General features: G+C 68.0%; 56 protein-coding genes (3 of these 56 running past the window's edge). 34 read left to right on the top strand and 22 right to left on the bottom strand.

Going from position 1 to position 55954, the window contains the following annotated elements; translation table 11 throughout:
* Nucleotides 1-11, top strand: partial view of a DJ-1/PfpI family protein gene (locus AC1DSC_RS01065; protein WP_062362696.1) — the end only. It extends 622 nt beyond the left edge of the window; the window shows 11 of its 633 coding nt (coding positions 623-633); the start codon falls outside the window, past its left edge; its stop codon occupies nucleotides 9-11.
* Nucleotides 1-970 carry the 3' portion of a GlxA family transcriptional regulator gene (locus AC1DSC_RS01060; RefSeq protein ID WP_062362699.1) on the top strand. 32 nt of this gene lie to the left of the window's left edge, so the window shows 970 of its 1002 coding nt (coding positions 33-1002); the start codon falls outside the window, past its left edge; the stop codon is at nucleotides 968-970. The genes AC1DSC_RS01065 and AC1DSC_RS01060 overlap by 43 nt, the downstream gene beginning before the upstream one ends.
* A 26-nt stretch (nucleotides 971-996) precedes the next feature.
* Here the strand turns inward: AC1DSC_RS01060 and AC1DSC_RS01055 are convergent, their stop codons facing one another.
* From AC1DSC_RS01055 to murJ, 6 genes are all read right to left on the bottom strand, one after another.
* On the bottom strand, nucleotides 997-2310 hold the full coding sequence (locus AC1DSC_RS01055; RefSeq protein ID WP_062362702.1) for an RNA polymerase sigma factor: 1314 nt from the start codon (nucleotides 2308-2310) through the stop codon (nucleotides 997-999).
* Nucleotides 2311-2313: 3 nt separating this feature from the next.
* Complete coding sequence (locus AC1DSC_RS01050; protein ID WP_018903287.1) at nucleotides 2314-2733, bottom strand: YciI family protein; 420 nt, start codon at nucleotides 2731-2733, stop codon at nucleotides 2314-2316.
* Nucleotides 2734-2762: 29 nt separating this feature from the next.
* Nucleotides 2763-3191, bottom strand: coding sequence for a YciI family protein (locus AC1DSC_RS01045; protein ID WP_018903286.1), 429 nt, complete (start codon nucleotides 3189-3191; stop codon nucleotides 2763-2765).
* A 129-nt stretch (nucleotides 3192-3320) separates the two neighbouring features.
* Nucleotides 3321-3749, bottom strand: coding sequence for a bleomycin resistance protein (locus AC1DSC_RS01040; protein WP_018903285.1), 429 nt, complete (start codon nucleotides 3747-3749; stop codon nucleotides 3321-3323).
* Nucleotides 3749-4600: a SirB1 family protein gene (locus AC1DSC_RS01035; RefSeq protein WP_012746600.1), complete on the bottom strand. Its 852-nt coding sequence runs from the start codon at nucleotides 4598-4600 to the stop codon at nucleotides 3749-3751. The genes AC1DSC_RS01040 and AC1DSC_RS01035 overlap by 1 nt, the downstream gene beginning before the upstream one ends.
* Nucleotides 4601-4700: 100 nt before the next feature.
* Complete coding sequence (gene murJ, locus AC1DSC_RS01030) at nucleotides 4701-6254, bottom strand: murein biosynthesis integral membrane protein MurJ (protein WP_062362704.1); 1554 nt, start codon at nucleotides 6252-6254, stop codon at nucleotides 4701-4703.
* Nucleotides 6255-6359: 105 nt separating this feature from the next.
* Between murJ and rpsT the strand changes: the two genes are divergently transcribed.
* Nucleotides 6360-6674 carry a 30S ribosomal protein S20 gene (rpsT, locus tag AC1DSC_RS01025; RefSeq protein WP_007831346.1) on the top strand — a complete coding sequence of 105 codons (315 nt, stop codon included), beginning with the start codon at nucleotides 6360-6362 and terminating at the stop codon, nucleotides 6672-6674.
* 138 nt (nucleotides 6675-6812) lie between these two features.
* Here rpsT and AC1DSC_RS01020 read toward each other — a convergent pair whose 3' ends face one another.
* On the bottom strand, nucleotides 6813-7142 hold the full coding sequence (locus AC1DSC_RS01020) for a DUF3579 domain-containing protein (protein ID WP_018903283.1): 330 nt from the start codon (nucleotides 7140-7142) through the stop codon (nucleotides 6813-6815).
* A 160-nt stretch (nucleotides 7143-7302) separates the two neighbouring features.
* On the opposite strand from AC1DSC_RS01020, the gene AC1DSC_RS01015 reads away from it, so the two are divergent.
* From AC1DSC_RS01015 to AC1DSC_RS00985, 7 genes are all read left to right on the top strand, one after another.
* Nucleotides 7303-8511 (top strand): aspartate aminotransferase family protein, encoded by a 1209-nt coding sequence (locus AC1DSC_RS01015; protein ID WP_062362707.1) that lies wholly within the window; start codon nucleotides 7303-7305, stop codon nucleotides 8509-8511.
* Entirely contained in the window at nucleotides 8508-9443 is a 936-nt protein-coding gene (argF, locus tag AC1DSC_RS01010) for an ornithine carbamoyltransferase (RefSeq protein ID WP_012746596.1), read from the top strand. The genes AC1DSC_RS01015 and argF overlap by 4 nt, the downstream gene beginning before the upstream one ends.
* A gap of 24 nt (nucleotides 9444-9467) precedes the next feature.
* Nucleotides 9468-9776, top strand: coding sequence for a YkgJ family cysteine cluster protein (locus AC1DSC_RS01005; protein WP_018903281.1), 309 nt, complete (start codon nucleotides 9468-9470; stop codon nucleotides 9774-9776).
* 78 nt (nucleotides 9777-9854) lie between these two features.
* Nucleotides 9855-10508, top strand: a complete 654-nt coding sequence (kynB, locus tag AC1DSC_RS01000; RefSeq protein WP_062362710.1) for an arylformamidase — start codon at nucleotides 9855-9857, stop codon at nucleotides 10506-10508.
* A gap of 11 nt (nucleotides 10509-10519) precedes the next feature.
* Entirely contained in the window at nucleotides 10520-11806 is a 1287-nt protein-coding gene (kynU, locus tag AC1DSC_RS00995) for a kynureninase (protein WP_062362713.1), read from the top strand.
* Nucleotides 11803-12651 (top strand): tryptophan 2,3-dioxygenase, encoded by an 849-nt coding sequence (kynA, locus tag AC1DSC_RS00990; protein WP_062362718.1) that lies wholly within the window; start codon nucleotides 11803-11805, stop codon nucleotides 12649-12651. Before kynU ends, kynA begins: the two co-directional genes overlap by 4 nt.
* A 73-nt stretch (nucleotides 12652-12724) precedes the next feature.
* Nucleotides 12725-13975, top strand: a complete 1251-nt coding sequence (locus AC1DSC_RS00985; protein ID WP_062362720.1) for a carbohydrate kinase family protein — start codon at nucleotides 12725-12727, stop codon at nucleotides 13973-13975.
* A 21-nt stretch (nucleotides 13976-13996) separates the two neighbouring features.
* Here the strand turns inward: AC1DSC_RS00985 and AC1DSC_RS00980 are convergent, their stop codons facing one another.
* The 7 genes from AC1DSC_RS00980 to AC1DSC_RS00950 all read right to left on the bottom strand — a co-directional run bounded on the left by AC1DSC_RS00980 (nucleotide 13997) and on the right by AC1DSC_RS00950 (nucleotide 21766).
* Complete coding sequence (locus AC1DSC_RS00980) at nucleotides 13997-15181, bottom strand: FAD-dependent monooxygenase (RefSeq protein ID WP_062362723.1); 1185 nt, start codon at nucleotides 15179-15181, stop codon at nucleotides 13997-13999.
* Nucleotides 15182-15186: 5 nt separating this feature from the next.
* A complete protein-coding gene (locus tag AC1DSC_RS00975) occupies nucleotides 15187-15477 on the bottom strand; it encodes a DUF6587 family protein (protein WP_018903275.1) in 291 nt (96 codons plus the stop codon).
* Nucleotides 15478-15540: 63 nt separating this feature from the next.
* On the bottom strand, nucleotides 15541-17436 hold the full coding sequence (gene feoB, locus AC1DSC_RS00970; RefSeq protein WP_062362726.1) for a ferrous iron transporter B: 1896 nt from the start codon (nucleotides 17434-17436) through the stop codon (nucleotides 15541-15543).
* Nucleotides 17429-17737, bottom strand: a complete 309-nt coding sequence (locus AC1DSC_RS00965; RefSeq protein WP_026283843.1) for a FeoA family protein — start codon at nucleotides 17735-17737, stop codon at nucleotides 17429-17431. Before AC1DSC_RS00965 ends, feoB begins: the two co-directional genes overlap by 8 nt.
* 145 nt (nucleotides 17738-17882) lie before the next feature.
* The gene (locus AC1DSC_RS00960) at nucleotides 17883-18335 is read right to left on the bottom strand and encodes a metallophosphoesterase family protein (protein WP_062362729.1); all 453 of its coding nucleotides are present in this window, start codon (nucleotides 18333-18335) and stop codon (nucleotides 17883-17885) included.
* Nucleotides 18332-21199, bottom strand: a complete 2868-nt coding sequence (acnA, locus tag AC1DSC_RS00955; protein ID WP_062362732.1) for an aconitate hydratase — start codon at nucleotides 21197-21199, stop codon at nucleotides 18332-18334. Before acnA ends, AC1DSC_RS00960 begins: the two co-directional genes overlap by 4 nt.
* Nucleotides 21200-21352: 153 nt before the next feature.
* Complete coding sequence (locus AC1DSC_RS00950; RefSeq protein ID WP_018903270.1) at nucleotides 21353-21766, bottom strand: hypothetical protein; 414 nt, start codon at nucleotides 21764-21766, stop codon at nucleotides 21353-21355.
* 132 nt (nucleotides 21767-21898) lie between these two features.
* On the opposite strand from AC1DSC_RS00950, the gene AC1DSC_RS00945 reads away from it, so the two are divergent.
* On the top strand, nucleotides 21899-22744 hold the full coding sequence (locus AC1DSC_RS00945) for a helix-turn-helix domain-containing protein (protein ID WP_062362735.1): 846 nt from the start codon (nucleotides 21899-21901) through the stop codon (nucleotides 22742-22744).
* Here AC1DSC_RS00945 and AC1DSC_RS00940 read toward each other — a convergent pair.
* From AC1DSC_RS00940 to AC1DSC_RS00915, 6 genes are all read right to left on the bottom strand, one after another.
* Nucleotides 22650-24908 (bottom strand): acyl-CoA dehydrogenase, encoded by a 2259-nt coding sequence (locus AC1DSC_RS00940; RefSeq protein ID WP_062362738.1) that lies wholly within the window; start codon nucleotides 24906-24908, stop codon nucleotides 22650-22652. The genes AC1DSC_RS00945 and AC1DSC_RS00940 overlap by 95 nt on opposite strands.
* A 191-nt stretch (nucleotides 24909-25099) precedes the next feature.
* Nucleotides 25100-27688 (bottom strand): bifunctional aconitate hydratase 2/2-methylisocitrate dehydratase, encoded by a 2589-nt coding sequence (locus AC1DSC_RS00935; protein ID WP_062362741.1) that lies wholly within the window; start codon nucleotides 27686-27688, stop codon nucleotides 25100-25102.
* An 87-nt stretch (nucleotides 27689-27775) separates the two neighbouring features.
* Entirely contained in the window at nucleotides 27776-28327 is a 552-nt protein-coding gene (locus AC1DSC_RS00930; RefSeq protein WP_012746580.1) for a hypothetical protein, read from the bottom strand.
* A 33-nt stretch (nucleotides 28328-28360) separates the two neighbouring features.
* On the bottom strand, nucleotides 28361-29359 hold the full coding sequence (locus AC1DSC_RS00925) for an HpcH/HpaI aldolase/citrate lyase family protein (RefSeq protein ID WP_012746579.1): 999 nt from the start codon (nucleotides 29357-29359) through the stop codon (nucleotides 28361-28363).
* On the bottom strand, nucleotides 29356-30135 hold the full coding sequence (gene tam / locus AC1DSC_RS00920; protein WP_062362744.1) for a trans-aconitate 2-methyltransferase: 780 nt from the start codon (nucleotides 30133-30135) through the stop codon (nucleotides 29356-29358). The genes AC1DSC_RS00925 and tam overlap by 4 nt, the downstream gene beginning before the upstream one ends.
* A 15-nt stretch (nucleotides 30136-30150) precedes the next feature.
* A complete protein-coding gene (locus AC1DSC_RS00915; protein ID WP_012746577.1) occupies nucleotides 30151-31137 on the bottom strand; it encodes a malate dehydrogenase in 987 nt (328 codons plus the stop codon).
* A gap of 183 nt (nucleotides 31138-31320) precedes the next feature.
* Between AC1DSC_RS00915 and AC1DSC_RS00910 the strand changes: the two genes are divergently transcribed.
* The 19 genes from AC1DSC_RS00910 to accD all read left to right on the top strand — a co-directional run bounded on the left by AC1DSC_RS00910 (nucleotide 31321) and on the right by accD (nucleotide 50980).
* Entirely contained in the window at nucleotides 31321-32079 is a 759-nt protein-coding gene (locus AC1DSC_RS00910; RefSeq protein ID WP_080515726.1) for a GntR family transcriptional regulator, read from the top strand.
* Nucleotides 32080-32304: 225 nt separating this feature from the next.
* On the top strand, nucleotides 32305-32751 hold the full coding sequence (gene sdhC / locus AC1DSC_RS00905; RefSeq protein WP_062362747.1) for a succinate dehydrogenase, cytochrome b556 subunit: 447 nt from the start codon (nucleotides 32305-32307) through the stop codon (nucleotides 32749-32751).
* Nucleotides 32752-32764: 13 nt separating this feature from the next.
* Nucleotides 32765-33130, top strand: a complete 366-nt coding sequence (gene sdhD / locus AC1DSC_RS00900) for a succinate dehydrogenase, hydrophobic membrane anchor protein (protein ID WP_012746574.1) — start codon at nucleotides 32765-32767, stop codon at nucleotides 33128-33130.
* Nucleotides 33131-33137: 7 nt separating this feature from the next.
* Nucleotides 33138-34946, top strand: a complete 1809-nt coding sequence (sdhA, locus tag AC1DSC_RS00895; protein WP_018903263.1) for a succinate dehydrogenase flavoprotein subunit — start codon at nucleotides 33138-33140, stop codon at nucleotides 34944-34946.
* 27 nt (nucleotides 34947-34973) lie between these two features.
* Entirely contained in the window at nucleotides 34974-35675 is a 702-nt protein-coding gene (locus AC1DSC_RS00890) for a succinate dehydrogenase iron-sulfur subunit (RefSeq protein WP_012746572.1), read from the top strand.
* A gap of 19 nt (nucleotides 35676-35694) precedes the next feature.
* Complete coding sequence (locus AC1DSC_RS00885; RefSeq protein ID WP_012746571.1) at nucleotides 35695-36018, top strand: FAD assembly factor SdhE; 324 nt, start codon at nucleotides 35695-35697, stop codon at nucleotides 36016-36018.
* Between the two features lie 24 nt (nucleotides 36019-36042).
* Nucleotides 36043-37353, top strand: coding sequence for a citrate synthase (gene gltA / locus AC1DSC_RS00880; RefSeq protein WP_012746570.1), 1311 nt, complete (start codon nucleotides 36043-36045; stop codon nucleotides 37351-37353).
* 149 nt (nucleotides 37354-37502) lie between these two features.
* Nucleotides 37503-37643, top strand: a complete 141-nt coding sequence (locus AC1DSC_RS00875) for an entericidin A/B family lipoprotein (protein WP_012746569.1) — start codon at nucleotides 37503-37505, stop codon at nucleotides 37641-37643.
* A gap of 182 nt (nucleotides 37644-37825) precedes the next feature.
* A complete protein-coding gene (locus tag AC1DSC_RS00870; RefSeq protein ID WP_062362750.1) occupies nucleotides 37826-38773 on the top strand; it encodes a LysR family transcriptional regulator in 948 nt (315 codons plus the stop codon).
* 47 nt (nucleotides 38774-38820) lie between these two features.
* Complete coding sequence (gene leuC / locus AC1DSC_RS00865) at nucleotides 38821-40242, top strand: 3-isopropylmalate dehydratase large subunit (protein ID WP_062362753.1); 1422 nt, start codon at nucleotides 38821-38823, stop codon at nucleotides 40240-40242.
* Nucleotides 40243-40260: 18 nt separating this feature from the next.
* Nucleotides 40261-40911 (top strand): 3-isopropylmalate dehydratase small subunit, encoded by a 651-nt coding sequence (gene leuD, locus AC1DSC_RS00860; RefSeq protein ID WP_062362756.1) that lies wholly within the window; start codon nucleotides 40261-40263, stop codon nucleotides 40909-40911.
* Between the two features lie 41 nt (nucleotides 40912-40952).
* On the top strand, nucleotides 40953-42041 hold the full coding sequence (gene leuB, locus AC1DSC_RS00855) for a 3-isopropylmalate dehydrogenase (RefSeq protein WP_012746565.1): 1089 nt from the start codon (nucleotides 40953-40955) through the stop codon (nucleotides 42039-42041).
* A 91-nt stretch (nucleotides 42042-42132) separates the two neighbouring features.
* The gene (asd, locus tag AC1DSC_RS00850; RefSeq protein WP_012746564.1) at nucleotides 42133-43275 is read left to right on the top strand and encodes an aspartate-semialdehyde dehydrogenase; all 1143 of its coding nucleotides are present in this window, start codon (nucleotides 42133-42135) and stop codon (nucleotides 43273-43275) included.
* Nucleotides 43276-43499: 224 nt separating this feature from the next.
* On the top strand, nucleotides 43500-46250 hold the full coding sequence (locus tag AC1DSC_RS00845) for a FimV/HubP family polar landmark protein (protein WP_478131767.1): 2751 nt from the start codon (nucleotides 43500-43502) through the stop codon (nucleotides 46248-46250).
* Between the two features lie 33 nt (nucleotides 46251-46283).
* Nucleotides 46284-47096 (top strand): tRNA pseudouridine(38-40) synthase TruA, encoded by an 813-nt coding sequence (truA, locus tag AC1DSC_RS00840; RefSeq protein ID WP_436287361.1) that lies wholly within the window; start codon nucleotides 46284-46286, stop codon nucleotides 47094-47096.
* Entirely contained in the window at nucleotides 47093-47788 is a 696-nt protein-coding gene (locus AC1DSC_RS00835; protein WP_436287360.1) for a phosphoribosylanthranilate isomerase, read from the top strand. The genes truA and AC1DSC_RS00835 overlap by 4 nt, the downstream gene beginning before the upstream one ends.
* 49 nt (nucleotides 47789-47837) lie before the next feature.
* A complete protein-coding gene (trpB, locus tag AC1DSC_RS00830; protein WP_012746560.1) occupies nucleotides 47838-49115 on the top strand; it encodes a tryptophan synthase subunit beta in 1278 nt (425 codons plus the stop codon).
* A 71-nt stretch (nucleotides 49116-49186) separates the two neighbouring features.
* Nucleotides 49187-50044, top strand: coding sequence for a tryptophan synthase subunit alpha (gene trpA, locus AC1DSC_RS00825; RefSeq protein WP_049808435.1), 858 nt, complete (start codon nucleotides 49187-49189; stop codon nucleotides 50042-50044).
* A 63-nt stretch (nucleotides 50045-50107) separates the two neighbouring features.
* The gene (gene accD, locus AC1DSC_RS00820; protein WP_012746558.1) at nucleotides 50108-50980 is read left to right on the top strand and encodes an acetyl-CoA carboxylase, carboxyltransferase subunit beta; all 873 of its coding nucleotides are present in this window, start codon (nucleotides 50108-50110) and stop codon (nucleotides 50978-50980) included.
* Between the two features lie 12 nt (nucleotides 50981-50992).
* Here the strand turns inward: accD and AC1DSC_RS00815 are convergent, their stop codons facing one another.
* On the bottom strand, nucleotides 50993-51553 hold the full coding sequence (locus AC1DSC_RS00815; protein WP_012746557.1) for a YggT family protein: 561 nt from the start codon (nucleotides 51551-51553) through the stop codon (nucleotides 50993-50995).
* A gap of 49 nt (nucleotides 51554-51602) precedes the next feature.
* Between AC1DSC_RS00815 and AC1DSC_RS00810 the strand changes: the two genes are divergently transcribed.
* From AC1DSC_RS00810 to AC1DSC_RS00795, 4 genes are all read left to right on the top strand, one after another.
* Complete coding sequence (locus tag AC1DSC_RS00810; protein WP_436287359.1) at nucleotides 51603-52250, top strand: LON peptidase substrate-binding domain-containing protein; 648 nt, start codon at nucleotides 51603-51605, stop codon at nucleotides 52248-52250.
* Between the two features lie 123 nt (nucleotides 52251-52373).
* Entirely contained in the window at nucleotides 52374-53936 is a 1563-nt protein-coding gene (lysS, locus tag AC1DSC_RS00805) for a lysine--tRNA ligase (RefSeq protein WP_436287358.1), read from the top strand.
* Nucleotides 53933-55201: an Hsp70 family protein gene (locus AC1DSC_RS00800; RefSeq protein WP_478131766.1), complete on the top strand. Its 1269-nt coding sequence runs from the start codon at nucleotides 53933-53935 to the stop codon at nucleotides 55199-55201. Before lysS ends, AC1DSC_RS00800 begins: the two co-directional genes overlap by 4 nt.
* A gap of 1 nt (nucleotide 55202) precedes the next feature.
* Nucleotides 55203-55736: a M48 metallopeptidase family protein gene (locus tag AC1DSC_RS00795; protein ID WP_027729518.1), complete on the top strand. Its 534-nt coding sequence runs from the start codon at nucleotides 55203-55205 to the stop codon at nucleotides 55734-55736.
* A gap of 7 nt (nucleotides 55737-55743) precedes the next feature.
* Here AC1DSC_RS00795 and nagZ read toward each other — a convergent pair whose 3' ends face one another.
* On the bottom strand, nucleotides 55744-55954 hold the 3' portion of the coding sequence (gene nagZ, locus AC1DSC_RS00790) for a beta-N-acetylhexosaminidase (RefSeq protein ID WP_012746552.1). Its footprint extends 896 nt past the window's final position; 211 of the gene's 1107 nt are visible here — the last part of the coding sequence; its start codon lies off the right edge, out of view — the gene reads right to left on this strand; it ends in the stop codon at nucleotides 55744-55746.

Raw genomic sequence — 55954 nt, 5'->3', positions numbered from 1 at the left:
CATCCGCGTAGTGTTCGTGCTGCTGCCGGGCAGCCTGGTGCTCGACTGGGCCGGCCCGGCCGAGGCGCTGCGCATCGCGAACCAGCGGCTGCGTGCGGCGGGCCAGCCCGAGCGCTTCGAGATCGAATTCGCCAGCCCGCGGCCCACGTCGATCGGGTCGGTCGGCGTGGCACTCGCCAACCTCTCGCCCTTGCCGGCGCAATGGCATGGCCCGGCCTGGGTCGTGCTGGTCGGACTGCCCGGAGACACCATCCCGATCGACAACGCCGAGACGCAGGAGCTGCTGCACTGGCTGCGCGGCCAGCGCTTCGAACGCGGCCGGCTCGAACTGGTCACGGTCTGCGCCGGTGCACTGCTGGCCGCGCATGCCGGCGCGCTTTCGGGCCGCCGTGCGACCACGCACCACCATCACCTGGACGAACTGCGCGCAGTGGAGCCGCGCTGCGAGGTGGTCGCCAACCGCGTGTTCGTGATCGATCCGCCGGTGTACAGCAGCGCGGGCGTCACCACCGGCATCGACCTGGTGCTGCACCGCATTGCCGACCTGTGCGGCGAAGCGCTGGCCGCCCAGGTGGCGCAGACGATGGTGGTGGCGCAGCGGCGCGGCCCGCACGATCCGGAGCTGTCGCCCTTCCTGGCCCACCGCAACCACCTGCATGCCGCGCTGCATCGCGTGCAGGACGCCGTCAGCGAGCAGCCGCAGGCCGACTGGAGCGTGCCGCGGATGGCCGAAGTGGCGCATACCTCGGCGCGGCACCTGACGCGGCTGTTCGTCGAGCACGCGGGCGTGGCGCCGCTGGCCTACCTGCGCCGGCTGCGGCTGGCGGCCGCGCAGCTGGCGCTGGCCTCGGGCGCGAGCGTGACGCGGGCGGCGGAAATCTCGGGCTTCGGCTCTGACACGCAGCTGCGGCGCGCCTGGCACCAGTTCGGATTGCCTGGCTCGCCTTCGGCCTCGGCATCGAAGGCGTAGCAGCTCTGCCGGCCCCGCGAGGAGTTTCAGCCCTGCACAGCCGCGCAGGCCCGCGCACGCGCCAGCAGCAGGGTCCGCTCGCGCGTGTTGCGCGTGAGCGAGGCGGCGCGGTCGAATTCCTTTTGCGCCTCGGCGCGGCGGCCGAGCTTCAAGAGCAGGTCGCCGCGCACCGCCGGCAGCAGGTGGTAGGCCTGCAAGGCCGGCTCGCCCACGAGCGCATCCACCACCTCGAGCCCCGCGGCCGGCCCGAAGGCCATCGACAGCGCCACCGCGCGGTTCAATTCGACGATGGGCGACGGCGACAGCTCGGCCAGCGCGTCATAGAGCGCGGCGATGCGCGGCCAATCGGTTTCTTCGGCCGTGCGCGCACGGCCATGGCAGGAGGCAATGGCCGCCTGCAGCGCATACGGGCCGAAGGCACCGCCGAGCGCCTCGGCACGCGCCAGTGCCGCCAGGCCGCGGCGGATCAGCATGTGGTCCCAGCGTGCGCGATTCTGCTCGAGCAGCAGCACCGGCTCGCCCGAGGCCCCCACGCGCGCGGCCGTGCGCGAGGCCTGGATTTCCATCAGCGCCACCAGGCCATGCACTTCCGAGGCATCGGGCATGAGCTCGGCCACGATGCGGCCCAGGCGCATGGCTTCCTCGCACAGCGCGGGACGCATCCAGTCGTCGCCGGCCGTGGCCGAGTAGCCTTCGTTGAAGATCAGGTAGAGCACCTCGAGCACCGAGGCGAGCCGCGCCTGGAGCTCATGCCGGCGCGGCACCTCGAAGGGCACGCGCGCTTCGAGCAGCGTGCGCTTGGCCCGCACGATGCGCTGCGCCACGGTGGCTTCGGGCACGAGAAAGGCGCGCGCAATTTCGTCGGTGCCGAGGCCGCCCATCAGGCGCAGCGTGAGCGCCACGCGCGCCTCGGTCGAAAGCACCGGGTGGCAGGCGGTGAAGACCAGCCGCAGCAGGTCGTCGCCGATGTCGTCGTCGATGGCCGCATCGACGGCTTCGGCGAAATCGGCCTGGGCCATCTCGTGCTGCGCATCGAGCTCGCGGCCGATCTCGGGCGCCTTGTGCTCGGCCAGCTGCCGATGCCGCAGCCGGTCGAGCGCGCGGCGCTTGGCCACGGCCGTGAGCCAGGCGGCGGGGTTGTCGGGCGCGCCTTTTTCGGGCCATTGCTCGAGGGCCGACACCAGCGCGTCCTGCGCCAGTTCCTCGGCCAGGCCCACGTCGCGCACCATGCGCGCGACGGTGGCGATGATCTTCGCGGATTCGATGCGCCACACCGCCTCGATGCTGCGGTGGACGGCGGCCTCGCCACCTCCGCCGCCGCGGCCCTCGGAAGCACCCATGGCTCAGGTCTTCTTGACCGCCTGCATCGACGCGAATTCGGAGGTCAGCGCCTGCACGTCGGGCGGGAAGTCGGCAATTTCCTGGATCTGGCGGACCTCGATGACCTCGTTCTCGCTGCCGGGGCAGCGCGTGGCCCATTCGATGGCGTCGGCGCGCGAGGGCACGTCGATGATCCAGTAGCCGCCGAGCACCTCCTTGGCCTCGGCAAAGGGGCCGTCGACCACCTTGGGCTTGCGGCCCGGAAAGCTCACGCGCGCGCCCATCGAGGGCGGATGCAGGCCGTCGCAGCTGATCAGCACGCCGGCCTTCTGCATCGACTCGTTGTAGGCCATCATGGCCGCCACCGCATCGACGTCGTCGGGAATGGTGCCGGGCGCGGCGCTTTCGTAGCCGTGGGGAATCATCAGCAGCATGAATCGCATGGCGGTCTCCTTCGGTGCGGCGCTGCCGTTCAGCGGCCGGCCTTGGCCCGGGCCTCGGATTCGGCGCGCAGGCGCTCTTCCTGCGCCAGCAGCTCGGGCGTCATCGAGTCGCCGAAATCGGAGGCTTCGAACACCTGGCGGATCTCGATCTCGCCCTCCTGGAACGGGCTGCGCTTGATCCACTCGATGGCTTCCTCCTTCGACTTGACCTGCAGCAGCCAGAAGCCCGCGAGCAATTCCTTCGTCTCGGCGAAAGGACCGTCGATCACGGTGCGCTTGAGGCCTTCGCAGCGCACGCGTGCGCCCCTGGATGACGGGTGCAGCCCTTCGCCCGCGAGCAGCACGCCGGCCTTGACCAGCTCCTCGTTGAACTTGCCCATGGCGGTGAGCACTTCGGTGCTCGGCATCACGCCGGCTTCGGAATCCTTGTTGGCCTTGACCAGAACCATGAATCGCATGTCGTTTCTCCTGAAGGTTGATGAAATCGGGAGGCACTGAAACCGCGCGCTCCTGTTCACACGTCGCACGAGCGCAAGCCCGATCGACACGCCTGCCTCGATCAATTTGTAATTTTATGTATCAGAGCTTCAGGGCAGGTAGCCGCAGAAGCGCAGCACATGCCCGTCGGGCTCGCGGATGGCGAATTCGCGCAGGCCCCAGGGCTGCGAGACGGGCGGCTCGATCACCGTGACGCCGCGCTTCGCATAGGCCGCGTGCAGGCCGTCGATGTCCTTGCCCACGTGGATCACGATCTCGCCGCGCCAGGGCGGCGCCCCGCGGGTGTTGCACTGCCACAGCCGCAGGTAGACCGGGTCGCCGTAGCTGCGGTCGCCCTTCTTGACCCGTGCATAGCTCGGCGGTTCGCCGGCGATGAAGTCGATCTCGAAGCCCAGCACGTCGCGGAACCAGCGCGCGGCGCGCGCGGCGTCGGACACCGGCAGCACCGGCTGCACGCCGTGGAATTCATGCAGGGTGCCGAGATCGGGGGCGTCGGCCACGCCGGTGCTGGCGGCCATCAGTCGGATTCGCGCCGCAGCGCCGCGACGCGCTCTGCAATGACATCGACGTCGAGCGCGTCTTCCGCATGCGCGAGGTAGGTTTCCAGGTCGCGCACGGCGGCTGCGGTGTTGCCCTGCTCGGCATGCGCGATGCCGCGGTCGCGGTACTCGCCCCAGGCGTTGGGCAGCAGTGCGATCAGGCGGTCCTGCACGGCGATGGCGCGCTGCCAGTCTTCCTGCGCGCGGTGCACTTCCTTCAGGTTGCGCAGCATGCGCCCGATGATCTCGCGCGAACTGGCGGGCTGCAGGTACAGGCCCAGCGGCACGTCGAAATCGCCGACCAGCCCGTTGCTGCGCTTGTAGGGTTCGAGCCGCTCGCCGAGTTCTTCGCGCGAGAGCGACTTGCCGGTGAAGGGGTCGATCACCACCTGCCCCTTCGGCAGCGTGACCTTGAGCATGAAGTGGCCCGGAAAGCCGATGCCGCGCGCCTGCAGGCCCAGCCCCTGCGCAAGCTCCATCCACAGCACCGCGAGCGAAATGGGAATGCCGCGGCGCGTGCGCAGCACGGCGTTCAGGTAGCTGTTGTCGGGGTCGTAGTAGTCGTTGACGTTGCCGCCGAAGTTCAGGTCGTTGAAGAAGAACTGGTTGAGCGCGCGCAGCCGCGCGAGCGGTGCGGCATCGGCCGGCAGCCGGCGCTTCAGGCGCGCGAGCAGTTGGTCGACGTCGCCCAGCACCTGCTGCACGTCGAGGTCGGGGTATTCGTCCTGTGCGAGGCTGGCGGCCGCCTCCAGCAGCGGAAAGTGCTCGTCGCTCTGCACCAGCGATTCGAAATACGCCAGGGCCGTGGGAACCTGAAAGCTGAACGTCATGTGTCTTTGTAGAGGAGCATTCGGGGAGCGTCAAGGCGGTGTTTTCAGCTTGCGCAAGCCGAAAAACCGCCCGTTGGGTAAAGCCGCGCCAGGCGCCCTCTTACCGGCGCATGAAACTGCGAAGCCGCACGCCCAGCGCCGTGAGCACCGCGAAATACAGCAGCGCCGCGCCGGCGATCAGCGCGGCCAGCAGGCCGATGCGCAGCAAGCGCTGCTCGCGCAGGCCGATCCAGTCGAAGTGGCGCGAACCCCAGGCCAGCAGGGCCGCCAGCACCAGCATGCCCGCCAGCACCTGCAGCGCGAACCTGCCCCAGCCGGGTTCGGGCTTGTAGCTGCCGCGGCGGATCAGGCCGACCAGCAGCCAGATCGCATTGACCAGCGCGCCGATGGCAATCGTCAGCGTGAGCGCCGCATGCTGCAGCACCGGCACCAGGAAGACATTGAGGACCTGGGTCAGCACCAGCACGCCCACGGCGATCAGCATGGGCGTGCGCGTGTCCTGCCTGGCGTAGTAGCCGGGCGCGAGCACCTTGATGGCCACCAGCCCGACCAGCCCGACGCCGTAGCCCATCAGCGCCACGGTGGTGCGCTGCACGTCCTCGCCCTGGTAGGCGCCGTTGTGGAACAGCACGGCCACCAGCGGCTTCGCAAAGAGCAGCAGAGCGACGGCGCACGGCGCCGACAGCAGCACCACCAGCCGCAGGCCCAGGTCGAGCAGCGACGAGTAGCGCGCATCGTCCTTGGCCGCGCGGGCGCCGGCCAGCTGCGGCATCAGCACCACGCCCAGCGCCACGCCGAGCATCGCGGTCGGGAATTCCATCAGGCGGTCGGCGTTGCCGATCCAGGTCACGCTGCCGACCGCAAGGTGCGAGGCGATCTGCGTGTTGATGAGCAGCGAGATCTGCGCCACGCTCACGCCCAGCAGGGCGGGCAGCATCAGCTTCAGCACCTGGCGCGTGGCGGGGTCGCGCCAGGCGTCGCCCAGCGCCTTGAAACCCGTGCCGATGCGCGGCATGAGGCCCAGCGCGCGCAGCGCCGGAACCTGGATGGCCAGCTGCAGCACGCCGCCGACCAGCACGCCCACGCACTGGGCATAGATCGGCTCGATGCCGTAGCGGCGGAACAGCGGCGCCCCGACCACGATCGCCAGGATCAGCGCGATGTTGAGCAGCACCGGCGAGGCGGCCGGCACCGCGAACTTGCGCCAGGTGTTCAGGATGCCGCCCGCCAGCGCCACCAGCGACATGAAGCCGATGTAGGGAAACATCCAGCGCGTCATGACCACGGCCGCGTCGAAGCCCGCCAGCCCGCTGGCCATGGCCCACACCAGCAGCGGCGCGCCAGCCACGCCGGCCACGCAAACCACCACCAGCGCCCAGGTCAGCAGCGTGGCGACGTGGTCGATCAGCGCCTTGGCGCCCTCCTGGCCGGCCTCGGTCTTGCGCGCCGCGAGCACCGGCACGAAGGCCTGGCTGAAGGCGCCTTCGCCGAAAACCCGCCGGAACAGGTTGGGAATGCGAAAGGCGACGTTGAACGCGTCGGTCAGCGCGCTGACGCCGAACACCGAGGCAAAAAGCACGTCGCGCACGAGGCCCGTGATCCGCGAAGCGAGCGTCAGCAGGGATACGGTGGAAGCGGATTTGAACAGGGACACGGGGCGAGTGTAGGGCCCGCCAAGCCCCGATTCGGCGAAAAAGGCAACCCGGCCTATAATGGAGGGCTTTGCTGCATCATCCTCAGACACCTAAGGAACCAAACCATGGCATCCGCCAAGCCCAAGAAAAAGAACCCGCGCCTCGCCTCCGGCCGTAAGCGCGTCCGCCAGGACACCAAGCTCAACGCTGCGAACACCTCGCTGCGCTCCAAATACCGCACCGCCGTGAAGAATGTCGAAAAGGCCGTCCTGGCCGGCGACAAGACCAAGGCAAGCGAACTCTTCGCGAAGGCCCAGAGCATCGTCGACACCGTCGCCGACAAGGGCATCTTCCACAAGAACAAGGCTGCTCGCGACAAGAGCCGCCTGTCGGCGAAGGTCAAGGCCCTCGCCCTCGCGCCTGAAAAGGCCGCCGCCTGACACCTGTCAGGCAAGCCCGGACCGGAATCCTCCGGTCCGCCGTTTGATCGGGGTGCGCTGCAGCAAAGTGTAAAAAACCGCCTTCGGGCGGTTTTTTCATGTCCGATCGCTTCCTTCCTGCCGGAGGAAGCCGCCCGCTCAGGCCTTGGGCGGCGCGTCCGGCACGTCGGGCACCAGGCAGGCCTCGGCCACCTGCAGGTCGTTGTCGCGCGCGAAGTTCACGCAGAAGTCCCAGGCCATGGGCTCGGCGTCGCGCAGTGCGCGGTTCACCACCACGCACTTGACCCCGTTGATGGTGGTCGGAATGCACCAGGGCGAATAGCTCAGGTGGCTGCCCGGATAGGCGCCGCCGGGGCGGAAGGAGCACATCACGCCGGCCAGCCGCTCGGCCCAGTCGCTGGGGCGGAAAGTCCGGCCATCGTGGGTGATGCCCTGGATGAAGATTTCTTTGGCAGTGGGGGAAATCATCGTTGAATGAGGCGCCCGCAGCAGGTGCTGCGGTGCAACAAGCGATTCTATCCGGGCGCCTTTCGCCTCCCGGGAAGCGGGCATTGCTGTAATGCGGAATCCTCAACGAAGCCGTCAAAGCGCACGCCTAGAATCCGCGGTTCCCTATCTGGAGAACCGAATGAGCGCTACCGCCCAGCCCACCTCGCCCCACGTCATGAACACCTACGGTCGCCTGCCGATCGCGCTGTCGCACGGCCAGGGCTGCCGAGTCTGGGACACCGCGGGCAAGGCCTACCTCGACGGCCTCGGCGGCATTGCCGTGAATACGCTGGGCCACAACCACCCCGAGCTGGTGCCCGCGCTGCAGGACCAGATCAGCAAGCTGATCCACAGCTCCAACTACTACCACGTGCCCGGCCAGGAACAGCTGGCCGCCAAGCTGACCGAGCTGTCGGGCCTGACCAACGCCTTCTTCTGCTGCACCGGCCTGGAAGCCAACGAGGCGGCCCTGAAGCTCGCGCGCAAGTTCGGCCATGACAAGGGCATCGAGCGGCCCGAGATCGTGGTGTACGAAGCCGCTTTCCACGGCCGCAGCATCGCCACGCTGTCGGCCACCGGCAACCCGAAGGTGCAGGCCGGCTTCGGCCCGCTGGTCGAGGGCTTCATCCGCGTGCCGCTGAACGACATCGAGGCCCTGAAGAAAGCCACCGAAGGCAACCCCAACGTGGTCGCCGTGTTCTTCGAGACCATCCAGGGCGAAGGCGGCATCAACCCGATGCGCTGGGAATACCTCAAGCAGGTGCGCGCCCTGTGCGACCAGCGCGACTGGCTCATGATGATCGACGAAGTGCAATGCGGCATGGGCCGCACCGGCAAGTGGTTCGCGCACCAGTGGGCCGGCATCAAGCCCGACGTGATGCCGCTGGCCAAGGGCCTGGGCTCGGGCGTGCCGATCGGCGCCGTGGTGGCCGGCCCCAAGGCCGCCCACATCTTCGGCCCCGGCAACCATGGCACCACCTTCGGCGGCAATCCGCTTGCGATGCGCGCCGGCATCGAGACCATCCGCATCATGGAAGAGCACAAGCTGCTCGAGAACGCCGCCACCGTGGGCGAGCACCTGAAGGCCGCGCTCGAACGCGAGATCGGCGGCCTGGCCGGCGTGAGGGAAATCCGCGGCCAGGGCCTGATGCTGGGCATCGAGCTCGACCGGCCCTGCGGCGTCATCCTGAACCGCGCCTGCGACGCCGGCCTGCTGCTGAGCGTGACGGCCGACAAGGTGATCCGCCTGGTGCCGCCGCTCATCCTGAGCATTGCCGAGGCCGACGAGATCGTCGCGATCCTCGCGCCCATCGTCAAAACATTCCTGTCGGAGCCCGCAGCGCAATGACGACCGCCACCACGCCCAACGCCATCCGCCACTACCTGCAGTTCTCGGACTTCACGGCCGACGAATACGCCTATCTTTTCGATCGCATGGCGATCATCAAGAAGAAGTTCAAGACCTACGAGAAGCACCAGCCCCTGACCGACCGCACGCTGGCCATGATCTTCGAGAAGGCCAGCACGCGCACCCGCGTGAGCTTCGAGGCGGGCATGTACCAGCTCGGCGGCAGCGTGGTGCACCTGACCACCGGCGACAGCCAGCTCGGCCGCGCCGAGCCCATCGAGGACAGCGCCAAGGTCATCAGCCGCATGGTCGACCTGGTGATGATCCGCACCTACGAGCAGACCAAGATCGACACCTTCGCCGCGCACTCGCGCGTACCTGTCATCAACGGCCTGACCAACGAATTCCACCCCTGCCAGATCCTCGCGGACATCTTCACCTACATCGAGCACCGCGGCTCCATCCAGGGCAAGACGGTGGCCTGGGTCGGCGACGGCAACAACATGGCCAACACCTGGCTGCAGGCCAGCGAGATCCTCGGCTTCAAGGTGCACGTGAGCACGCCCAGCGGCTACGAGGTCGACCAGTCGGTGGCGGGCCTGCGCTCGGCCGACAGCTACCAGGTCTTCAAGGACCCGATGGAAGCCTGCCGCGGCGCCGACCTGGTGACCACCGACGTCTGGACCAGCATGGGCTACGAGTCCGAGAACGAGGCGCGCCGCAAGGCCTTTGCCGACTGGTGCGTCGACGAGGACATGATGCGCATCGCCCAGCCCGACTCGCTCTTCATGCACTGCCTGCCGGCTCACCGCGGCGAGGAGGTGCAGGCCGAGGTCATCGACGGTCCGCAGTCGGTGGTGTGGGACGAGGCCGAGAACCGGCTCCATGCGCAGAAGGCGCTGATGGAGTTTCTGCTGCTGGGGCGGCTCTGAGCTCCTGACCGAAGGCGCAGCCGCGTGTCCCATTGCCAGCAATGTGGCGCCTGCTGCGCCAGCTACCGCGTCGACTTCAGCATCCATGAACTCGACGACAACGGCGGCAGGGTGCCCTCCGGCCTTGCGGTCGATGTGAACGGCGCCCTCTGCCGCATGCGCGGCACCGACCACACGCCGCCGCGCTGCGCCGCGCTCACCGGCAAGATCGGCCAGGCCGTGGCCTGCGGCATCTACGAATGGCGCCCCAACCCCTGCCATGAGCTGCAGGCCGGCAGCGGCGCCTGCGAGCGGGCCCGCGCGCGCCATGGGCTGCCGGGGCTGCCTTCCTGAGCCGGTCGATCATCTCGTCACGCCGTGTGTTGGAAATAACCGACACCACGACCCCCCGCCCGGCGCTAACTTTGCGCCATGCGTTCCCTGCAACCCCAACTCCGCCTCTGGGACATCTCGCCGCCCGTGCATGAAGGCGCGCCGGTGTTCCCCGGCGACACGCCCTACCAGCAGCGCTGGGCCGCGACCATTTCGCCCGACTGCCCGGTCAACGTCAGCGAGATCAAGCTTTCACCGCATGTCGGCGCGCATGCCGACGCGCCGCTGCACTACGACGCCGAAGGCCGGGCCATCGGCCTCGTCGACCTTGCGCCCTTCCTCGGCCCGTGCCGGGTGATCCACGCCATTGCCAAGGGGCCGCTGATCGAGTGGGAGCACATCGCGCACGCCGTCACGAGCCAGATGCCGCAGCGCGTGCTCGTGCGCACCTATGCCGCGATGCCCGTCGAGCATTGGGACCCGCAGCTCGCGGCCTATGCGCCCGCCACCGTCGAGCGGCTCGCGGCCATGGGCGTGAAGCTCATCGGCATCGACACCGCGAGCATCGACCCGGCCGACAGCAAGACGCTGGAAAGCCACCAACGCATCCGCCGCCTCGACCTGCGCGTGCTCGAGAACCTCGTGCTCGACGACGTGCCTGAAGGCGACTACGAACTCATCGCGCTGCCGCTCAAGCTGGTCAGCGCCGATGCCTCCCCGGTTCGCGCCGTGCTGCGCGAATTTCCCCGCTGAAAACCTCCACCATGACAACCCTCGAAGACTGCCGCGCGCTCGACGCGCAAGACCCGCTGCGCGCCCTGCGCGACCAATTCATCATTCCCGAGGGCGTGCTCTACCTCGACGGCAACTCGCTCGGCGTGCTGCCAAAGGCCGCGCCCGCACGCATCGCCGAGGTGGTGGCCAAGGAATGGGGCGAAGGCCTGATCCGCTCGTGGAACACCGCGAGCTGGTTCGACCTGCCACAGCGCCTGGGCGACAAGGTGGCACGGCTGATCGGCGCCGCGCCCGGCGAAGTGGTGTGCACCGACAGCACCTCGGTCAATCTCTACAAGGTGCTGTTCGCGGCGCTCTCGCAGCAGAAGGACAGGGGGCGCAAGCTGGTGGTCAGCGAGCGCAGCAACTTCCCGACCGACCTCTACATTGCCGAGTCGCTGTGCCGCGAGCGCGGCTTCACGCTCAAGCTGATCGAGGCGGGCGAGCTGCAAGGCCCGGATTCGGTGCTGACCGATGAAGTGGCCGTGCTGATGCTCACGCACGTGAACTACCGCACCGGCGCCATGCACGACATGAAGGCCGTCACCGCCGCCGCGCATGCCGCCGGCGCGCTCACGGTGTGGGACCTGGCGCACAGCGCGGGCGCCGTGCCCGTGGCGCTCAATGAAAGCAATGCCGACTACGCGATCGGCTGCGGCTACAAGTACCTGAACGGCGGCCCCGGCGCGCCGGCCTTCGCCTGGGTGCACACGCGGCACGCGGGCAAGTTCGAGCAGCCGCTGTCGGGCTGGTGGGGCCATGCCGCGCCCTTCGAGTTCACGCCGCACTATCGCCCCGCGCCGGGCGTGGGCCGCTATCTCTGCGGCACGCAGCCGGTCATCGCGCTGGCGGGGCTGGAGTGCGGCCTGGACACCGTGCTCGCGGCCGAATCCTTCAACGGCGCGAATGGCGCCATGGCCGCGCTGCGCGCCAAGTCGCTCGCGCTCACCGATCTCTTCATCCAGCTGGTCGAAGAACGCTGCGCCGGACAAGGCCTCTCGCTCGTCACGCCGCGCGAGCATGCGCGCCGCGGCTCGCAGGTGTGCCTGAGCCGCGACGAAGGCGCCTACGCCATCGTGCAGGCGCTGATCGCGCGCGGCGTGATCGGCGACTACCGCGCCGGCGATTCGCAGATGCCCGACATCCTCCGCTTCGGCTTCACGCCGCTGTACCTCGGCTTCGAGGACGTGTGGAACTCGGTCGAGCACCTGGTGCAGGTGCTCGAGACGGGCGAGTGGCGGCGCGCCGAATTCAACCGCAAGAACGCAGTGACATGAGCACCGACCAGAACCCCGAGAAGATCGTCCACGAGGAAATGGCGCAGCTGGATTTCAGCGCGTCGATGAGCTATGGCGACTACCTGCACCTGGACGAGATCCTCAACGCGCAGCATCCGCTGTCGCCCGCGCACGACGAGATGCTGTTCATCGTGCAGCACCAGACCAGCGAGCTCTGGATGAAGCTGATGCTGCACGAACTGCGCGCCGCCACCACCTGCATCGCAGGGGAGAAGCTGGCCGACGCCTTCAAGATGCTCGCGCGCGTGAGCCGCATCATGGAACAGTTGGTGAGCGCATGGACCGTGCTCTCGACCATGACGCCGCCCGAGTACACGGCAATGCGGCCCTACCTCGCCAACTCCAGCGGCTTCCAGAGCGCGCAGTACCGCTGCATCGAGTTCGCGCTCGGCAACAAGAACGCCGCCATGCTCAAGCCGCATGCGCACCGGCCCGACCTGCTCGCTCAGGTGGATGCGGCCTACCGCTCGCCGTCGCTCTACGACGAGTCGCTGAAGCTGCTCGCACGGCATGGCCTGCCGGTGCCCGCCGATCACCTGGAGCGCGACTGGACCCAGCCCTACCAGGCCAGCGACGGCGTGGAAGCAGCCTGGCTCACGGTGTACCGCAACCCGCACGACCATTGGGACCTGTACCAGCTCGGCGAAAAGCTCACCGACCTCGAAGACGCCTTCCGCCTCTGGCGCTTTCGCCACGTGACCACAGTGGAGCGCGTGATCGGCTTCAAGCGCGGCACGGGCGGAACCGGCGGCGTGAGCTACCTGCGCAAGATGCTCGACGTGGTGCTGTTCCCCGAAATCTGGAAGCTGCGCACCGATCTGTAAGCTATCGCTTGCCCCGCTTGCCCCATCCGCCCGAAGCGCTACATTCGTTGGCAACAACAACGGAGGCACTGCCATGAACGATGTCCAGTTCTCGCTCGAAGAGCTTGCGACCTTGCGCGAGCATGGCGTGGTCCTGTTCGCAGACCGCGTGATCTTCGAGGCCCAGCCGCCCATGCCGGCGCAGCGGATCGCCGCCATCGAGGCGCTGTGCGCCGGCCCGCTTCCCGAGGCGCTGGCTGCGCTGTGGCGGCAGACGGCGGGCGGCCGGCTCGACTACGACCTGTCGCTGCCGATGAGCGGCAATGTGGAATCCATCAGCTGGTCGGAACTGTTCTGGGACGGCAGCGACGGCTACCGCGACCTGCAGGGCTGGATCGAACATGAGCAAGAGCTGGCCGAAGAAGCCGCCAAGGAAGAAGGCCGCGCCTGGAGCGGCAAGCTCACGCACCTGCCCTTCGGCGGCTTCGAATACCTCGACCGCGTCTATGCGGTGGTCGAGCCCGGCCCCGAGCACGGCCGCATCGTCGCATGGAAGCACGGGCTGCCGCCCGCCTGGACGCATGCGCTGCACGAAGACAGCGTGAGCGCCATCGCGCCCGACCTGCGCGGCGCCTTCGCGGCCCTGCACCTGGACGAGGATCCGCTGGCGCCCACGGGCGACTATTTCTCGGGCCAGGACCTGTTGCAGTACCTCGACGACCGGCACCAGGACCATGGGCTGGACCTCGACCTGATGGACAAGCTGGTGGCCTTCTATTGCCGCGCCGTGGTCGACTGGCGCACGCCGCTGGCGGACGGCACGCTGCGCCGGCTGCCGGCCATTGCGCGTGCCGCGCTGCACCACGCCATCGGCACCGACGACGCGGATCTGGTGGCCCAACTCGCGGCCGCCGGCGTGAGCTTCGACGGCCCGCAGCAGGGCAGCGCGCTGGCCACCGACGTGGCCATTGGCCAGGGCGCCTTCGCCGCGGCCATGGCGCTGGTGCGCGCGGGCGCGCCGGTGGCGCGCGATGCGCTGGGCCATGTCGACGGCCAGATCTCGCCCGAGCTCACGGGCGCGCTGCTTGCCAACGGGGCGGAGCCCAGCGTGGCGGCCATCGTCAAATGCGCGGCCTGTGGTGCGCCCGCCAGCGCGCACCTGGTCGCCGATGCATGTGCAGAGGCCGGCATCGACGTGCCGCCCGCCTTCGTGGTCGAACGCGATGCGACGCTGGCCGAACTCGAAGCCACGCTGCTCGAGGTCCGGGAAGGCACGCATGGCCACTACCTGGGTGCCGAGGGCCTGGCCGAACGCATCGAGCACCTGCAGACCTTCAGGCTCTGAGGGTGCGCGGCGCGGCTGCACTCAGCCGCCGTACAGCCAGGGCTGGTCCAGCAGCCGTGCGCCCAGCGCGCGCATTGCCAGGTCGCGGCCGATGCGCACCGCACCGGCTGCATGGAAGATCTGGCCGTTGCGCCGGGCCTTGGCCTGCACGAGCGCGTTGCGCTGCCAGCGCGCCTCGGCATAGCGCGCGAAGGCGGCCGGCACGTCGGCCGCACTGCCTTGGCCCAGCGCCTCGGCCAGCGCCACCGAATCCTCGATGGCCATGCCGGCGCCCTGCGCCAGGTAGGGGACCATCGGATGCGCGGCATCGCCCACCAGCGCCACGCGCTCGTGGGCCATCTCGGCCGCAGAGGCCAGCGGCGGCCGGTCGCTGAGCGTCCAGGCGCGCCAGCCGGGCATGGCTTCGAGCAAGGCCTGCAAGGCGCGCCCACTCCGGCCCGTGGCCTTTTGCAGTGCGGCGAGGCTGCTGGCCTGGTCCCAGTCGCGCGCATCGCCGGCCGGCGCCGACTCCGCGATCACCACCACGTTGAGCCAGGCGCCACCGCGCACCGGGTACGCCACCGCATGCAGCTGCGGGCCAAGCCACACGTCGATCCGGCCGCGGCGCAGGACCTGCGGCAGCGCGGCCTGCTCGGCCATCGCGCGCCAGGCCGTGTGGCCGGTGGCGCGCGGCGGCTCGGCTGCGGACGGCACGTCGAGGCGTTGCCGCGCCAAGCTCCAGAGCCCGTCGGCGCCAATCAGCGCCTCGCCTTCCCAGGCCCGCGCGCCGCTGCTCGAGATGCACACGAGATCGTCGCTGGTCTCGACCTGCGCAATGCGCGCGTCGGTCACCAGGGTGCCCCTGCCGCGGGCGCGCACCGCTTCGAGCAGCAGCGCATGCAGATCGGCGCGGTGCACGCAGAGATAAGGAGCGCCGTAGCGCTCGCGCATCGCATCGCCCAGCGGCAGGCGGGCCAGTTCGGCGCCGCTGCCCGCGCTCTGCACCACGAGGGCATCGGGCCGCGCGGCGATGGCCTCCAGGCCTTGGGCCAGGCCCAGCAGCGCGAGGCGCCGCGTGACGTTGGGCCCCATCTGGATGCCGGCGCCGATCTCGGCGAACGCGGGCGCCTGCTCGAAGACATCGGCGCGGTGGCCGCCGCGGGACAGTGCCAGCGCAGCAGAAAGCCCCCCGATGCCGCCCCCGACGACGAGGATGTGCGTGGGCATCGGCCTCAGCGGCTGTGCGTGGACAGCGGGCCCTGGCCGGCTTTGTCGGATTCGGGTGGGTTGGCGGGCGTCTTGGGTCCGCAGCTGCCGCAGCTGTCGCAGGAGCCGCAGCCCGAGCTCTTGGCAAGCGAGGCCGCCAGCTGATCGGCGCGCTGCTGGTCGACCAGTCCGGCGCGGTGCGTGCCGGCCGCGAGCTTGTGCGCGGCACTGCGCCGCCAGCCCGCGGGCATCCAGCGCCAGACCGCATAGAACGCGGCGGCCGCGACGATCAATCCGACGATCAATTGCTGTGTCATGTCCGTTTACTCCAACGCGCGTTCGAGACTAACCCAGAAACATCGCTCAAGCCTTGCGGCAGGTCATCCCGCGCCCAGCGCCAGCGCCACGTGGTAGGTGATGAAGCACGCCAGGTAGGCCAGTGCGAACAGGTAGCCGGCCATGATCCAGACGTACTTCCATGATCCGGTTTCGCGCTTGACCGCCGCGAGCGTGGAAATGCACTGCGGCGCAAACACATACCAGACCAGCAGCGACAGCGCCGTTGCGAGCGACCAGCTGCCTGCGATCAGCGGCTCGAGCTGGCCGGCCACGTCGTCGCCGCTGGCCGAGAGCGCATACACCGTGCCGAGCGCGCCCACCGCCACTTCGCGCGCCGCCATGCCCGGCACCAGCGCGATGGAGATCTGCCAGTTGAAGCCGATGGGCGCAAAGATGTGCTCCAGGCCGCGGCCGATCATGCCCGCCAGGCTGTACTGGATGGCCGGGCCCGTGGCGCCTTCGGGCGGCGACGGAAAGGTCGACAGGAACCACAGCAGGATCGTGAGCGTGAGAATGATCGTGCCCACGCGCTGGATGAAGATCCACGCCCGCTCGTAGAGCCCGAGCGCCAGGTTGCGCAGGTTGGGCCAGCGGTAGGCCGGCAGCTCCATCATCAGCGGCGAGTGCTGCTTGCTGTCGCGGAAGCGCTTCATCACCCAGGCCACCGCCATGGCCGACACGATGCCGAAGACATACAGCGCGAACAGCACCACGCCCTGCAGGTTGAAGACGCCGCCCACGGTGCGCGCCGGAATGAAGGCCGCGATCAGCAGCGCATAGACCGGCAGGCGCGCCGAACAGGTCATGAGCGGCGCGATCATGATGGTGGTGATGCGGTCGCGCCAGTTGCTGATGGTGCGCGTGGCCATCACGCCGGGAATGGCGCAGGCAAAGCTCGACAGCAGCGGAATGAAGGAGCGGCCCGACAGGCCCACGGTGCCCATCACGCGGTCCAGCAGGAAGGCCGCGCGCGGCAGGTAGCCCGAGTCTTCCAGCGCCAGGATGAAAAGGAACAGGATCAGGATCTGCGGCAGGAACACGATCACGCCGCCCACGCCGGCAATCACGCCGTCCACCAGCAGGCTCTGCAGCATGCCTTCGGGCATGTGGGCCTTCAGCAGGTTGCCCAGGCCTTCGGTGCCGGCCTTGATGGCGTCCATGGGCACGTTGGCCCAGCTGAACACGGCCTGGAACATCAGGAACATCGTGACCGCGAGCACCAGCAGGCCCCACACCGGGTGCATCACCACGCGGTCGATGCGGTCGCTGGCGGCCAGGCTGCCGACCGGCTCATGCACGGCCAGGCCGAGGATGCGGCGCACTTCGCGCTGCGTGGCCAGCACGTCGTCCAGCCCCGGCGGCTGCCAGGGCAGCGGCGCCGCGGCGGCCACCGGCGCATCGAGGGCTTCGAGCAGGCCCTGCGCGCCGCCCGACTGCACGCCCACGGTCTCGATGACCGGCACGCCCAGTTCGCGCGACAGCACGGCCGTGTCGACCGCAATGCCCTGCTTCCTGGCCATGTCGGTCATGTTGAGCGCCACCACCATCGGCAGACCCAGGCGCTTGGCCTCGAGCACGAGCCGCAGGTTGAGCCGCAGGTTGGTGGCGTCGGTCACGCACACCAGCAGGTCGGGCAGGGGCTCGCTGCTCTTGCCGGTAACCACGTCGCGCGTCACGGCCTCGTCCACGCTGAGCGCGTTGAGGCTGTAGGCGCCCGGCAGGTCGAGCACGAACACGCGCCGGCCCGACGCGGTGCGCAGCGACCCTTCCTTGCGCTCGACCGTCACGCCGGCATAGTTGGCCACCTTCTGGCGGCTGCCGGTGAGCAGGTTGAACAGCGCCGTCTTGCCGCAGTTCGGATTGCCCAACAGCGCGATGCGCGCGGGCTGCGCCGTGGCCGCAAGGCGCCCCGGTCCCTGGATGACGGCCTCAACCATGGCTTGCGCCCTCCGCCAGGCCCGGCGCCACGTGGATCAATGCGGCCTCATGGCGCCGCAATGCGAAGGTGGTGTGGCCCAGCCGCACCGCCAGCGGCTCGCGCCCCGGCAGGCCGCGGGCGACGATGCGCACGGCCTCGCCCGGCACGAAGCCGATCTCGGTCAGGCGCAGCACGAGCTCGCGGTCGTCCGCGCCCTCGGGCCGCGCCACGTCGAGCACGGTGGCCCACTGGTTGTCGGGAAGCTGGTCGAGCCGCAGGCCGGAAGATGCCGGCGCGGCCCCGAAATGGTTGGTTTGCACGGTAAGAAAGTGCGCCGGATTCCAGGCGCGCCAATGGAGCAAAAGCTAGATGCTATCAATTCTCAATCGCAGAAACCTGACCAAGGCCCTTTGACCTCGCGGGCCGGGTTCTTTTTTTGGGGTTTGCGGCCGCCCCGGGGCGCATTCAGCCCAGTTCGAGGATGCGCGCCGACACGGCATCGCCATCGACAATGAGCTCGGCCACCGCAATTGGCAATTTGAATCGACGCGGCCCGGCGCTGCCCGGATTGACGTAGAGCACGCCGGCGCGCTCCTCGATCTTCGGCTTGTGGGAGTGGCCGGAGACCACCACGCGGACGCCGGCGGGGGCGGCGGCGAGCTGCGACAGGTCGTGCACCGCATGCACGATCACGCCGCCCACCTGCAGCAAGGCCGTTTCCGGAATGCGGCCGGCCCACGGCTCGCGGTCGTTGTTGCCCCGCACCACCGTCAGCGGCGCGATGGCGGCAAGCGCCTCGAGGATGCCCGCATCGCCGATGTCCCCGCCATGCACGATGAAGTCGCTGCCCTGCAGCGCCGCCACGGCCTCCGGGCGCAGCAGGCCGTGGGTGTCGGAGATGAGGCCGACGCGGGTCAAGCCGCGAGCAGCTGCCTGAGCACGAAGGGCAGGATGCCGCCGTGCTTGTAGTAGTCGACCTCGATCGGCGTGTCGATGCGCAGGCGCACCGTCACCTCCTGGTGGCTGCCGTCGGCGCGGTGCACCACGAGCTTCACGTCCATCTGCGGCTTGAGCTCGCCGCCGATCACCACGTCGATCTGCTCGTCGCCCGTGAGGCCCAGCGTCTGCCATGAATCGGCGCCGCGGAACTGCAGCGGCAGCACGCCCATGCCGACGAGGTTGGCGCGGTGGATGCGCTCGAAGCTGCGCGCCACCACGGCCTTGATGCCCAAGAGCTGCGTGCCCTTGGCGGCCCAGTCGCGCGAGGAGCCGGTGCCGTATTCCTCGCCGCCGAAGACCACCGTCGGCACGCCCTGCTCCATGTACTTCATGGCGGCGTCATAGATGAACATCTTCTGGTTGCCCGGCTGGAACAGCGTGACGCCGCCCTCTTCCTGCGTGCCGTTGACGTCGGGCGGAATCATCAGGTTCTTGATGCGCACGTTGGCGAAGGTGCCTCGCATCATCACGTCGTGGTTGCCGCGCCGCGAGCCGTAGCTGTTGAAGTCGGCCTTGGCCACGCCGTGCGCCTTGAGCCAGATGCCCGCGGGCGAGCTTTCCTTGATGGAGCCGGCCGGCGAGATGTGGTCGGTGGTGATCGAGTCGCCGAACAGCGCCATGATCCGCGCCCCCTTGAAGCCCGCGTCCGAGGCGTGCGGCTCCATCTTGAAGCCCTCGAAGAACGGCGGCTCGGCAATGTAGGTGGAGGAAGGCCAGTCGTAGACCTGGCCCGTCGTGCCCTTGATGCTGCTCCAGAACTTGCCCGGGTCGGTCTTGACCTTGTCGTAGTTCGCGCGGAACGACTTGGCGTTCATCGCATGGCGCAGGTTCTGGTCGATTTCCTTCGGGCTCGGCCAGATGTCGCCCAGGTACACGTCCTTGCCGTTCTTGCCCTTGCCCACGGGCTCGGTCATCAGGTCGACCATCACGTTGCCCGCGATCGCGAAGGCCACCACCAGCGGCGGCGAGGCCAGGAAGTTGGCCTTCAGGTTCGGATGGATGCGCGCCTCGAAGTTGCGGTTGCCCGAGAGCACGGCTGCGCCGACCAGGTCGTTCTTGACGATGGCGTCGTTGATCTCGGGCGTGAGGTCGCCCGCGTTGCCGATGCAGGTGGTGCAGCCGTAGCCCGCCAGGTAGAAGCCCAGCTTCTCGAGGTACGGCAGGAGGCCCGCCTTCTCGAGGTATTCGGTGACGATGCGCGAACCGGGCGCAAGCGAGGTCTTGACGTGCGGCTTGACCGTGAGGCCCGCCTCCACCGCCTTCTTGGCCAAGAGGCCGGCCGCGAGCATCACGCTCGGGTTGGAAGTGTTGGTGCACGAGGTGATGGCCGCGATCAGCACGTCGCCGTTGCCGATGCTCACGCCGCCCTTGGGCGCCGGAGGCGCCGTGGCGCTCACATGGGCCGCTGCCTTGGTCGAGCGGTTGTCCACCATCTCGACCATGTCGCGCGGCGCGCCCGGCGGCGGCGGCGCGGCCTCCTCGTCGCCGCCCTGGCCGTTCACGGCGAGCGGATAGCGCAGCTTGAGCCGCTCGGCCGGCTGGTTGAAGCCGTTGGCGTCGTTGGGCTTGCTGAAGAGCTCGGCGAACTTGGTCGACAGGTGGCCCAGGTCGATGCGGTCCTGCGGCCGCTTCGGACCCGCCAGGCTCGGCGACACGGTGCCCAGGTCGAGCTTGACGATCTTGGTGTAGTCGATGTCGCCGGGCGCCGGCATGCCGAACAGGCCCTGCGCCTTGTAGTAGGCCTCGAAGCGCTCGACCTCCTCCCTGGTGCGGCCGGTGCCCTCGAAGTAGGCCACGGTCATTTCGTCGACCGGGAAGAAGCCCATGGTGGCGCCGTACTCGGGCGCCATGTTGCCGATGGTGGCGCGGTCGGGCACCGCGATGGACGCGGCGCCCGGGCCGAAGAATTCGACGAACTTGCCCACCACCTTCTCGGCCCGCAGGATGGCGGTGACGTACAGCACGAGGTCGGTGGCCGTGACGCCTTCGCGCAGCTTGCCGGTGAGCTCGAAGCCCACCACGTCGGGCGTCAGCATGTACACAGGCTGGCCCAGCATGGCGGCCTCGGCCTCGATGCCGCCCACGCCCCATCCGACCACGCCCACGCCGTTGATCATGGTGGTGTGGCTGTCGGTGCCCACCAGCGAGTCGGGGTAGTACACCGGCACCTCGGCGTTGTCGTTCGAGCTCTTGTAGACGCCGCGCGCAAAGTACTCGAGGTTGACCTGGTGCACGATGCCGAAGCCCGGCGGCACCACGCCGAAGGTATCGAAGGCCTGCATGCCCCACTTCATGAACTGGTAGCGCTCGTTGTTGCGCTGGAACTCGAGCTTCATGTTGAGGTCGAGCGCCTTGGGCGTGCCGTAGTAGTCGACCATCACCGAGTGGTCGACCACCAGGTCGACCGGCACCAGCGGCTCGATGGTCTTGGGCGACTTGCCGAGCTTGGCGGCCACGCTGCGCATGGCGGCCAGGTCGGCCAGCAGCGGCACGCCGGTGAAGTCCTGCAGCACCACGCGGGTGACGACGAACGGGATCTCGTCGATGCGGTCCGCATTGGGCGCCCAGCGGGCCAGCTCCTCGACATGCTTGGCCGAGACCTTCTTGCCGTCGCAGTTGCGCAGCACCGACTCGAGCACGATGCGGATCGACACCGGCAGCCGCTCGACGCTGGGATATTGCCTGGCCAGCTCCTTCAGCGACCAGTACTTGCCGGACTTGCCCGATGCGGTCTTGAAGGTCTTGAGGGTGGACGCAAAGGGGTGCGCCGGTGCTTTGGCCATTGAGGAACTCCTGATTGTTCGTGGAAGCTCTTCAAGGATAGCGGGGAACGATGTCAGCTGCTGTAGTCTGTATTCCAACCCGGTCCTCTGGCCTGCGGCGTTCCTCATCGCGAAAAATGCCGGGTGAAGGGGCGTTGCCGGCATCCCGCGCACTCAGGCCAGCGCCATGTCCGCGCCGCCTCGGGTGCGGCGCAGGCCGGTCCATTGCAGCTCGGCCAGCACCACCACGCACAGCGCCTGCGCCAGCACCCAGGCCGTGCCCAGCGCGGTCACCGCGAACGCGCCGCTCACCAGCAGCGCGATGCAGGCCACGGCCCAGCCGAAGTTGCCCGCCACCACAAGGCCGATCAGCGTGCGCGGCGGCGTGCGGCGGCTGGCCATCAAGGCCGCGGCGGCGGCATAGGCCAGCAGGAAGACACCGGTTCCCATGAGCAGCGGCGCCGGCAGGCCGGTCAGCCTGGCAAGCGCGCCGGTGAATACGACCTGCAGCGCACCGGTCGCGGCGCAGGAGGCGGCGTCGGCCCACATCACGTTGGGCAGGAAGCGGGGGGATGCAAAGACGGACATGCGGATCTCCTTCGGGTGGTACGCCGCAAGCCAGTCCTGCCGCGTTGGAGCCAATGATTCCGTTCGGCCTGCATCGCGTCGATGACCTGGGAGGTCATGGCGCGGCATCGGCACCGCGCCAGAATGCGGGCCATGAACACCACCCGCACCCACTCCACCGCTGCCGGCCAGCCCGGCGCGCGCGATCCGTTCGGCGCCCACCTGCGGCACTGGCGCACCCGCCGGCGGCTCAGCCAGCTCGACCTGGCCCAGGAAGCCGAGGTCTCGACCCGACACCTGAGCTATGTGGAGACGGGCCGCGCCGCGCCCAGCCGCGAGATGGTGCTGCGCCTGGCCGAGCGGCTCGACGTGCCGCTGCGCGAGCGCAATGCGCTGCTGGTGGCCGCGGGCTTCGCGCCGATGTACCGTCAGCGCTCGCTCGACGACCCGGCCATGGCCTCGGCCCGGCGCGCGGTGGACCTGGTGCTCAAGGGCCATGAGCCGTTCCCCGCCCTGGCCGTCGACCGGCACTGGAACCTGGTGGCGCACAACGCGCTGGTGCCGATGCTGATGGCGGGCGCCGCACCCGAGCTGGTGAAGGCGCCCATCAACGTGCTTCGCCTGAGCCTGCATCCCGAGGGCCTGGCTTCGCGCATCGCCAATCTCGCGCAGTGGCGCGCCCATCTGCTCGAACGGTTGCAGCAGCAGATTGCCGCCACCGGCGACACCGTGCTGCAGGCCCTGCACGACGAGCTCGAAGCCTATCCCACGCCCCAGGTGAGCCACGACACGCCCGCGGCCGACACGGAGCTTTCGGGCGTCGTGGTGCCCTTTCAGCTGGCCACGCCGAACGGCGTGCTGAGCTTCATCAGCACCACCACCATCTTCGGCACGCCGGTGGACGTCACTTTGCAGGAACTGGCGGTGGAGTCCTTCTTTCCGGCCGATGCGCAGACGGCCGCGGCGCTGGCTGCGCTGGCGGCGCAGCCGGCCGGTTGAGCGCCGCGCGCGCCTGCTGCTGCGCGGGGCCTTCGAAGTCGTCGACCTGGATCACCTTGTCGGCGGCCTTGAGGTAGGCCAGCGCCAGTCCCGGATCGGGCGCCGAGCCTGCGGCTTCCTCGAACGAGCGGGTGCGCCGCAGCGCCTTGTCGAGCATGGCCGCGGTGTCGCCGCCGAGCTGCTCGCCCAGTTCCATCGCATGCATCAGGTCGCGCAGGCCGCCGGCCGCGGGCTCGCTGAGGTCCGGCGCCAGCCGCTGGACGATGCGCGGATCGGTGCGCAGCAGTTCGGCCAGCGCCATCAGCTGCACGTCGCGCAGCGGCGCCAGGTGCGCGGTGCGGCGCAGCACCAGCGCGCCGATCACGCGCCGCCCGGCAGTCGGCAGGTTGGCATACAGGTCGCGCAGGATCTTCCCCGCCTCGTCCAGCTGCAGCCGGATCGCGGCCTGGGCAAAGGGCAGCAATTCGGGCGCCGCATCGACCCGGTAGCGCCATACGCTCGCGCTGGCCAGGTACAGGTGCGCGAGCACGTCGCCCAGCCGCGCCGACAGCAGCTCCATGCGCTTGAGCCTGCCCCCGAGCAGGCCCATGGCCAGGTCGGCGGTGAGCGCGTACTTGGCGCTCATGCGCGCGATCAGCCGCGCCTCGCGCGCCAGCGCCTCGGGCGGTTCGCCCACTACCGGCGCGCCGAACAGGCTGTGCCACAGATTGGCAGCCACGTGCCTGCCGTGCGCGACGAGCGCCCGGCCCAGCGCCTTCTCGTCGCGCGCCTGCACGGCCGCCATTTCGGCCAGCACATGCGGATGGCAGCGGATCGCGCCCTGGCCGAACACGATGAGCGCGCGCGTCAGGATGTTGGCGCCCTCCACGGTGATCGCGATCGGCGCCTGCCGGTACGACACGCCCAGCAGGTTCGACGGCCCGGCGATGATGCCCTTGCCGCCCAGGATGTCCATGCCGTGGTTCACGGCGCGCCGCCCGGCCTCGGTGAGCTGCACCTTGAGGATCGCGCTGGCCACGCTCGGCCGCTCGCCCTTGTCCAGCGCGGCCGCGGTGAAGCGCCGCGCCGCATCGCTCGCATAGAGCTCGGCCGACATCTGCGCGATCAGGCCCGCAACCGCATGGAACTTGCCGATCGGCAGGCCGAACTGCTCGCGGATCTGCCCATAGCCGTTGCTCACGTAGAGCGCCGTCTGCTGCATGGCCGAGCCGAGCGCGGGCAGCGAGATGGCGCGGCCCGCGGCCAGGCACTCCATCAGCATGCGCCAGCCCTGGCCCACCTGCTTTTCGCCGCCGATCACCCAGTCCACCGGCACGAACACCTGGCGGCCATGGATCGGGCCGTTCATGAAGGCGCTGTCCATCGGGCGGTGGCGCCGGCCGATCTCCATGCCTTCGTGCGGCACCGGAATCAGCGCGCAGGTGATGCCGAGTTCGCGCTCGCCCTCGGGCCTGCTCTCGTCCACCGCATGGAAGGCCAGCCCCACGACGGTGGCGACGGGCGCGAGCGTGATGTAGCGCTTGTCGAAGTCGACCAGGAAGCCGCGCGTGCGCCGGCCGCCGAATTCGCGCTCGACCATGACGCCGCGGTCCGGAATGGCCGCCGCGTCGGAGCCCGCGTAGGGCGAGGTCAGCCCGAAGCATGGAAGCTCGCGGCCATCGGCCAGGCGCGGCAGGTAGCGCACCTTCTGCGCGTCGGTGCCATAGCGCAGCAGCAGCTCCGCGGGCCCGAGCGAGTTGGGCACCATCACCGTCACGGCGGCGGCGATGTTGACGGTGGCGATGCGCGCCACCACCGTGGCGTGCGCGTAGTGGCCAAAGCCAAGGCCGCCGAACTCCTCGGGAATGATCATGCCGAAGAAGCGCTTGTTGCGCAGGTAGCGCCACACCTCGGGCGGCAGGTCGCGCGCCTGGTCGATGGCGTGGTCGTCGAGCATGCGGCACAGCTCGCACACCTCGCGGTCGATGAAGGATTGCTCGCGCTCGCTGAGCCGGTTGGGGCCCATGGCCGAAAGCAGGTCGAAGTCGGGACGCCCCGCAAAAAGCAGGCCTTCGAAGCCGACGGTGCCGGCCTCGAGCGCGGCGCGCTCGGTGTCGCCGAGCGGCGGCAGCGCCTTGGAAAACGGCTGCATGGCCCATCGGCCGATCAGAGAGGCCAGAGGCATGGCGTGTCTCCTTGTTCTCCGCGGCAAGCGGCGGAGAAAGGCCATCTTGTCAGAGAGGCCGGCTTTCCCGGCCGGCCAAGGGCGCCCCTGCGTGTCGGAGATTGCCGGGCAGCCGGATAAAAGTGCCACCCCAGACGCAAGAAAGCCCCGCCGAAGCGGGGCTCCCATCCATTGCGCGAAGCGCCCGAGGATCAGGCCGCGACTGCGGCGCCGGCCTCGGTCTTGTAGTCGTCGATCTTGTCGAAGTTCAGGTACTGGTAGATCTGCGCGCTCGATGCGTCGAGCACGCCCGTGGCGGCCATGTACTCCTCGCGCGTCGGGATGCGGCCCAGGCGCGAGCAGATCGCGGCCAGCTCGGCCGAACCCAGGTACACGTTGGTGTTCTTGCCCAGGCGGTTCGGGAAGTTGCGGGTGCTGGTCGACATCACCGTGGCGCCTTCGCGCACCTGCGCCTGGTTGCCCATGCACAGCGAGCAGCCCGGCATCTCGGTGCGCGCACCGGCATTGCCGAACACGCCGTAGTGGCCTTCCTCGGTGAGCTGGTGCGCATCCATCTTGGTGGGCGGCGCGATCCACAGCTTGACCGGGATGTCGCGCTTGCCTTCGAGCAGCTTGGAAGCCGCACGGAAGTGGCCGATGTTGGTCATGCACGAGCCGATGAACACTTCGTCGATCTGGGCGCCGGCCACGTCGCTCAGCGTCTTCACGTCGTCGGGGTCGTTCGGGCAGGCCACGATCGGCTCGTGGATGTCGGCCAGGTCGATCTCGATGACGGCGGCGTAGTCGGCGTCGGCATCGCCCTTGAGCAGTTGCGGGTCCGCCAGCCAGGCTTCCTGCGCGGCGATGCGGCGCGCCAGCGTGCGGGCGTCGGCATAGCCTTCGGCGATCATCCACTTCATCAGCGTGATGTTGCTGTTGATGTACTCGATGATCGGTTCCTTGTTCAGGTGCACCGTGCAGCCGGCGGCCGAGCGCTCGGCCGAGGCGTCGCTCAGCTCGAAGGCTTGCTCCACCTTCAGGTCCGGCAGGCCCTCGATCTCGAGGATGCGGCCCGAGAAGATGTTCTTCTTGCCTTTCTTCTCGACCGTGAGCAGGCCGCTCTTGATGGCATACAGCGGAATCGCGTTGACCAGGTCGCGCAGCGTGACGCCGGGCTGCATCTTGCCCTTGAAGCGCACGAGCACCGACTCGGGCATGTCCAGCGGCATCACGCCGGTGGCGGCCGCGAACGCCACGAGGCCTGAGCCCGCGGGAAAGCTGATGCCGATCGGGAAGCGGGTGTGGCTGTCGCCGCCGGTGCCGACGGTGTCGGGCGTGAGCAGGCGGTTGAGCCAGGAATGGATCACGCCGTCGCCCGGGCGCAGCGAGACGCCGCCGCGGTTGGCCATGAAATCGGGCAGTTCATGGTGCATCTTGACGTCGACCTTCTTCGGGTAGGCCGCCGTGTGGCAGAACGACTGCATCACGAGGTCGGCCGAGAAGCCCAGGCAGGCCAGGTCTTTCAGCTCGTCGCGCGTCATCGGGCCGGTGGTGTCCTGCGAGCCGACCGAAGTCATCTTGGGTTCGCAGTAGGTGCCGGGGCGAACGCCGGTGCCTTCGGGCAGGCCGCAGGCGCGGCCGACCATCTTCTGTGCGAGCGAGTAGCCCTTCTTGGTGTCGACCGGGCTGGTCGGCAGGCGGAACAGCGTGGAGACGGGCAGGCCCAGTGCTTCGCGCGCCTTGGCCGTGAGGCCGCGGCCGATGATCAGCGGAATGCGGCCGCCGGCGCGCACTTCGTCGAACAGCACGTCGCTCTTGACCTTGAATTCGGCAATCACCTTGCCGTCCTTGAGGGCCTTGCCTTCGTAGGGACGCAGCTCGACCACGTCGCCCATGTTCATCTGGCTCACGTCGAGCTCGATGGGCAGCGCGCCCGAGTCTTCCATGGTGTTGTAGAAGATCGGCGCGATCTTGCCGCCGAGGCAGACGCCGCCGAAGCGCTTGTTGGGCACGAAGGGAATGTCTTCGCCGGTGAACCACAGCACCGAGTTGGTTGCGCTCTTGCGCGACGAACCCGTGCCGACCACGTCGCCGGCATAGGCCACGAGGTGGCCGCGCGCGCGCAGGTCCTCGATGAACTTCACCGGGCCGCGCTTGCCGTCTTCTTCAGGGACGATGCCGGGGCGGGCGTTCTTGTGCATCGCCAGCGCGTGCATCGGAATGTCGGGACGTGTGGTGGCGTCGGGTGCGGGAGAGAGGTCGTCGGTGTTGATTTCACCGGCCACCTTGAAGATGCTGACCGTGATGCTTTGCGGCACTTCGGGACGGCTGGTGAACCATTCGGCATCGGCCCAGCTTTGCAGCACGCCCTTGGCGTGGGCGTTGCCCTTGTCGGCCTTTTCCTTGACGTCGTGGAACTGGTCGAACATCAGCAGGGTCTTCTTCAGGCCCTCGGCCGCCACGGCGCCGACTTCGGCGTCGTCGAGCAGGTCGATCATCGGGCTGATGTTGTAGCCGCCGAGCATGGTGCCGAGCAGTTCGGTGGCACGCGCACGCGAGATGAACGCGTTCTTCTCGGTGCCGTGGGCCACGGCCGCCAGGTAGCTCGCCTTGACCTTGGCCGCGTCGTCGACGCCGGCGGGCACGCGATGGGTGAGCAGATCGAGCAGGAAGGCACCGTCCTTGGCATTCGCGCTCTTGAGGAGCTCGATGGCTTCGGCGGTTTGCTTCGCGCTCAATGGCAGCGGCGGAATACCGAGCGCGGCGCGTTCGGCAACATGGTCAACGTAGGCTTGCAACATCTTCTTTTCTCCGGAAACTGGCTGGCTGACGGGCGTGCAGTACGGCAAGCAAGAGCCGCGCCGCACCGCACCCCGTGTGGGACTCTCTTACTTCTTGGCCGCGTCGGCGCCTTCGAACAGGCTCTTGGGCGGGTTCTTCTTCATTTCTTCGGCAAACGCGACCTGCTCGGCGGTCTGGCATTCGTCGGCAATGCGCAGGCCCGCCTTCTGGTTCATCAGCATCGACTTGTTGCCCAGCTGCAGCCACATGGCACCGGCACGGGGGTCTTCGAGGCGGATGGCACCGGTGCGGCTTTCGACCGGGTGCATGCGGTACTTCACGCCCTTGGTCGACACGTTGAAGAAGCCGGGCTTCTTCTCGTCGGCGTCCACGGTCACGTCGGCGCCGAGTTCGCACTGGGCCTTGCCGAGCGAAACGCGCTTGGCGACGGCCAGGTCGGCCTCGGTCAGCACGATGTTGGTTTCGTCGGCGATGGGCGTGACTTCCTCGACGGCCTTGGCGGCCTTGCGGGTGACCTGCTTCTTGGCGGGCGCCTTCTTGGCTTCGGACTTGGCGGCCGGCTTGGCGGGGGTGGTCTGCGCCGTGGCGGCGAACGGAAGCGCCAGGGCCATAGCGGCGATCAGGGCAATTTTCTTCATGGGTGTGTTTCCTTGAGGCTGGATTCGGAAGTTTCAGGAGGCCGCGAGTGCAAACCAGGTTTTGGCTTCTGGCGGCAGCGCGCGCCCTGTTGCGTGGGCACGCGTCAGCACTTGCCAGAAATGGCGATAGCTCGCGCGGTCGTGCAATGTGCCATCAATTTGCGTCGGAGCCCAATTTGCGAGGGCCGCATTTGTAATGATTTTTGTGGCAATTTGAATCTGCGCCTCATCGGGCGCAAATGCCTCCAGGATGGGCCGGATCTGGTTCGGATGGATGCTCCACATGCGCGTGTAGCCGAATTCGGCGGCCGCCTTGCGGGCTGCCAGGCGCATCGCGCCGGTGTCGTTGAACTCGGTGACCACGCAGTGCGAAGGCACCTTGCCGTAGGCATGCGCGGCGGATGCGATGGCCAGCTTGGCGCGCACCACCAGCGGATGCGTGAACTGCCCGGCCGCGCCCATGCCATCGGCGGGAATCGCGCCCGCATGGGCGGAAACGAAGTCCATCAGGCCGAAGCTCAGCGATTGCACGCGCGGATGCGCCGCGATCTCGAACGCGTTGTGCACGGCCAGCGGCGATTCGATCAGCACATGCAGCGGCAGCGCATCGGCATCGGCCGCCTCGAGCGCCGCCACCGCCTGCGCGACGTCGGCCACGGACTCCACCTTGGGCACCATCAGGTGGCTGAGGCGATGGCCGGCGCGGCCGGCGATGGTGATCACGTCGCCGGCAAAGGCGGGATGGTCCACCGGGTGAACACGCACGCCCACGCGCATGCCGGGCTTGGCGGCCAATGCCAGTTCGGTCACGAGCGCGGCATGCTCCGCCTCGCCGCCCACGGGGGCGCCGTCCTCGCAGTCGAGCGTCACGTCGAACACGCAGGCACCGAATTCATCGGCCATCTCGGCTTGCAGCGCGAGGCTCTTCTTCATGCGCGCCTCGACGCCGCTGTAGTGGTCGCACACCGGCAGGCTCACGGCCCCGGCCTGCGCGCCGAGCAGCACTTCAGCGGGATGGGCGGCTTTGGTCATGCTTTTTTCTGCGCCACGATGAACATGCGCGGGAAGGCGAGCAGCCGCTTGCCGTCGGTGCGCACAGGATAGGCCTGGTCCACGCGGCGCTCGTATTCGGCCAGGTAGCTGGCCTGCAGGTCGGCCGGCAGGCGGTCGACGAAGGGCTTGAGCCCCGTGCCGCGCACCCACTCGACGATGGCCGCGGCATCGGCCATGGGGTGCTGGTAGATGGTGTGCCAGACATCGACCCTGGCCGCGGCAGGCGCGAGCAGGTCGTAGTAGCCGCCGAGCGGCAGCAGCAAGGTGCGCAGCCGGTCGGCATTGCCGATGGGCTCGGCCCAGGGCGCCTCGGCCGCCACGGCGCGCATCAGGCGATGCGTGGGCTCCTCGCGGTTGTCGGGCATCTGGATGGCGAGCACGCCACCGGGGGCCAGCGCAGCGAACAGGCGCGGGATCAGCCGCTCGTGATCGGGCACCCACTGCAGGGCTGCGTTGGCGTAAATGAGGTCGGGCGCTTCGTCTTGCGGCGCCCAGGTCGCGATGTCGCTCAACTCGAAGCGTGCCTGCGGCAGGCGTTCGCGCGCGCTCGCCAGCATGGCTTCGGAGTTGTCGGTTCCGACGACTTTCGCCGTCGGGAACCGGTTGGCCAGCAGCTCGGTGGAATTGCCCGGGCCGCAGCCGAGGTCGACCACGCGGGCCGCCTCCGGCAACGGCACCCGCGCCAGGAGTTCCTGTGCGGGGCGGGTGCGCTCGTCCTCGTAGCGACGGTAGAGCGCGGGGTTCCAGTCGAGCATGCCGGCGGTCTTGGCTTAGATCAGGTGCGCAACGCCGGCCTGTTCGCCTTGCAGTTCTTCGAGCGTCTTGTTGATGCGTTCCTGGCTGAAGGCGTCGATTTCCAGGCCTTCGACCAGCTTGTACTCGCCGTTCTCGCAGGTGACCGGGAAGCCGAACATCGTGTCCTTCGGAATGCCGTACTGGCCGTCCGACGGGATGCCCATGGTGACCCACTTGCCGTTGGTGCCCAGGGCCCAGTCGCGCATGTGGTCGATGGCGGCGTTGGCGGCCGAGGCAGCCGACGACAGGCCGCGGGCCTCGATGATGGCGGCGCCGCGCTTGCCAACGGTCGGCAGGAAGGTGTTGGCGTTCCATTCCTGGTCGTTGATCATCTTGGCGACGCTTTCGCCCTTGATGGTGGCAAAACGGTAGTCGGCGTACATCGTGGGCGAGTGGTTGCCCCAGACGACGAGCTTCTCGATGTCGGCCACGGCCTTGCCGGTCTTGGCGGCGATCTGGCTGGCGGCGCGGTTGTGGTCCAGGCGCAGCATGGCGGTGAAGTTCTTGCGCGGCAGGTCGGGTGCGCTCTTCATCGCGATGTAGGCGTTGGTGTTGGCGGGGTTGCCGACCACCAGCACCTTGACGTTGCGGCTGGCCACGGCGTTGAGCGCCTTGCCCTGCGCCGTGAAGATGGCGCCGTTGACGGCCAGCAGCTCGGCACGCTCCATGCCCGGGCCGCGCGGACGCGAACCCACCAGGAGGGCGTAGTCGGCATCCTTGAAGGCGGTCATCGGGTCGCCATGGGCTTCCATACCGGCCAAGAGCGGGAAGGCGCAGTCGTCGAGCTCCATCATCACGCCCTTGAGCGCCTTCTGGGCCTTCTCGTCGGGGATCTCGAGCAGTTGCAGGATGACCGGCTGGTCCTTGCCGAGCATTTCGCCGGACGCGATACGGAACAACAGGGCGTAACCGATTTGGCCGGCGGCACCGGTGACGGCAACGCGGACGGGTTTTTTGCTCATGGGAAGACTCCAGAAGATGGTGAAACGGTATCGGCGGGCGCGCGTGGCGCCGATGGTCCTGCAGGGCGGGAATCCTTCCCGCGGCGCAGGCCGGCCCGCATTTTAAGCCGATTCAGCAGGCCTCGTCTTATGTCTTATATAAGATATGCTCCGGGGTTCCGCCACGGCGCACCCACCGCTGCCATGAATGCCCCCACCGTCCTCGAAGATTCTGCGACGCCCTCCTTCAGCCCGCTCTACCAGCAGATCAAGACGCTGATCCTGCAGAGCCTGCAGGCCGGCGAGTGGAAGCCGGGCGAGCCCATTCCCAGCGAGATGGACCTGGCGGTGCGCTTTCGCGTGAGCCAGGGCACGGTGCGCAAGGCCATCGACGAACTCTCGGCCGAAAACCTCGTGGTGCGGCGCCAGGGCAAGGGCACCTTCGTCGCCACGCACGCCGAGCAGCATGTGCAGTACCGTTTCCTCAAGCTGGTGCCCGATGTTGGCACGCCAAGCACCGAGGGTCCGGCCGAGCGCACCATCGTCGACTGCCGCCGCCAGCGCGCCTCGGCCGACGTGGCGCGTGCCCTGGGCCTGCGCACGGGCGACGCGGTGCTGCAGGTGCGGCGCGTGCTCGCCTACGGCGGCGTCCCGACCATCCTCGAAGACCTCTGGCTCCCCGGCGCGCCGTTCAAGGGCCTCACGGCCGAACGCCTGCGCGCCTGGCCGGGCCCGATGTACGCCATGTTCGAAACCGAATTCGGCGTGCGCATGGTGCGCGCCGAAGAAAAGATCCGCGCCGTGCTGCCCGATGCCGAGCAGGCCGCGCTGCTCGACGTGCCGCTGCAGATGCCGCTGCTCAGCGTGGAGCGCCTGGCCCACACCTACCACGACACGCCGATGGAACTGCGCCGCGGCCTCTACCGCACCGACACGCACCACTACCGCAACCAGCTCGGCTGAGCGCGCATCCAGATGGCATCACGACCCCACCGCATGGCAGCGCCGAAGATTCGCGCACAACACGCCGCGAACTCCCTAGCATCCGACTGCAGCGCTGCGCCGACGCGGGCACCTCCGCCACGCAATGGTGCATTGCAATAGAATTTTGCGTTGTTTGCATTCCGCAGAAGAAACAAAAGCGTTCGCTCTCAGAACAAGCCACCAAGCCACGAAAGCCTCCCCCCAATGACAGAGCTTGCAACTCCTCCCCGGCCGCCGCGCCGCGAATTCCGAAACATCAACGCCTTCACCGATCTCACGACCTACCGGCTGCCGCCGGCCGGCATCGTGTCGATCCTGCACCGCGTGAGCGGCGTGCTCATGTTCCTGCTGCTGCCGTTCATCATCTGGATGTTCGACACCTCGCTTTCGTCCGACTACTCCTTCGCCAGGTTCAAGGCCGCGTTCAACAGCAGCCTTGGTTTCGTTCCGGGCTGGTTCATCAAGCTGGTGGCTCTCGCGCTGATCTGGGCCTACCTGCACCACTTCATCGCCGGCCTGCGCCATCTCTGGATGGACGTGAGCCACGCCGCCGTCACCAAGGAGTTCGGCCAGACCTCCGCCGTGGTCACGCTGGCCCTGAGCATCCTGCTCACCCTGGTGCTCGGCGCCAAGCTGTTCGGCCTGTACTGAGAAGGAGCCAACCATGTCTGTGAACTACGGCTCCAAGCGCATCGTCGTCGGCGCGCACTACGGTTTGCGCGACTGGCTCAGCCAGCGCATCACGGGCGGCCTGATGGCGCTCTTCACGATCATCCTGCTCGCGCAGCTGATCTTCACGCGCGGCCCCATCGGCTACGACCTGTGGGCCGGCATCTTCGCCGCGCAGTGGATGAAGGTGCTGACCTTCTGCGTGATCGCCTCCCTGCTCTACCACGTGTGGGTCGGCATGCGCGACGTGTGGATGGACTACGTCCAGCCCGTCGGCATTCGCCTCGCCCTGCAAATTTTCACCATCGTCTGGCTTGTCGGTTGTGCGGGTTGGGCCATTCAAGTGCTTTGGAAGATCTGACCCCACCATGACCTACACAAAAGAACAAATCACCAAGCGCAAGTTCGACGTCGTGATCGTCGGCGCCGGCGGCTCCGGCATGCGCGCCTCGCTGCAACTCGCCCGCGCGGGCCTGAACGTGGCGGTGCTCTCCAAGGTGTTCCCCACGCGTTCGCACACCGTCGCTGCCCAAGGCGGCGTGGGCGCATCGCTCGGCAACATGAGCGAGGACAACTGGCACTACCACTTCTACGACACGATCAAGGGCTCCGACTGGCTCGGCGACCAGGACGCGATCGAGTTCATGTGCCGCGAAGCCCCGAAGGTCGTGTACGAGCTCGAGCACTTCGGCATGCCCTTCGACCGCAACCCCGACGGCACGATCTACCAGCGCCCCTTCGGCGGCCACACGGCCAATTACGGCGAGAAGCCCGTGCAGCGCGCCTGCGCCGCGGCCGACCGCACCGGCCATGCGATGCTGCACACGCTCTACCAGAAGAACGTCGAGGCACGCACCCAGTTCTTCGTCGAATGGATGGCGCTCGACCTGATCCGCGACGCCGAAGGCGACGTGGTCGGCGTGACGGCGCTCGAAATGGAAACCGGCGACCTGCACATCCTGCAGGCCAAAACCGTGCTGCTGGCCACCGGCGGCGCGGGCCGCATCTTCCAGGCCTCGACCAATGCCTTCATCAACACCGGCGACGGCCTGGGCATGGCCGCGCGTTCGGGCATTCCGCTGCAGGACATGGAGTTCTGGCAGTTCCACCCGACCGGCGTGGCCGGCGCCGGCGTGCTGCTGACCGAAGGCTGCCGCGGCGAAGGCGCGATCCTGCTCAACAGCAACGGCGAGCGCTTCATGGAGCGCTATGCGCCCACGCTGAAGGACCTGGCGCCGCGCGACTTCGTCTCGCGCTCGATGGACCAGGAAATCAAGGAAGGCCGCGGCTGCGGCCCCAACAAGGACTACGTGCTGCTGAAGCTCGACCACCTCGGTGCCGAGACCATCCACAAGCGCCTGCCCTCGGTGTATGAAATTGGCGTGAACTTCGCCAACGTCGACATCACGAAGGAGCCGATCCCCGTGGTGCCCACCATCCACTACCAGATGGGCGGCATCCCGACCAACATCAACGGCCAGGTCGTGATTCAGCAAGGCGAGCAGAACAGCGCCGTGGTGAACGGCCTCTACGCGGTGGGCGAATGCTCCTGCGTGAGCGTGCACGGCGCCAACCGCCTGGGCACCAATTCGCTGCTCGACCTGCTGGTGTTCGGCCGCGCGGCCGGCAACCATATCGTCGAGTTCAACGACAAGCTCAAGGAACACAAGCCGCTGCCGGCCGATGCCGCCGACCGCACACTGGAGCGCCTGAACCGCCTCGAGGCCGCCACCGGCGGCGAATACGCACAGGACGTGGCGGGCGAGATCCGCGCCGTCATGCAGCAGCACGCCGCCGTGTTCCGCAAGCAGGCCTCGATGGACGAAGGCGTGGTCAAGATCGCCGCCGTGCGCGAGCGCGTCAACGCCATTGGCCTGAAGGACAAGTCGAAGGTGTTCAACACCGCGCGCATCGAGGCGCTCGAAGTCGACAACCTGATCGAAGTGGCGCAGGCCACCATGGTCTCGGCCGCCGCCCGCAAGGAATGCCGCGGCGCGCACACGGTCGAGGACTACGAACGCCCGGCCGACGACCCGGTCGCGCCGCTCGGCCGCGACGACGCCAACTGGATGAAGCACACGCTCTGGTACAGCCAGGACAACCGCCTCTCCTACAAGCCGGTCAACCTCAAGCCGCTGACGGTCGACTCCGTTCCTCCCAAGGTCCGTACGTTCTAAGCAAGAACAACATCACAAGGTTTCACGATGAAGCGCACATTCCAGATCTACCGCTACGACCCGGACAAGGACGCCAAGCCCTACATGCAGACCGTCGAGATCGAACTCGACGGCCATGAGCGCATGCTGCTCGACGCCCTGATGAAGCTCAAAGCGCAAGATCCCACGCTGTCGTTCCGCCGCTCCTGCCGCGAAGGCGTCTGCGGCTCCGACGCGATGAACATCAACGGCAAGAACGGCCTGGCCTGCCTGACCAACATGCTCACGCTCAAGGGCACCATCGTGCTCAAGCCGCTGCCGGGCCTGCCCGTCATCCGCGACCTGATCGTGGACATGACGCAGTTCTTCAAGCAGTACAACTCGATCAAGCCGTACCTGCAGAACGACAACGTGCCGCCCGAGAAGGAACGCCTGCAGTCGCCCGAGGAGCGCGACGAGCTCAACGGCCTGTACGAGTGCATCCTGTGCGCGAGCTGCTCCACCAGCTGCCCGAGCTTCTGGTGGAACCCCGACAAGTTCGTGGGCCCGGCAGGCCTCTTGCAGGCCTACCGCTTCATCGCCGACAGCCGCGACGAAGCCACCGCCGAACGCCTGGACAACCTCGAAGACCCGTACCGCCTGTTCCGCTGCCACACGATCATGAACTGCGTCGACGTGTGCCCGAAGAACCTGAACCCCACCAAGGCGATCGGCAAGATCAAGGAACTGATGGTGCGCCGCGCCATCTGATCCCTTTCCGAGAGAAACCATGCAAACCGCCGCCGACCCGTCCGAGCCGATCAGCGAACGCGCGCTGAGCAAGCTGAAATGGCGCTGCCGGCGCGGCCTGCTCGAGAACGACCTGTTCATCGCCCGCTTCTTCGAGCGGCACGAATCCCGCATGACCAACGGCCAGGCGGGAGCGATGGAGACCTTGATGGACCTGTCGGACAACGACCTCCTCGATCTTCTCCTGCGAAGAAAGGAGCCCGAGCCCGCATGGGCCGGGGCCGAGGTGGTCGAGTTGCTGCAGCTGATGCGCACCGACGGCGCGCAGCGCCCCGCAACCTCCGTTTCCTCTTCGCCCTCCTGAATACTCCTCTGAAAGAAACCCGAAATGAAAGCTTCCGATACCAAGGCCACGCTGTCGTTCAGCAACGGCGGGGACAGCGTCGAACTGCCGATCTACAAGGGCACCGTCGGCCCCGACGTGATCGACATCCGCAAGCTCTATGCGCAGACCGGCATGTTCACCTATGACCCGGGCTTCATGTCGACCGCCGCCTGCCAGTCGGCCATCACGTACATCGACGGCGACAAGGGCGAGCTGCTGTATCGCGGCTACCCCATCGAGCAGCTCGCCACCAACTGCGACTTCCTCGAGACCTGCCACCTGCTGCTCTACGGCGAGCTGCCGGACCAGGCCAAGAAGACCAACTTCACCAAGCTCGTGACCAACCACACGATGGTCAACGAGCAGATGCAGTTCTTCCTGCGGGGCTTCCGCCGCGATGCGCATCCGATGGCCATCATGACCGGCCTGGTTGGCGCGCTGTCGGCCTTCTATCACGACAGCACGGACATCAACAATCCCGAGCACCGCGAGATCGCCGCGATCCGCCTGATCGCGAAGATGCCTACGCTCGTGGCCATGGCCTACAAGTACACCGTGGGCCAGCCCTACATGTACCCGAAGAACGAACTCAGCTATGCGGGCAACTTCCTGCACATGATGTTCGCCACGCCGTGCGAGGAGTACAAGGTGAACCCGGTGCTCGAGCGCGCGCTCGACCGCATCTTCATCCTGCACGCGGACCACGAGCAGAACGCCTCGACCTCGACCGTGCGCCTGTGCGGCTCGTCGGGCACCAACCCCTTCGCGGCCATCGCAGCCGGCGTGGCCTGCCTCTGGGGCCCGGCCCACGGCGGCGCCAACGAAGCGGCGCTCAACATGCTCTACGACATCCAGAAGGAAGGCGGCGTGGAGAAGATCGGCGAGTTCATCAAGAAGGTCAAGGACAAGAACTCGAACGTCAAGCTCATGGGCTTCGGCCACCGCGTGTACAAGAACTACGACCCGCGCGCCAAGCTGATGCAGGAAACCTGCAACGAAGTGCTGACCGAGCTGGGCCTGGAACAAGACCCGCTGTTCAAGCTCGCCAAGGAACTCGAGAAGATCGCGCTGGAAGACGAGTACTTCGTGTCGCGCAAGCTCTACCCGAACGTCGACTTCTACTCGGGCATCGTGCAGCGCGCCATCGGCATCCCGGTGCCGCTGTTCACCGCGATCTTCGCGCTGGCCCGTACCGTGGGCTGGATTGCCCAGCTCAACGAGATGATCGGCGACCCCGAGTACAAGATCGGCCGCCCGCGCCAGCTGTTCGAAGGCTCGCCCAAGCGCGACGTGCAGCCCATCGGCAAGCGCTGAACGCGCGCTGCTTGCGCTCAAGCCGGAAAGCTGCCCTCGGGCAGCTTTTTTGCGTCTTGGCTGACAGGGCCGGCGGCGGGGCGTCGATACGTTGTGCATCGGAGGCTCGACTTCGGGCCGCCTTTCTCAACGCCTTCAGGAGACCCGTCATGAAGCAACTTGCCGCGCTGATCGCCGTCGCTTTCACACTTGCCATTCCGCTGGGGGGCTGCAACACCTTCAGGGGTGCCGGCCAGGACATCCAGAAGAGTGGCGAAAAGATGGAAGACGCCGCCAAGAAGCGCCAGTAGGCACACCCGAGCCCCGCGCGCCCCGCCCCTCGCCGCAAAGCGAGGCGCGGGGCGTTTTGCCGTGTGGGGCGGCCGGAACTCGTCGCCCCAGGGCAATGAACCCATCGCACATGGCGATGGCAGGGCCATCAAAACCCTGGGAAAATGACGAACTCATCGCCAGACGCGATGCCCAAAGCCCCATGAGCACTTCCGAACGCAATTTCGCCCGGCGCATCGACCTCACGTCGCTGCAGCTGTTCGTGGCCGTTTGCGAACTCGGCAGCATCGGGCGCGCCGCGGAGCGTGAATTCATTGCCGCCTCGGCCATCAGCAAGCGGCTGTCGGACCTGGAAGCCACGCTGGGCACCACCCTGCTCTACCGCCATGCGCGCGGCGTCGATCTTTCCCCCGCGGGCGAAAGCCTGCTGCACCATGCGCGCTCGGTGCTCTACAGCCTCGAGAAGATGCAGGGCGAGCTCAGCGAATACGCCGAGGGCGTGCGCGGCCACGTGCGCGTGCATGCCAACATCTCGGCCATCGTGCAGTTCCTGCCGGAAGACCTCGGCGCCTTCACGCGCGAGCACGATGCGATCAAGATCGACCTCGAAGAGCACTTGAGCAACGAAGTGGTGCGCGCGGTCCAGGAAGGCGCGGCCGACCTCGGCATCTGCCACATACCCGACGGCACGAACGAGCTGCAGACCCTGCCCTACCGCCACGACCGGCTGGTGCTGATCGCGCCCGCCGGGCATCCGCTCACGGCGACGCAGGGGCCGATCGACTTTGCCGCCTCGCTCGATTTCGACCACGTCGGCCTGCACACCAACAGCTCGATCTACGTGGCCATGCACCAGGCCGCGCTCGAGGCGGGCCGCAGCGTGAAGCTGCGCATCCACGTGACCGGGCTGGACGCCATGTGCCGCATGATCGACAACGGCCTGGGCGTCGGCGTGATGCCGCAGCGCGCCTTCGAGCTGCTGCAGGCGGGCATCGGCAGCCGCCTTCGCAGCGTGACGCTCAACGACGCCTGGTCCCGGCGCGAGATCCGCCTGGCGGCGCGCGACTTCTCCACCCTGCCGGTGGCCGCGCGCACGCTGGTCAACCACCTGCACACGCCGGCGGCGGCCGCCGAGCCGCTCGCCGCCTAGAACGCAAGACAATCACCTCCCCACGAAAGACAAGAGAAGATAACGACATGGCACGCACGCTCTACGACAAGATCTGGGACGAACACGTCGTCCACACCGAGGAAGACGGCACCGCGATCCTCTACATCGACCGCCACCTGGTGCACGAAGTCACCAGCCCGCAGGCCTTCGAGGGCCTGCGCGAGGCCGGCCGCAAGCTGTGGCGCATCAGCTCGGTGGTGGCCACGGCCGACCACAACACGCCCACCACCGGCTGGGAGCGCGGCTACGAAGGCATTGCCGATCCGACCAGCAAGGAGCAGGTCACCACGCTCGACAAGAACATCGCGGAATTCGGCGCCGCCGCGTTCTTTCCATTCCTGAGCAAGCGCCAGGGCATCGTGCACGTGATCGGCCCTGAATCGGGCGCCACGCTGCCGGGCATGACGGTGGTCTGCGGCGACTCGCACACCTCCACCCACGGCGCCTTCGGTGCGCTCGCGCACGGCATCGGCACCAGCGAGGTCGAGCACGTCATGGCCACGCAGACGCTGCTCGGCAAGAAGGCGAAGAACATGCTCGTGAAGGTCGAGGGCAAGCTGCCTTTCGGCTGCACCGCCAAGGACATCGTGCTGGCCATCATCGGCAAGATCGGCACGGCCGGCGGCACGGGCTACACGATCGAATTCGCAGGCTCGGCCATCCGCGACCTGAGCATGGAAGGCCGCATGACGGTCTGCAACATGGCCATCGAGGCCGGTGCGCGCGCCGGCCTCGTGGCGGTCGACGAAAAGACCATCGGCTACATCAAGGGCCGGCCGCTCGCGCCCACCGGTGTGGAGTGGGACCAGGCCGTGGCCTACTGGCGCACGCTGCAGTCCGACCCCCACGCCGCGTTCGACGCCGTGGTCGAGCTCGACGCCACGCAGATCCAGCCGCAGGTCACCTGGGGCACCTCGCCCGAGATGGTGGTCGACATCAACGGCCGCGTGCCCGATCCCGACAAGGAAAAGGACGCCAGCAAGCGCAGCGCCATCGAGCGCGCGCTGGTCTACATGGGCCTGGAGCCGAACAAGGCAATGAACGACATCTTCGTCGACAAGGTGTTCATCGGCTCGTGCACCAACAGCCGCATCGAGGACATGCGCGAAGCCGCCGCCGTGGTGAAGAAGCTCGGCCAGAAGGTGGCCAAGAACGTCAAGCTCGCGATGGTGGTGCCCGGCTCGGGCGTGGTGAAGGAACAGGCCGAGCGCGAAGGGCTCGATGTGATCTTCAAGGCCGCGGGATTCGAATGGCGCGAGCCCGGCTGCTCGATGTGCCTGGCGATGAACGCCGACCGCCTGGAACCCGGCGAGCGCTGCGCCTCCACCAGCAACCGCAACTTCGAAGGCCGCCAGGGCGCCGGCGGCCGCACCCACCTCGTGAGCCCGGCCATGGCCGCCGCTGCCGCGGTGCACGGCCACTTCGTCGACGTGCGCACCTTCGCCTGAACACAGAGAGAAATTCACATGCAGAAATTCACCGTGCACAAGGGCCTCGTGGCCCCGATGGACCGCGAGAACGTCGACACCGACGCGATCATTCCGAAGCAGTTCCTCAAGTCGATCCGCAAGACCGGCTTCGGCCAGAACCTGTTCGACGAATGGCGTTACCTGGACGCCGGCTTTCCGGGCCAGGACCCGCAAAGCCGCAAGCCCAACCCCGACTTCGTGCTGAACCAGCCGCGCTATGCCGGCGCCTCGATCCTCTTGGCGCGCAAGAACTTCGGCTGCGGCTCGTCGCGCGAGCACGCGCCGTGGGCGCTCGACCAGTACGGCTTCCGCGCGATCATCGCGCCGAGCTATGCCGACATCTTCTTCAACAACAGCTTCAAGAACGGCCTGCTGCCGATCGTGCTGCCCGAGGCGCAGGTGGCGCAGCTGTTCGACGAGACCTTCGCCTTTCCCGGCTACACGCTCACCATCGACCTGGAGCGCCAGGTGGTCGTGAAGCCCGATGGCGGCGAGTTCGCGTTCGACGTGCAGGCCTTCCGCAAGTACTGCCTGATCAACGGCCTGGACGACATCGGCCTCACGCTGCGCCACAAGGACAAGATCAAGGCCTTCGAGGCCGAGCGGCTGGCGCAGAAGCCCTGGCTCGCGCACACGATGATCTCGTGATCGACCGCATTTCCTTTCTCTAGAAACTTCAGACCCCAATCATGAAAATCGCAGTTCTCCCGGGCGACGGCATCGGCACCGAAATCGTGGCCGAAGCCATCCGCGTGCTCGACGCGCTCGACCTCTCCTTCGAGATGGAAACCGCGCTGGTCGGCGGCGCGGCCTACGAGGCCCACGGCCACCCGCTGCCCGAAGCCACGCTCAAGCTCGCCAAGGAAGCCGATGCGGTGCTGTTCGGTGCGGTCGGCGACTGGAAGTACGACAAGCTCGACCGCCCGCTGCGCCCCGAGCAGGCCATCCTGGGCCTGCGCAAGAACCTGGGTCTGTTCGCGAACTTCCGCCCGGCCATCTGCTACGAGCAGCTGGTGGGCGCCTCGAGCCTCAAGCCCGAGCTGATTGCGGGCCTGGACATCCTGATCATCCGCGAGCTCACCGGCGACATCTACTTCGGCCAGCCGCGCGGCCGCCGCACGGCCGTCGACGGGCATTTCCCGGGTGCCGACGAAGCCTTCGACACCATGCGCTACTCGCGCCCCGAGGTCGAGCGCATCGCCCGCGTCGCCTTCGAGGCCGCACGCAAGCGCAGCAAGCGCGTGACCAGCGTCGACAAGGCCAACGTGCTGGAGACCTTCCAGTTCTGGAAGGACATCGTTACCGAGGTGCACAAGGACTATCCGGACATCGAACTCGACCACATGTACGTCGACAACGCGGCCATGCAGCTCGTGAAGGCGCCCAAGAAGTTCGACGTGATCGTCACCGGCAACATGTTCGGCGACATCCTCTCGGACGAGGCCGCCATGCTCACCGGCTCCATCGGCATGCTGCCCTCGGCGTCGCTCAATTCGAGCAACCAGGGCCTGTACGAGCCCAGCCACGGCAGCGCACCCGACATTGCCGGCAAAGGGGTTGCCAATCCATTGGCTACAATACTGTCCGCTGCCATGATGCTCCGTTTTTCACTCAACCAAGCCGAAGCTGCCGACCGGATCGAGTCGGCGGTCAAGCACGTGCTCGCCTCCGGGCTGCGCACCGGTGACATCTGGTCAGAAGGCACGAAGCGCGTCGGCACCCGCGAAATGGGCGACGCGGTTGTTGCAGCAATCACCAAAAAGACGATTACCGGCTAACCGCAGCCCGCTTCGTCACGCCCCTCCCCGGCTCGACGAGTCGGGGGCAAGAAAAGACAACTTCTTTCTTTTTCAAAAAGGGCAAACTGAAATGGCGAACGCATCTCAACCTCTGGTCGGCCTCGTGGGCTGGCGCGGCATGGTCGGCTCGGTCCTGATGGACCGCATGCAGGCCGAAGGCGACTTCGGGCTCATCGAGCCGGTCTTCTTCTCGACCTCCAACGCCGGCGGCAAGGCCCCGGCCATGGCCAGGAACGAGACCGCGCTCAAGGATGCGAACGACATCGAGGCGCTCAAGAAGTGCGACATCGTCATCACCTGCCAGGGCGGCGACTACACCAGCGAGGTGTTCCCCAAGCTGCGCGCCGCGGGCTGGAGCGGCCACTGGATCGATGCCGCCTCCACCCTGCGCATGCAGGATGACGCGGTCATCGTGCTCGACCCCGTCAACCTGCCGGTGATCCAGAACGCGCTCGCCAAGGGCGGCAAGAACTGGATCGGCGGCAACTGCACCGTCAGCTGCATGCTGATGGGCGTGGGCGCCCTCTACAAGGCGGGCCTGGTCGAGTGGATGACCAGCATGACCTACCAGGCGGCTTCGGGCGGCGGCGCGCAGCACATGCGCGAGCTGCTGACGCAGTTCGGCACGCTCAACGCCGAGGTGCGCGCCCTGCTGGACGACCCCAAGTCGGCCATCCTCGAGATCGACCGCAAGGTGCTGCACAGGCAGCAGAACCTGAGCGCCGCTGAAACCGCCAACTTCGGCGCACCGCTGGGCGGCTCGCTGATCCCCTGGATCGACAAGGACCTGGGCGACGGCATGTCCAAGGAAGAATGGAAGGCCGGCGCGGAAACCAACAAGATCCTCGGCCAGGGCGCGGGCTTCGGCACCGCCGCCGTGCCGGTGGACGGCTTCTGCGTGCGCATCGGCGCCATGCGCTGCCACAGCCAGGCCCTGACCTTCAAGCTCAAGAAGGACGTTCCCGTGGCCGACATCGAAGCGCTGATCGCCGCCGACAACCCCTGGGCCAGCGTGGTGCCGAACACCCGCGAAGCGACCCTGAAGGACCTGACGCCTGTGGCCGTGACGGGCACCATGAACATCCCGGTCGGCCGCATCCGCAAGCTGGCGATGGGCCCCGAGTACGTCGGCGCCTTCACCATCGGCGACCAGTTGCTGTGGGGCGCGGCCGAACCGCTGCGCCGCATGCTGCGCATCCTGCTCGAGGCTTGATGGGGGCGCGCAGGCTCTCCACAGACCCAAAGTGTTGCCACCCGGCAACACTGAATGTGTGCGTAAGTATGCGCGCACTGGGTAGAACAGGCGCACCGCCTTGTCAGTACCCGGTGATGATGCTAACGTCCTCTTACAAATTCTGGGCCTGAGCCGCCCCTATCAGCATGACAAGACATCTGTTGCCCGCGGCCCGCCCATCGGCCGCTCGCCCCTCCTTGCCCTTGAACGGTCTTCGCCTCTCCGTTCTGGGCACGGCGGTTGCCGTGGTCCTGGGTATTGCAAGCACCGACGCCAGCGCTTTTGCGCTCGGGCAGCTGAAGGTGCAATCGGCGCTGGGCGAACCGCTTCGCGCCGAAATCGACGTGACCGAAATGGCTGCCGCCGAAGCGGAAAGCCTGAAGATCAACGTCGCCAGCGCCGATGCCTTCAAGAACGCGGGCGTGCCTTACAACGCTGCGCTCAGCGACGTCAAGGCCACGCTGCAGCGCCGCGCCGGCGGCCAGTACGTGGTGCGGCTCACCGGCAGCCGTCCGCTCAACGATCCCTTCGTCGACCTGCTGCTCGAAGCCAATGGCTCGTCGGGCCGCATGGTGCGCGACTACACCGTGCTGCTCGATCCGCCGGCCACCCGCCAGGCGGCACCGAGCGCGCCCATCGCGCCCGCCACGCCCCAGGTGAGCACGCCGCCCGCGGAGCGTCCGGCTGCCGCGGCAGCCCGCGCACGCCGCGAGCGCGCGCCCGTCGCACCAGTCACCGCTCCCGCGGCACCAGCAGCGCCTGCCGCTGCCGCACCGCAGGCGCCCAGCGCCGCAGCACCGGCCCGCCCGGCTGGCGGCGGCGAACAGGTCACGGTCCAGCGCGGCGACACCGCCAGCAAGATCGCCGGGGCCCACAAGCCTGCCGAGGTTTCGCTCGACCAGATGCTGGTGGCAATGCTGCTTGCCAATCCCGATGCATTCGTTGGCGGCAACGTCAACCGCATGAGGGCTGGCGCCGTGCTCGACCTGCCGAGCGCCGCCGAAGCCAGCGCGATCCTGCCGTCGGAAGCGCGCCGCACCATCACCGCGCAGAGCCGCGACTTCGGCGCCTACCGCCAGCGCCTTGCCGAGAACGCACCCACGTCCAATGTGGCCGCTGCCGACCGCAAGGCTTCGGGCAAGCTGCAGGCCAACGTCGAGGACCGCAATGCCGCGGCAAGCGCGCCCGACAAGCTGACGATCTCGCAGGGCGGCGCAGCAGCCCGCGCCGCCGAAGAAAAGGTTGCACAAGCCCGCCAGGCGCAGGACAGCAACAACCGCGTGGCCGAGCTCTCGAAGAACATCAACGAACTGGCCAAGCTCAAGGCAGCCACTGGTTCGGCGGCGCCAGCCGCCGGCTCGGCGCCGGCACCCGCCCCGGCAGCGCCCGGCATTCCGGTTCCCAACCCGGGTGTCGCCGCAACCACGGCACCGGCCGCAGCGGCGCCTGCAGCCGCCGCACCCGCCCCGGCTGCTGCGCCTGCGGCCGCGTCCGCCGCCCCGGCCACGACGCCTACTGCCGCTTCGGCACCAGCGGCACCGGCAGCGACTCCTGCGCCTGCAGCAGCGGCACCGGCAACTGCCGCTCCCGCCGCTCCGTCGGCCGAGCCCGTGCCTGCTGCAACTTCCGAGGCTGCGCCGGCCGCTCCCGCAGCGGCGGCAAGCGCCCCGGCCGCCGCACCGGCACCCAAGCCGGTCGTCAAGGCAGCGCCTCCGCCGCCCCCGGCCGAACGCGGCTTCTTCGAAGAGCTGATGGACAACCCGCTGATGCTCGGCGGCGCGGCGCTGATCGCCTTGCTGGTCGGCTTCCTGCTTTACCGTGTCCTGGGCCGCCGCCGCGAAGAAATGAGCGAAAGCGTGTTCCTCGAAAGCCGCATTCCGAAGGATTCGTTCTTCGGCGCCAGCGGCGGCGAATCGGTCGACACCAAGCAGCGTGGTGATTCCACCGTGTCGTCGCTGTCGTACTCGCCGAGCCAGCTCGATGCGGGCGATGTCGATCCCGTGGCCGAAGCCGACGTGTACCTGGCCTACGGCCGCGACCTGCAGGCCGAGGAAATCCTGCGCGAAGCCCTGCGCGTGAATCCGGACCGCACGGCCATCCACCTCAAGCTGCTCGAGATCCATGCCAAGCGCCGCGACGTGCGGGCCTATGAGGGCCTTGCCACCGAAGTGCACAAGCTGACCAACGGCGCCGGTGCCGATTGGAACCGCGTGGTCGAGATGGGCAAGGACCTCGATCCGGGCAATCCGCTGTACGACTCGGGCGCGCCCCGCGTGAGCCCGGCCGAAAGCGCCGCCTTTGCAGGCGCCCTGGCCACGGCCGCGGTCAAACCCGCGCCGGCCCCGGTGGCGGCACCCGCCCCCGCGCCCGTCGCGGCCACGCCGGCCTTCGTGCCCTCGGTCGCACCGCTGGACTTCGATCTGGACCTGAGCCAGCCGCCGGCACCGGCGCCCGCTCCGGCCCCGGTGAGTGCCAGCCTGCCGAAGACGGCCTATGCGCCGCCGGCCGCCAGCAGCGCACCGCTGTCCAACGGCCATGCGCATGCGCCCACGGCACCGGTCGACCTGGAAAACGACTTCGACACCGCCCCCGGCGCGCTGTCGCCGATCACCCGCCCCGGCGCGCTCGGCGAAGCCGATGCCAACACCCGGCCGGCCGGCCTGCGCGGCAACCTGCCCGCGGACTCGGGCTTCATCGAGTTCGACATGAGTGCACTGGCCGGCCTGCCCGCCCGCCAGGTGGCCGGTACCACCGATGCAGCAGCCAGGCCCGCCGAAGCCGCGCAGGAAGACGATGGCGACGAGAGCCCCCATGCCGTCAAGCTGTCGCTGGCGCGCGAGCTGCAGGCGATCGGCGACGTCGAAGGCGCTCGTTCGCTGGTCGAGGAAGTCGAAGCCGAAAGTGCCGGCGACCTCAAGTCGCAGGCGAGGCAATTGCTCGCCGAGCTGCGCTGACGAGCGGCTTTTTTCGCTGTTCTTCCTGAATTCGTGAGGCTGGCGCTAGGCATCCGCTACAACGGCCAGGCGTACGAGGGCTGGCAGAGCCAGCGTTCGGGCCGCACGGTGCAGGACAAGCTCGAAGCGGCGCTCGCCAAGTTCGCGGCGCAGCCCATCGGCACGCTGTGCGCCGGCCGCACCGACGCCGGCGTGCATGCGCTGATGCAGGTGGTGCACTTCGACACCACCGTCGAACGCGAGCCCTTCTCCTGGATGCGCGGCACCAACCGCTTCCTGCCCGACGACATCGCGGTGCAGTGGGCGCAGCCGGTGCCGGACGAATTCCATTGCCGCGCCAGTGCGCTGGCGCGGCGCTACCTCTACGTGCTGTCGCAGTCGCCCGTGCGGCCCAGCCTCGATTCGGGCCGGGTCGGCTGGTCGATGCATCCGCTCGACGGCGATGCGATGCGCGCCGCCGCCGCCCTCTTGGTGGGCAAGCACGACTTCAGCTCCTTCCGCGCCTCGGCCTGCCAGGCCCGCTCGCCGGTCAAGGACCTGCGGCGCATCGAGATCACGCGCCACGGCAGCGGCGACCGCTGCCGCTGGCACTTCGAGTTCGAGGCCGATGCCTTCCTGCACCACATGATCCGCAACCTGATGGGCTGCCTCGTGCGCATCGGCCGCGGCGACGAACGGCCCGAATGGATCACCGAAGTGCTCGAGGCGCGCAGCCGCAAGGTGGCGGCGCCCACCTTCTCGGCCAACGGGCTGTATTTTCTCGGGCCGTTGTACGACGCCAAGTGGGGTCTGCCGGCCGAGGCCACGCTGCAGGCCGGCGGCGCTCCTTATGATGGGCCGCCATGACTGCCGCTCCCCGCACCCGCATCAAGATCTGCGGCCTCACGCGCGAGGCCGACGTGGATGCCGCGATCGAGGCCGGCGCCGATGCCATCGGCTTCGTGCTCTACGCGAAAAGCCCCCGCGCCGTGACGGCCGAGCGCGCCGCCGAACTCGCCTCGCGCCTGCCGCCCTTCATCACGCCGGTGCTGCTGTTCGTGAACGAGGATGCTCCCAAAGTCATAGCAGCGCTTTCCCGCGTGAAGGGCGCGATCGCGCAGTTCCACGGCGAAGAAACGTCCGAACAGTGCGAGCAGGCCACCGGCCCGGGGCGCTTTCGCTACATGCGCGCGGCCCGTATTCCGCTGGGCGCCGCCGGAGCCGGCTTCGACCTCGTAAAATACGCGTCCGATTACTCCCACGCCCAGGCCATCCTGCTCGACGCCCATGTCGAAGGTTATGGCGGTGGCGGCAAGGCATTCGATTGGTCACTTCTTCCACCCGCCGTCGACGCTCACCTCGTCTTGAGTGGTGGGCTCACACCTGCAAACGTGAGCGATGGCATTCGCATCCTGCGGACGCGCTGCAAGACGCTGTCCGTTGATGTGAGCTCGGGCGTCGAAATCGACGGTCCCGGGAACAAGGGCCTGAAGGACGCCGGAAAGATCCGGCAATTCGTCGCCGCCGTCAGGGCCGCCGACGCCTCCTTCTCCAGTTAGCCGCCGCACCCGATCGTGATTTCGGGCTGCGGCCCAACGATCGAGAACCATGCGAACCAACTATCAGCAACCCGACGCCACCGGCCACTTCGGCAACTACGGCGGCACCTTCGCGAGCGAAACGCTCACCCACGCGATCAACGAGCTGCGCGACGCCTACGCGAAGTACAAGGACGATCCGGCCTTCCTCGCCGAATTCCACTACGAACTCAAGCACTTCGTCGGCCGCCCCTCGCCGGTCTACCACGCGGCGCGCACCAGCCGCGAGATGGGTGGCGCGCAGATCTACCTGAAGCGCGAAGACCTCAACCACACCGGCGCGCACAAGATCAACAACGTGATCGGCCAGGCGATGCTCGCGCGCCGCATGGGCAAGCCCCGCGTGATCGCCGAGACCGGCGCAGGCCAGCATGGCGTGGCCACTGCCACCATCTGCGCACGCTACGGCCTCGAATGCGTGGTCTACATGGGCAGCCAGGACGTGAAGCGCCAGAGCCCCAACGTCTACCGCATGAACCTGCTGGGCGCCACCGTGGTGCCGGTGGAGTCGGGCAGCAAGACGCTGAAGGACGCGCTCAACGAGGCCATGCGCGACTGGGTCACGAACGTGGAGAACACCTTCTACATCATCGGCACCGTGGCCGGCCCGCACCCCTACCCGACCATGGTGCGCGACTTCCAGAGCGTGATCGGCACGGAGTGCATCGACCAGATGCCCGCCATGCTCGCGGCCCAGGGCATCACCGGCGAAGCCGAAGGCCGGCAGCCCGACGTGGTGGTGGCCTGCGTGGGCGGCGGCAGCAACGCGATGGGCATCTTCCATCCCTACATCCCGTTCGAAGGCACGCGCCTGATCGGCGTGGAGGCCGCGGGCGAGGGGCTCGACAGCGGCAAGCACTCGGCATCCATCCTGCGCGGCAGCCCGGGCGTGCTGCACGGCAACCGTACCTACCTGCTGCAGAACGAGGACGGCCAGGTGACCGAAACGCACAGCATCAGCGCCGGTCTCGACTACCCCGGCGTGGGCCCCGAGCACGCCTACCTGGCCGACATCGGCCGCGCCGAGTACGTCGGCATCACCGACGCTGAGGCACTCGAAGCCTTTCACTACCTGTGCCGCACCGAAGGCATCATTCCGGCCCTCGAATCGAGCCACGCCGTGGCCTACGCCATGAAACTCGCCAAGACCATGCGGCCGGACCAGTCGATCCTCGTGAACCTCTCGGGCCGCGGCGACAAGGACATCGGCACCGTCGCCGACCTGTCGGGCGTCGACTTCTACGACCGGCCCTCGATGCGCGGCCTGAGCGTGAAGGGAGGCAAGTGATGAGCACCGCAGGACCGCTCCAAGGTGCGAACGCCCCCTCGGGGGGCAGCGCAGCACACGAAGTGGCAAGCGTGGGGGCCCGCGCTGGCCGCATTGCCGCCACCTTCGACGCGCTGAAAAAAGACGGCCGCCGCGCCCTGATTCCCTACGTCACCGCCGGCTTCCCCTTCGCCGACATCACGCCCGAGCTGATGCACGGCATGGTCGAGGCCGGCGCCGACGTGATCGAGCTCGGCGTGCCGTTCTCCGACCCGATGGCCGATGGCCCGGTGATCCAGAAGGCCGGCGAGGCCGCGCTGGCGCTGGGCGTCGGCATGAAGCAGGTGCTCGCCATGGTGGCCGCCTTCCGCCAGAAGGACGCGGCGACGCCCGTGGTGCTGATGGGCTATGCGAACCCGGTCGAGCGCTACGACCTCGTGCATGGCAAGAAGGCCTTCATCCGCGATGCGTCGGCTGCAGGCGTCGACGGCCTGCTGGTGGTCGACTACCCGCCCGAGGAGTGCGAGGCTTTCGCCGCCGACCTGAAGGCCGCGGGCATCGACCTGATCTTCCTGCTCGCCCCCACCAGTACCAGCGAGCGCATGGCGCAGGTCGCGCGCATCGCGAGCGGCTATGTCTACTACGTGTCGCTCAAGGGCGTGACAGGCGCCGGCCACCTCGACACCGAGGCGGTCGGCCAGATGATCCCGCGCATCCGCGAGCACGTGAGCATCCCGGTGGGCGTGGGCTTCGGCATCCGCGATGCGCGCACGGCGCAGGCCGTCGGTTCGGCCGCCGATGCGGTCGTGATCGGCACCAGGATCATCCAGCTGATCGACGGGCAGCCGCGCGAGAAGGTGGTGCCCGCGGTGCGCGAATTCCTCGCCGGTATCCGCGAGGCGCTCGATGCCCTGCCGGCGGCTACCCCCAAGAACGCGGCTGGCCGATAATCGCTGCTGCCCTCACCCAGCCCCTCTCCCGCACGCGGGCGGGGGGAGCTAAATCGGAGTCCTATGAGCTGGCTTGAAAAACTGCTACCCGCCAAGATCGCACAAACCGACCCGTCGGAGCGCCGCCAGGTGCCCGAGGGCCTGTGGATCAAGTGCCCCGCCTGCGAGACCGTTCTCTACAAGACCGACCTCGAACACAACCAGAACGTCTGCCCGAGCTGCAGCCACCACCACCGCATCGGCGCCCGCGCGCGGCTCGACGCCTTCCTCGACGCCGAGGGCCGCTACGAAGTCGGCCAGGAAGTGCTCCCGGTGGACGCGCTCAAGTTCAAGGACAGCCGCAAGTACCCCGAACGGCTCAAGGAAGCGCTCGAGAACACCGGCGAGACCGACGCCCTGGTCGTCATGGGCGGCTCGGTCCACAGCATCAGCGTGGTCGTGGCCTGCTTCGAATTCGAATTCATGGGCGGCAGCATGGGCAGCGTGGTCGGCGAGCGCTTCGTGCGCGGCGTCGAGACGGCCATCGAGCAGAAGGTGCCGTTCATCTGCTTCACCGCCACCGGCGGCGCCCGCATGCAGGAAGGCCTGCTCTCGCTCATGCAGATGGCCAAGACCAACGCGGCGCTCACCCGCCTCGCCAAGAAGGGCCTGCCCTACATCAGCGTGCTGACCGACCCGACCATGGGCGGCGTCTCGGCCGGCTTCGCCTTCGTGGGCGACGTGGTCATTGCCGAACCCAAGGCGCTGATCGGCTTTGCCGGCCCGCGCGTGATCGAATCGACCGTGCGCGTGACCTTGCCCGAAGGCTTCCAGCGCGCGGAGTTCCTGCAGACCAAGGGCGCGATCGACTTCATCAGCGACCGCCGCGAGCTGCGCAAGACCATTGCGAGCACGCTCGCCATGCTGCTGCGCCAGCCGGCCGACGCGGTCAGCTGAACGAAAGACCGGTCAGGCACCCAACTGGTAAGCCAGCACCAGCAGGTTGCCCAGCACGATCGCAATCACCTGCAGCACCACGATCGCGGCCAGGGGCGACAGGTCCACGCCGCCGATCAGCGGGATGAACCGGCGGAACGGCCGCACCAGCGGTTCGGCCAGCCGCGAGATCAGGTCGAGCAGCATCGGCGACGCGCCCGGTATCCACGACAGCACAGCATAGACCACCAGCAGCGCCGTCAGCCCCGACACCGCGAGCTGCAGCAGCCCCACCAGCGAAACGAGCGGCAGGGTGGCAATCCGGCCCAGGTTGCCGATCAAAAGCCACAGCAGCAGGAACTTGGCCAGCACGAGCAGCCAGGCCGCGATGGCGCTCGCCAGGTCCCAGCGCTTCACCGGCGGCACGATGCGGCGCAGCGGCAGCACGATCCAGTCGGTGATCGCGAATATGAAGCGCCCGAGCGGATTGCCGAAAGGCACGCGGTGGTACTGCATGTAAAGGCGCAGCAGGCAGGCGCCGCCGAGCAGGCCGACGATCACGTCGAGAAGGAACGAGGGGATCTGGTAGAGCATGGGGCGTGGTCGTGAGGGGAATGCGATGATAGCCATGCAAGGTTCATCGATGACCACACAGCCCCTTTTGCATTCACTGCCATTGTTCCCGCTCGGCACGGTCCTGTTTCCGGACGGCGTGCTCCCGCTGCGTATTTTCGAAGTACGTTATCTCGACATGGTCGGCAAATGCCGCAAGGCCGACGCGCCCTTCGGCGTGGTCAGCCTCACGAGCGGCAGCGAGGTGCGCAAGGCCGGCGCCGAGGCGGAGAGCTTCGCGGCCGTCGGCACGCTGGCGGTCATCCGCGAATTCGATTCGCCGCAAAGCGGCCTGCTGCAGATCGAATGCGTCGGCACGCAGCGCTTCCGGGTCCGCGCCGCCGAACTGCAGAAATACGGCTTGTGGGTTGCCGAAGTCGAAGCCGTGGCCGAAGACACGGCGCTCGAAATTCCAGGCGACCTCCAGCACACCGCCACGGCGCTGCGGCGCCTCGTCAATACCCTCGAAGAACGCCGCCGCGCGCAGGGCGCCGAGGCCCTGCGCCTGCCCGTCGGCGAGCCCTACCGCTTCGACGATTGCGGCTGGGTGGCCAACCGCTGGTGCGAACTGGTGCCCATGCAGCTCGAACTGCGGCAGCGGCTCATGGAGCTCGACAGTCCGCTGATGCGGCTCGAACTGGTCAGCGATCTGCTGGCACGTGCGGGCATCACTGAATAGATTGCTATTTCTTTCATAGCGTTTCGAGCAGGATTGGCGGGCACTGGAGGCCGGTTCCGTTTGCACCCGATCGGCTAAAATGCTGGGTTGCGCTCGCTTTTGTTGCGCCCCCACCCGCACTTCATGTCCGACCACCTGATCCCCTCCATTCCCACGCCCGCCGCAGCTCCGGCCGCCGCGCCTGCCGTCGACGACAACCAGCTCATCGCGGAGCGCCGCGAAAAGCTCAAGCTGATGCGCGCCGCCCAGGCCGAGGGCAAGGGGGTTGCGTTTCCGAACGACTTCAAGCCGGGCCACCGCGCCGCCGCGCTGATCGAGGCGCATGGCGCCGCCGATGCCGAAGCGCTCGAGGCGCAGGCCGTTGCCGTGAGCGTGGCCGGCCGCATGATGCTCAAGCGCGTGATGGGCAAGGCCAGCTTCGCCACGGTGCAGGATGCCACCAGCCGCATCCAGCTCTACGTCACGCGCGATGCCATCGGCGAGGAAGCCTACGCCGAGTTCAAGCGCTGGGACCTGGGCGACATCGTGGGCGCCGAAGGCACGCTGATGAAGACCAAGACCGGCGAGCTGTCGGTCAAGGTCACCAAGCTGCGCCTGCTCACCAAGAGCCTGCGCCCGCTGCCCGACAAGTTCCACGGCATGGCCGACCAGGAGCAGAAGTACCGCCAGCGCTACGTCGACCTGATCACCGACGAAACCGCCCGCGTGCGCTTCACCGCGCGCAGCAAGGCCGTGAGCGCGCTGCGCGAATTCATGGTGGGCCACGGCTTCCTCGAAGTCGAGACGCCGATGCTGCACCCCATTCCCGGCGGCGCCAACGCCAAGCCCTTCAAGACGCACCACAACGCGCTCGACCAGGAGATGTTCCTGCGCATCGCGCCCGAGCTCTACCTCAAGCGCCTGATCGTCGGCGGCTTCGAGCGCGTGTTCGAGATCAACCGGAGCTACCGCAACGAGGGCATCTCGGTGCGGCACAACCCCGAGTTCACGATGATGGAGTTCTACGCGGCCTACTGGAACTACCGCGACCTGATGGACTTCACCGAGACGCTGATCCGCACCATTGCCGACAAGGCCGTGGGTACGCAGCAGCTCACCTACCAGGGCAAGCCGGTCGACCTGACCCAGCCCTTCGAGCGCCTGACGATCCGCGAGGCCATCCTCAAGTACACGGAAGCCGGCCCCGGCGTCGACGACAGCGCCTGGCTCATCAACGCCCTGCGCAAGCTCGGGCTGAACGAAGAAAAGGACAAGCTCTCGCAGCGCAGCCTCGCCAGCCTGCAGGTCATGTACTTCGAAGAGACGGTGGAAGAGAAGCTCTGGCAGCCGACCTTCATCATGGAGCACCCGACCGAAATTTCGCCGCTCGCGCGCGCCAACGACGAGCGCCCGGAGGTCACCGAGCGCTTCGAGCTCTACATCACGGGCCGCGAATTCGGCAACGGCTTCAGCGAGCTCAACGACGCCGAGGACCAGGCCGCGCGCTTCAACGCGCAGGTGGCCGCCAAGGACAGCGGCGACGACGAGGCCATGTTCTACGACCACGACTTCGTGCGTGCGCTCGAATACGGCATGCCGCCCACCGGCGGCTGCGGCATCGGCATCGACCGGCTGATGATGCTGCTGACCGATTCGCCGAGCATCCGCGACGTGATCCTGTTCCCGGCGCTGCGCAGGGAATCTTGAGCGTGAAGTTACCGTCGTCGCTGCCGACGATCGGCATCGACTTCGGCACCTCCAATTCCGCCGTGGCCTGCCGGGTCGACGGCGCCGCCCGGCTGCTGCCGATCGAAGGCGCGGCCACCACGCTGCCGACCGCGATCTTCTTCAACGCCGAAGACCGCACGACGCATTTCGGCCGCGAGGCCATCGCGCTCTACCTGGCGGGCGTCGAAGGCCGTCTCATGCGCTCGCTCAAGAGCCTGCTCGGCAGCGCGCTGATGCAGGAGAAAACGGCCATCTACGACGGCCTCGTGAGCTTCGAGGACATCATCGCGCGCTTCCTGCGCGAACTCGCGCAGCGCGCGGGCCGCGAACTGGGCCGGGTGCCGGAGCGCGTCGTGATCGGCCGGCCCGTGCACTTCGTCGATGACGATTCCAAACGGGATGAGCGCGCGGAAGAAAGCCTGCGCCACGCGGCCCGAGCAGCCGGGTTCCGCGACATCGCCTTTCAACTTGAGCCGATTGCAGCGGCCTTCGACTACGAACAGCGCGTTGCGAAGGAATCGCTGGTGCTGATCGTCGACGTCGGCGGCGGCACCTCCGACTTCACCGTCGTGCGCGTGGGCCCGGAGCGCGCCGCGCGCGAAGACCGCAGCAGCGACGTGCTGGCCACCAGCGGCGTGCACATCGGCGGCACCGACTTCGACCAGCGCCTGAACCTGGACCGCGTCATGCCGGAATTCGGCTTTCGCCACACGGGCGCGCAGGGGCGCGAAGTGCCGAGCAAGGTGTTCTTCGAGCTTTCGTCCTGGCACCTGATCAACTGGCTCTATGCGGCCAAGGCGGTGCGGCAGGCCAAGGACCTGCGCACGAGCTACAGCGACACGCGGCTGCACGACCGGCTGATGACGGTGCTCGAAGAGCGCCACGGCCACCGTATTGCGAGCGAGGTCGAGCAGGCGAAGATCGATGCCTCGGTGAACGATGCGCCCACCGCCATCGACCTCTCGTGCGCCGAGCCGGGGCTGGCCGCCTCGCTCTCGCCCGCCGACATGGCGCAGCAGCTTTCCCCGCTGCTCGAGAACGTGGTTGCCTGCGCGCACGCCTGCGTCAAGCGCGCCGGCCTGCGCAGCGGCGACCTCGACGCCATCTACCTGACGGGCGGCTCCTCGGCGCTGCGGCCGTTCCAGCAGGCCTTGCGCAGGAGCTTCGCGGGCGTGAACCTGGTCGAGGGCGACCTGTTCGGCGGCGTGGCTACCGGGCTCGCCTGCGCGGGACCGGTGGCATGAAATGAAATATCTCGCAGGCTACCCACCCGCGCTGCTGGCGCAGGTGCAGCAGCTGGTCGCCACCGAAGGGCTCGCGCCGCTGCTGCGCAAGCGCTATCCCGGCCCGCTTCACGAGGTGCAGACGGACCGTGCGCTCTACGACTACGTGAGCGAGCTCAAGAGCGATTTCATGCGCAAGGCCCCGCCGCTTTCCAAGGTGGCGTTCGACAGCAAGCTGCATGTGATCCGCAATGCGCTCGGCACCCACACCACCGTTTCGCGCGTGCAGGGCAGCAAGCTCAAGACCAAGCGCGAGATCCGGGTGGCGAGCCTGTTCAGGGAAGTGCCGCTGGAATGGCTGCGCATGATCGTGGTCCACGAGCTCGCGCACATGAAGGAGCGCGACCATGACAAGAGCTTCTATGCGCTCTGCGAGCACATGGAGCCGGACTACCACCGGCTCGAATTCGATGTCCGGCTGTACCTGACGCACCTGGATTCGGGCGGCGAGCGGCTGTGGGCAAGTTCGCTGCCGGCGCCGGGCGCCGCGCCGTAGCCGTCCCTCAGGCGCCCTGTCGAGGCGCCGCAAGCCCGGCCTGCGCAAGCACTTGCCTCGCCTGCCGATAGCCCGCCGAATCGGCGAGCGCGTTCCAGCCGAGCGGCGGCGTTTCCGGCAGCAGCGCCCGGCGGCGCGCCTCGCTGTTCGCATCGGGCTGCCAGCGCCCCGCACTGGCCGCGGCGGCAAAGCCGTCGAGCAGTTCGTCGAGCGGGCGG

It is taken from the genome of Variovorax sp. 01N425 (assembly GCF_056399465.1).
The sequence above is the reverse complement of the archived record's forward strand: the minus strand, read 5'-3'. Positions and strand labels throughout refer to the sequence as shown.

Bases quoted from the DNA above. Each gene is read 5' to 3' on its own strand.
- AC1DSC_RS01055 (WP_062362702.1), bottom strand. From the start codon at position 2,310: ATGGGTGCTTCCGAGGGCCGCGGCGGCGGAGGTGGCGAGGCCGCCGTC.
- AC1DSC_RS01050 (WP_018903287.1), bottom strand. From the start codon at position 2,733: ATGCGATTCATGCTGCTGATGATTCCCCACGGCTACGAAAGCGCCGCG.
- AC1DSC_RS01045 (WP_018903286.1), bottom strand. From the start codon at position 3,191: ATGCGATTCATGGTTCTGGTCAAGGCCAACAAGGATTCCGAAGCCGGC.
- AC1DSC_RS01040 (WP_018903285.1), bottom strand. From the start codon at position 3,749: ATGGCCGCCAGCACCGGCGTGGCCGACGCCCCCGATCTCGGCACCCTG.
- AC1DSC_RS01035 (WP_012746600.1), bottom strand. From the start codon at position 4,600: ATGACGTTCAGCTTTCAGGTTCCCACGGCCCTGGCGTATTTCGAATCG.
- rpsT (WP_007831346.1), top strand. From the start codon at position 6,360: ATGGCATCCGCCAAGCCCAAGAAAAAGAACCCGCGCCTCGCCTCCGGC.
- AC1DSC_RS01020 (WP_018903283.1), bottom strand. From the start codon at position 7,142: ATGATTTCCCCCACTGCCAAAGAAATCTTCATCCAGGGCATCACCCAC.
- AC1DSC_RS01015 (WP_062362707.1), top strand. From the start codon at position 7,303: ATGAGCGCTACCGCCCAGCCCACCTCGCCCCACGTCATGAACACCTAC.
- argF (WP_012746596.1), top strand. From the start codon at position 8,508: ATGACGACCGCCACCACGCCCAACGCCATCCGCCACTACCTGCAGTTC.
- kynB (WP_062362710.1), top strand. From the start codon at position 9,855: ATGCGTTCCCTGCAACCCCAACTCCGCCTCTGGGACATCTCGCCGCCC.
- kynU (WP_062362713.1), top strand. From the start codon at position 10,520: ATGACAACCCTCGAAGACTGCCGCGCGCTCGACGCGCAAGACCCGCTG.
- kynA (WP_062362718.1), top strand. From the start codon at position 11,803: ATGAGCACCGACCAGAACCCCGAGAAGATCGTCCACGAGGAAATGGCG.
- AC1DSC_RS00985 (WP_062362720.1), top strand. From the start codon at position 12,725: ATGAACGATGTCCAGTTCTCGCTCGAAGAGCTTGCGACCTTGCGCGAG.
- AC1DSC_RS00980 (WP_062362723.1), bottom strand. From the start codon at position 15,181: ATGCCCACGCACATCCTCGTCGTCGGGGGCGGCATCGGGGGGCTTTCT.
- AC1DSC_RS00975 (WP_018903275.1), bottom strand. From the start codon at position 15,477: ATGACACAGCAATTGATCGTCGGATTGATCGTCGCGGCCGCCGCGTTC.
- feoB (WP_062362726.1), bottom strand. From the start codon at position 17,436: ATGGTTGAGGCCGTCATCCAGGGACCGGGGCGCCTTGCGGCCACGGCG.
- acnA (WP_062362732.1), bottom strand. From the start codon at position 21,199: ATGGCCAAAGCACCGGCGCACCCCTTTGCGTCCACCCTCAAGACCTTC.
- AC1DSC_RS00950 (WP_018903270.1), bottom strand. From the start codon at position 21,766: ATGTCCGTCTTTGCATCCCCCCGCTTCCTGCCCAACGTGATGTGGGCC.
- AC1DSC_RS00945 (WP_062362735.1), top strand. From the start codon at position 21,899: ATGAACACCACCCGCACCCACTCCACCGCTGCCGGCCAGCCCGGCGCG.
- AC1DSC_RS00940 (WP_062362738.1), bottom strand. From the start codon at position 24,908: ATGCCTCTGGCCTCTCTGATCGGCCGATGGGCCATGCAGCCGTTTTCC.
- AC1DSC_RS00935 (WP_062362741.1), bottom strand. From the start codon at position 27,688: ATGTTGCAAGCCTACGTTGACCATGTTGCCGAACGCGCCGCGCTCGGT.
- AC1DSC_RS00930 (WP_012746580.1), bottom strand. From the start codon at position 28,327: ATGAAGAAAATTGCCCTGATCGCCGCTATGGCCCTGGCGCTTCCGTTC.
- AC1DSC_RS00925 (WP_012746579.1), bottom strand. From the start codon at position 29,359: ATGACCAAAGCCGCCCATCCCGCTGAAGTGCTGCTCGGCGCGCAGGCC.
- tam (WP_062362744.1), bottom strand. From the start codon at position 30,135: ATGCTCGACTGGAACCCCGCGCTCTACCGTCGCTACGAGGACGAGCGC.
- AC1DSC_RS00915 (WP_012746577.1), bottom strand. From the start codon at position 31,137: ATGAGCAAAAAACCCGTCCGCGTTGCCGTCACCGGTGCCGCCGGCCAA.
- AC1DSC_RS00910 (WP_080515726.1), top strand. From the start codon at position 31,321: ATGAATGCCCCCACCGTCCTCGAAGATTCTGCGACGCCCTCCTTCAGC.
- sdhC (WP_062362747.1), top strand. From the start codon at position 32,305: ATGACAGAGCTTGCAACTCCTCCCCGGCCGCCGCGCCGCGAATTCCGA.
- sdhD (WP_012746574.1), top strand. From the start codon at position 32,765: ATGTCTGTGAACTACGGCTCCAAGCGCATCGTCGTCGGCGCGCACTAC.
- sdhA (WP_018903263.1), top strand. From the start codon at position 33,138: ATGACCTACACAAAAGAACAAATCACCAAGCGCAAGTTCGACGTCGTG.
- AC1DSC_RS00890 (WP_012746572.1), top strand. From the start codon at position 34,974: ATGAAGCGCACATTCCAGATCTACCGCTACGACCCGGACAAGGACGCC.
- AC1DSC_RS00885 (WP_012746571.1), top strand. From the start codon at position 35,695: ATGCAAACCGCCGCCGACCCGTCCGAGCCGATCAGCGAACGCGCGCTG.
- gltA (WP_012746570.1), top strand. From the start codon at position 36,043: ATGAAAGCTTCCGATACCAAGGCCACGCTGTCGTTCAGCAACGGCGGG.
- AC1DSC_RS00875 (WP_012746569.1), top strand. From the start codon at position 37,503: ATGAAGCAACTTGCCGCGCTGATCGCCGTCGCTTTCACACTTGCCATT.
- AC1DSC_RS00870 (WP_062362750.1), top strand. From the start codon at position 37,826: ATGAGCACTTCCGAACGCAATTTCGCCCGGCGCATCGACCTCACGTCG.
- leuC (WP_062362753.1), top strand. From the start codon at position 38,821: ATGGCACGCACGCTCTACGACAAGATCTGGGACGAACACGTCGTCCAC.
- leuD (WP_062362756.1), top strand. From the start codon at position 40,261: ATGCAGAAATTCACCGTGCACAAGGGCCTCGTGGCCCCGATGGACCGC.
- leuB (WP_012746565.1), top strand. From the start codon at position 40,953: ATGAAAATCGCAGTTCTCCCGGGCGACGGCATCGGCACCGAAATCGTG.
- asd (WP_012746564.1), top strand. From the start codon at position 42,133: ATGGCGAACGCATCTCAACCTCTGGTCGGCCTCGTGGGCTGGCGCGGC.
- AC1DSC_RS00835 (WP_436287360.1), top strand. From the start codon at position 47,093: ATGACTGCCGCTCCCCGCACCCGCATCAAGATCTGCGGCCTCACGCGC.
- trpB (WP_012746560.1), top strand. From the start codon at position 47,838: ATGCGAACCAACTATCAGCAACCCGACGCCACCGGCCACTTCGGCAAC.
- accD (WP_012746558.1), top strand. From the start codon at position 50,108: ATGAGCTGGCTTGAAAAACTGCTACCCGCCAAGATCGCACAAACCGAC.
- AC1DSC_RS00815 (WP_012746557.1), bottom strand. From the start codon at position 51,553: ATGCTCTACCAGATCCCCTCGTTCCTTCTCGACGTGATCGTCGGCCTG.
- AC1DSC_RS00810 (WP_436287359.1), top strand. From the start codon at position 51,603: ATGACCACACAGCCCCTTTTGCATTCACTGCCATTGTTCCCGCTCGGC.
- lysS (WP_436287358.1), top strand. From the start codon at position 52,374: ATGTCCGACCACCTGATCCCCTCCATTCCCACGCCCGCCGCAGCTCCG.
- AC1DSC_RS00795 (WP_027729518.1), top strand. From the start codon at position 55,203: ATGAAATATCTCGCAGGCTACCCACCCGCGCTGCTGGCGCAGGTGCAG.